Source organism: Turicibacter sp., assembly GCF_017941855.1.
Classification (GTDB): domain Bacteria; phylum Bacillota_I; class Bacilli_A; order MOL361; family Turicibacteraceae; genus Turicibacter; species Turicibacter sanguinis.
In genome coordinates, this window is sequence record NZ_JAGAVR010000001.1 from 1 (window position 1) to 50,043 (window position 50,043).

The 50,043-nt window shown below is 34.6% G+C and carries 41 protein-coding genes; 35 read left to right on the forward strand and 6 right to left on the reverse strand.

Annotation, left to right across the window (positions count from 1 at the left end; genetic code table 11):
• Positions 1–339: 339 nt before the first annotated feature.
• The 23 genes from J6D32_RS00005 to J6D32_RS00115 all read left to right on the forward strand — a co-directional run bounded on the left by J6D32_RS00005 (position 340) and on the right by J6D32_RS00115 (position 32,102).
• Positions 340–5,943, forward strand: a complete 5,604-nt coding sequence (locus J6D32_RS00005) for a right-handed parallel beta-helix repeat-containing protein (protein ID WP_287467124.1) — start codon at positions 340–342, stop codon at positions 5,941–5,943.
• An 89-nt stretch (positions 5,944–6,032) separates the two neighbouring features.
• On the forward strand, positions 6,033–6,962 hold the full coding sequence (gene pfkB, locus J6D32_RS00010) for a 1-phosphofructokinase (RefSeq protein ID WP_009606140.1): 930 nt from the start codon (positions 6,033–6,035) through the stop codon (positions 6,960–6,962).
• 71 nt (positions 6,963–7,033) lie between these two features.
• Positions 7,034–8,389, forward strand: a complete 1,356-nt coding sequence (locus J6D32_RS00015) for an ATP-dependent helicase ComFA (protein ID WP_006784622.1) — start codon at positions 7,034–7,036, stop codon at positions 8,387–8,389.
• Entirely contained in the window at positions 8,370–8,777 is a 408-nt protein-coding gene (locus J6D32_RS00020) for a hypothetical protein (RefSeq protein ID WP_009606116.1), read from the forward strand. Before J6D32_RS00015 ends, J6D32_RS00020 begins: the two co-directional genes overlap by 20 nt.
• A 231-nt stretch (positions 8,778–9,008) precedes the next feature.
• A complete protein-coding gene (gene hpf / locus J6D32_RS00025) occupies positions 9,009–9,557 on the forward strand; it encodes a ribosome hibernation-promoting factor, HPF/YfiA family (protein ID WP_006784623.1) in 549 nt (182 codons plus the stop codon).
• Between the two features lie 399 nt (positions 9,558–9,956).
• Positions 9,957–12,479 (forward strand): preprotein translocase subunit SecA, encoded by a 2,523-nt coding sequence (secA, locus tag J6D32_RS00030; protein WP_006784624.1) that lies wholly within the window; start codon positions 9,957–9,959, stop codon positions 12,477–12,479.
• Between the two features lie 225 nt (positions 12,480–12,704).
• Positions 12,705–13,802 (forward strand): peptide chain release factor 2, encoded by a 1,098-nt coding sequence (gene prfB, locus J6D32_RS00035; protein WP_006784625.1) that lies wholly within the window; start codon positions 12,705–12,707, stop codon positions 13,800–13,802.
• 137 nt (positions 13,803–13,939) lie between these two features.
• Positions 13,940–14,419: an S-ribosylhomocysteine lyase gene (locus tag J6D32_RS00040; RefSeq protein WP_006784626.1), complete on the forward strand. Its 480-nt coding sequence runs from the start codon at positions 13,940–13,942 to the stop codon at positions 14,417–14,419.
• A gap of 290 nt (positions 14,420–14,709) precedes the next feature.
• Positions 14,710–15,393: a cell division ATP-binding protein FtsE gene (gene ftsE, locus J6D32_RS00045; protein ID WP_006784627.1), complete on the forward strand. Its 684-nt coding sequence runs from the start codon at positions 14,710–14,712 to the stop codon at positions 15,391–15,393.
• On the forward strand, positions 15,380–16,294 hold the full coding sequence (gene ftsX / locus J6D32_RS00050) for a permease-like cell division protein FtsX (protein ID WP_006784628.1): 915 nt from the start codon (positions 15,380–15,382) through the stop codon (positions 16,292–16,294). The genes ftsE and ftsX overlap by 14 nt, the downstream gene beginning before the upstream one ends.
• Before the next feature lie 27 nt (positions 16,295–16,321).
• Entirely contained in the window at positions 16,322–17,479 is a 1,158-nt protein-coding gene (locus J6D32_RS00055) for a murein hydrolase activator EnvC family protein (protein ID WP_006784629.1), read from the forward strand.
• Positions 17,480–17,727: 248 nt separating this feature from the next.
• Positions 17,728–19,155 carry a S41 family peptidase gene (locus tag J6D32_RS00060; RefSeq protein ID WP_006784630.1) on the forward strand — a complete coding sequence of 476 codons (1,428 nt, stop codon included), beginning with the start codon at positions 17,728–17,730 and terminating at the stop codon, positions 19,153–19,155.
• Positions 19,156–19,516: 361 nt separating this feature from the next.
• Positions 19,517–21,490 carry an excinuclease ABC subunit UvrB gene (gene uvrB, locus J6D32_RS00065; RefSeq protein ID WP_006784631.1) on the forward strand — a complete coding sequence of 658 codons (1,974 nt, stop codon included), beginning with the start codon at positions 19,517–19,519 and terminating at the stop codon, positions 21,488–21,490.
• Positions 21,491–21,587: 97 nt separating this feature from the next.
• The gene (locus J6D32_RS00070) at positions 21,588–22,781 is read left to right on the forward strand and encodes an L-serine ammonia-lyase (RefSeq protein WP_006784632.1); all 1,194 of its coding nucleotides are present in this window, start codon (positions 21,588–21,590) and stop codon (positions 22,779–22,781) included.
• Between the two features lie 91 nt (positions 22,782–22,872).
• A complete protein-coding gene (locus J6D32_RS00075; protein ID WP_006784633.1) occupies positions 22,873–23,694 on the forward strand; it encodes a hypothetical protein in 822 nt (273 codons plus the stop codon).
• A gap of 60 nt (positions 23,695–23,754) precedes the next feature.
• The gene (gene rlmD / locus J6D32_RS00080; RefSeq protein WP_132942573.1) at positions 23,755–25,134 is read left to right on the forward strand and encodes a 23S rRNA (uracil(1939)-C(5))-methyltransferase RlmD; all 1,380 of its coding nucleotides are present in this window, start codon (positions 23,755–23,757) and stop codon (positions 25,132–25,134) included.
• A gap of 353 nt (positions 25,135–25,487) precedes the next feature.
• The gene (gene hdhA, locus J6D32_RS00085; protein ID WP_006784635.1) at positions 25,488–26,294 is read left to right on the forward strand and encodes a 7alpha-hydroxysteroid dehydrogenase; all 807 of its coding nucleotides are present in this window, start codon (positions 25,488–25,490) and stop codon (positions 26,292–26,294) included.
• Positions 26,295–26,431: 137 nt separating this feature from the next.
• On the forward strand, positions 26,432–27,793 hold the full coding sequence (locus J6D32_RS00090; protein ID WP_155234888.1) for an MATE family efflux transporter: 1,362 nt from the start codon (positions 26,432–26,434) through the stop codon (positions 27,791–27,793).
• A gap of 40 nt (positions 27,794–27,833) precedes the next feature.
• Positions 27,834–29,045, forward strand: a complete 1,212-nt coding sequence (locus tag J6D32_RS00095; RefSeq protein ID WP_006784637.1) for a GNAT family N-acetyltransferase — start codon at positions 27,834–27,836, stop codon at positions 29,043–29,045.
• A 135-nt stretch (positions 29,046–29,180) separates the two neighbouring features.
• A complete protein-coding gene (locus J6D32_RS00100; RefSeq protein ID WP_009606130.1) occupies positions 29,181–29,840 on the forward strand; it encodes an amino acid ABC transporter permease in 660 nt (219 codons plus the stop codon).
• The gene (locus J6D32_RS00105) at positions 29,821–30,498 is read left to right on the forward strand and encodes an amino acid ABC transporter permease (RefSeq protein ID WP_009606117.1); all 678 of its coding nucleotides are present in this window, start codon (positions 29,821–29,823) and stop codon (positions 30,496–30,498) included. The genes J6D32_RS00100 and J6D32_RS00105 overlap by 20 nt, the downstream gene beginning before the upstream one ends.
• 9 nt (positions 30,499–30,507) lie before the next feature.
• The gene (locus tag J6D32_RS00110) at positions 30,508–31,248 is read left to right on the forward strand and encodes an amino acid ABC transporter ATP-binding protein (protein ID WP_006784640.1); all 741 of its coding nucleotides are present in this window, start codon (positions 30,508–30,510) and stop codon (positions 31,246–31,248) included.
• A 14-nt stretch (positions 31,249–31,262) separates the two neighbouring features.
• Complete coding sequence (locus J6D32_RS00115; RefSeq protein WP_147633184.1) at positions 31,263–32,102, forward strand: cysteine ABC transporter substrate-binding protein; 840 nt, start codon at positions 31,263–31,265, stop codon at positions 32,100–32,102.
• Positions 32,103–32,216: 114 nt separating this feature from the next.
• On the opposite strand, the gene J6D32_RS00120 is transcribed toward J6D32_RS00115, so the two are convergent.
• From J6D32_RS00120 to J6D32_RS00135, 4 genes are all read right to left on the reverse strand, one after another.
• Positions 32,217–33,281 (reverse strand): linear amide C-N hydrolase, encoded by a 1,065-nt coding sequence (locus J6D32_RS00120; RefSeq protein WP_353734597.1) that lies wholly within the window; start codon positions 33,279–33,281, stop codon positions 32,217–32,219.
• A 215-nt stretch (positions 33,282–33,496) separates the two neighbouring features.
• On the reverse strand, positions 33,497–33,739 hold the full coding sequence (locus tag J6D32_RS00125; protein ID WP_229040062.1) for a hypothetical protein: 243 nt from the start codon (positions 33,737–33,739) through the stop codon (positions 33,497–33,499).
• A gap of 100 nt (positions 33,740–33,839) precedes the next feature.
• The gene (locus tag J6D32_RS00130) at positions 33,840–34,778 is read right to left on the reverse strand and encodes a 2-keto-3-deoxygluconate permease (protein WP_006784644.1); all 939 of its coding nucleotides are present in this window, start codon (positions 34,776–34,778) and stop codon (positions 33,840–33,842) included.
• A gap of 15 nt (positions 34,779–34,793) precedes the next feature.
• Positions 34,794–35,540 carry an SDR family NAD(P)-dependent oxidoreductase gene (locus J6D32_RS00135; protein ID WP_006784645.1) on the reverse strand — a complete coding sequence of 249 codons (747 nt, stop codon included), beginning with the start codon at positions 35,538–35,540 and terminating at the stop codon, positions 34,794–34,796.
• A 143-nt stretch (positions 35,541–35,683) separates the two neighbouring features.
• Between J6D32_RS00135 and J6D32_RS00140 the strand changes: the two genes are divergently transcribed.
• The 7 genes from J6D32_RS00140 (at position 35,684) to J6D32_RS00170 (ending at position 42,864) form a co-directional block, all read left to right on the forward strand.
• Positions 35,684–36,871 (forward strand): PucR family transcriptional regulator, encoded by a 1,188-nt coding sequence (locus J6D32_RS00140; protein ID WP_006784646.1) that lies wholly within the window; start codon positions 35,684–35,686, stop codon positions 36,869–36,871.
• Positions 36,872–36,986: 115 nt separating this feature from the next.
• Positions 36,987–38,738 carry a glycerophosphodiester phosphodiesterase family protein gene (locus J6D32_RS00145; RefSeq protein WP_009607115.1) on the forward strand — a complete coding sequence of 584 codons (1,752 nt, stop codon included), beginning with the start codon at positions 36,987–36,989 and terminating at the stop codon, positions 38,736–38,738.
• Between the two features lie 488 nt (positions 38,739–39,226).
• The gene (locus tag J6D32_RS00150) at positions 39,227–39,997 is read left to right on the forward strand and encodes an MGDG synthase family glycosyltransferase (protein ID WP_055163862.1); all 771 of its coding nucleotides are present in this window, start codon (positions 39,227–39,229) and stop codon (positions 39,995–39,997) included.
• Complete coding sequence (locus tag J6D32_RS00155) at positions 39,994–40,278, forward strand: glycosyltransferase (protein ID WP_006784649.1); 285 nt, start codon at positions 39,994–39,996, stop codon at positions 40,276–40,278. The genes J6D32_RS00150 and J6D32_RS00155 overlap by 4 nt, the downstream gene beginning before the upstream one ends.
• A gap of 22 nt (positions 40,279–40,300) precedes the next feature.
• The gene (locus J6D32_RS00160; protein WP_230311880.1) at positions 40,301–41,014 is read left to right on the forward strand and encodes a polysaccharide deacetylase family protein; all 714 of its coding nucleotides are present in this window, start codon (positions 40,301–40,303) and stop codon (positions 41,012–41,014) included.
• A 455-nt stretch (positions 41,015–41,469) separates the two neighbouring features.
• Positions 41,470–42,321, forward strand: coding sequence for a DegV family protein (locus J6D32_RS00165; RefSeq protein WP_155062173.1), 852 nt, complete (start codon positions 41,470–41,472; stop codon positions 42,319–42,321).
• A gap of 21 nt (positions 42,322–42,342) precedes the next feature.
• Positions 42,343–42,864, forward strand: a complete 522-nt coding sequence (locus J6D32_RS00170) for a DUF1836 domain-containing protein (protein WP_055163856.1) — start codon at positions 42,343–42,345, stop codon at positions 42,862–42,864.
• A 177-nt stretch (positions 42,865–43,041) separates the two neighbouring features.
• On the opposite strand, the gene J6D32_RS14040 is transcribed toward J6D32_RS00170, so the two are convergent.
• Both J6D32_RS14040 and J6D32_RS14100 read right to left on the reverse strand, forming a co-directional pair.
• Complete coding sequence (locus J6D32_RS14040; RefSeq protein WP_202966579.1) at positions 43,042–43,302, reverse strand: nucleotidyltransferase substrate binding protein; 261 nt, start codon at positions 43,300–43,302, stop codon at positions 43,042–43,044.
• Positions 43,303–43,466: 164 nt separating this feature from the next.
• Complete coding sequence (locus J6D32_RS14100) at positions 43,467–43,577, reverse strand: nucleotidyltransferase domain-containing protein (protein ID WP_503004011.1); 111 nt, start codon at positions 43,575–43,577, stop codon at positions 43,467–43,469.
• A gap of 181 nt (positions 43,578–43,758) precedes the next feature.
• Between J6D32_RS14100 and J6D32_RS00175 the strand changes: the two genes are divergently transcribed.
• The 5 genes from J6D32_RS00175 (at position 43,759) to gmuD (ending at position 49,901) form a co-directional block, all read left to right on the forward strand.
• Complete coding sequence (locus tag J6D32_RS00175) at positions 43,759–44,430, forward strand: response regulator transcription factor (protein WP_006784655.1); 672 nt, start codon at positions 43,759–43,761, stop codon at positions 44,428–44,430.
• A gap of 66 nt (positions 44,431–44,496) precedes the next feature.
• On the forward strand, positions 44,497–45,501 hold the full coding sequence (locus J6D32_RS00180) for a sensor histidine kinase (protein WP_009607505.1): 1,005 nt from the start codon (positions 44,497–44,499) through the stop codon (positions 45,499–45,501).
• 116 nt (positions 45,502–45,617) lie between these two features.
• Complete coding sequence (locus J6D32_RS00185) at positions 45,618–46,385, forward strand: ABC transporter ATP-binding protein (protein ID WP_006784657.1); 768 nt, start codon at positions 45,618–45,620, stop codon at positions 46,383–46,385.
• Positions 46,378–48,309: an FtsX-like permease family protein gene (locus tag J6D32_RS00190; RefSeq protein WP_155229875.1), complete on the forward strand. Its 1,932-nt coding sequence runs from the start codon at positions 46,378–46,380 to the stop codon at positions 48,307–48,309. The genes J6D32_RS00185 and J6D32_RS00190 overlap by 8 nt, the downstream gene beginning before the upstream one ends.
• Positions 48,310–48,512: 203 nt before the next feature.
• Positions 48,513–49,901, forward strand: a complete 1,389-nt coding sequence (gene gmuD / locus J6D32_RS00195) for a 6-phospho-beta-glucosidase GmuD (protein ID WP_055163845.1) — start codon at positions 48,513–48,515, stop codon at positions 49,899–49,901.
• Positions 49,902–50,043 lie beyond the last annotated feature (142 nt).

Here is a 50,043-nt window from a genome sequence, read left to right on the forward strand (position 1 = left end):
AGTAAAATAATTTAAAAGACTGACTCCAAAGGGTCAGTCTTTTTTTCGCCAAGATAAAAGAAAGTAGACTTTTCTGTCTTCAAAATATGGTTAAAGTGTATTAGGAAAACTACTATATTCGGAAATACGAATGCCGCACGTTAAAGCGAATTTTTTTCCTCTTTTCTGTCATGGTTCGACAACGTAACCGTTTACAGTGTGGCGTTATTATCTTGTGAATTAATGTGAAATTAGAATGGAGGGAGTAAAGAATTTTAATCGGTTAATTAAGAAGGAAATGAAAAACTATTCGTAAAATGAACGATGCTACTTAAGTAGTGAATCCGGGGGGAATTATTCGTGAATTTGAAAAAAGTAAAAAAGAGACTTTCAACTTTGTTAGCAGTCTCAATGTTGTGTTCGAGTTTTAATATTAATCTATCGAGGGTACAGGCGGAAGAAAGTTCTGAGAATGTTTTAATTACAGAGGAGGTCATTGAACAAGTCCCTTCAGAAGAAAAAACTGAAATAACAATTGGGACAGAGATTGATCAGGTAGAGGAAAGTCTAGATTCAAGTAATGAAGAATTGAATTCATCTGATGAGAAATTATCAATGATTGAGATAGAAGGAAAACAAGATGTTTTAACTGAGGAGGTAAGAACAGTAAAGGCAAAACAAACAATTTGGATTGTAGGTGATTCAACGGTTTCATATTTTACAGATGAATATTACTACCCTCGTTATGGATGGGGAACTCAAATTGATAAGTATTTTGATAGTGAACGATTTGAAGTGAAAAACATTGCGCTGTCAGGTAGAAGTTCTAAGAGTTTTATAACTGAACCAGAATATCAAATATTATTAGACGGAATGAATGAGGGTGATTATCTCTTTATCGGATTTGGTCATAACGATGAGAAAACAGAGGCTGAACGTTATACGAATCCAAATGGAGATTATACGGTAACAGGAAGTTTTGCAAACTCTTTGTACGAAAATTATATTAGACCGGCAAGTGAAAAAGGAGTTACTTCTGTTTTAATGACACCGATTGTCAGACGTAGTGCAAGTGGTGATTGGACACAGTCAGAGTTACATGTTACGGCAACGTCTGGAGAATTTGAAGGTGGAGATTATCCACAAGCAGTTCGAGATTTAGGAAAAGATTTGAATGTAGCTGTTGTTGACTTAACTTCTTTAACTAAGTCTTTATACGACGAGTTAAAACCAAGTGAGACATTAAATCTTCATGCCTGGACTTCTAATAAAGAGGCATCAGTAGATAATACGCACACAAATATTTGGGGTGCACACTATAATGCATACTTTATTGCGAAAACAATTAAGCAATTAAATATTAGTGGCTTATCTGAATATGTTCTTGAATCAGCTATTAGTAGTGCTCCAACTAAGGAAGAGTATTTAAAGTCAAATCCTGACTATGTCGCACCGTCATATGATAATAACCTGGAGGATAGTATTCTTTGGGATGATTATGGAATTTTTAAAGGTTCTGTTTTTGGGAATGTTGGGGGAGAACCAACGACTGATAATTTTACTTTAGAAACTGATGCTGATGGTAATATGCATATTGCAGTAAAAAATGATAAAGGTAAAATTGCTTCAGCTGTTGATGGTCTTGCGATGTATTATTATAAAGTGCCTGTTGGGAGTACCTTTACGTTAACAGCGACTGCAAAAGTTAATAGTTTTAAGTCTAATAATCAAGTGTCTTTTGGATTAATGGCTCGAGACGATATGTATGTAGACAAAAATATTGGAGATCCAATTGGGGATTATGTGGCGGCTGCTCCTCTTAATTTAACCAAACCTGTGGGTGAGGTATGGAATTCTTTTGCTCGTAAAAGTGGAGTTTTAACTCAGGGTGGTACAATGATTAATGAAATTAAAGCAGGGGATTCAATTGAGTTAAAACTTGAGAGCAATAGTGATGGATATGCTGCAACGTTAGGAAATGAACAAACGATTACGGGAGGCTTTGATTTCCCATTAACAAGCATTGATTCCGAATATGTTTATGTAGGAATGTTTGTAGCTAGAAATGCGGATGTGACATTCAGTAATATTAAACTTGTGGTTGATGGAAAAGAAGTGACAGGCAGTACAGCAGGGGAAACAGTACAAAGTATTTTAAATGTATCTGATTTACCAGTTGGTGATATTGCGTCTGATTTAGACTTAGAAGAGTTTACAATTAAATCGGGAACAACGATTGATGCTCATAAGAAAACAAGTGATGAGGGAATTGAGTTTACACAACGTTTGAAATTAAATGGAACAGGAAGCAAAGATTCTCGTTCGGTTCACTTTAGTACAGATAAAGAAGCAGAGTTGAAGCTTTATGCCTTATCAGCATCATCTAGTGCAGAGCGAGAACTTGGTGTTTATAAAGCTGATACAAATACATTAGTAACAACAATTAAAGTAGCGAATGAAAATCCATTAGAGGCTAAATACGTGACATTAACGGAAGCTGGAGATTATTATATTGCTTCTTTAGCAAGTGGGGTCAATGTTTATTACTTAGATGTCACCCAAACAAAAGGTGAGGTACAACGTCCTGCTTGGGAGTCAGTTATATCACCGGTTATTTCTAGCGCTAATGTTAATGATGAAGATAAAGCTTTAATTGATGTCGCTTGGGAAATGGTTATTGGTGATGCAGGGGCTGACAAATTAGAAATTAAATTATTAGATGCTAATGATGAAGTTGTGGATAGTAAAGTCGTTAAAAAAGACTCAACATCTGGTGTTGCACAGTTAACCCCAAATGCGAGTGGCGATTATAAAATCTTAGCAGAAGCAACTCGTAGTGGGGAGGAAGAAGTCAAGTTATCAACAACGTTTGAGTTCAAAAACTTTATCCAACCATTACAGAGCTTCGCGATTACAAAAGTTTTAACAGGTGAAAATCATTCGTTAAATGTAGAATGGGAGTCAGTTGAAGAGGCTGAGTACTATCAAGTAGCAATCAAAGAAGATGGAACAGATACGTATCAAATCATCACTGAGAAAACAACTAATACTCAACTTAATATTCCAAATTTAACAGTTGGAACAAAATACGTTGTAAAAGTCAGTGCTATTCGTGGAGAAGATACAGTTGAGGCAACCGTTACGAAAGTATTAAAGGATGCTCCTGAAATTTGGAGTGTTGGACAAATCGGTTCAAATGCAGCGGGAACTGTGACTGAAAATGAAGATGGAACTGTGACAATCTCAGCATCAAACGGTAAGATTGCAGATAGTGAAGATGGGATGACATTCTACTACACTGAGTTACCATCTACCGAAAACTTTACGTTAACAGCAACATTCAAAGTGGATGCGACAACAGTTAGTGGGAAAACGTATGATGGTCAATCAGGATTTGGAGTTATGGCGATTGATGCTCTGGAGTTAAATAATACGAATGCACGTTACTTTAACTCTGCCGGAGCTGTATTTGCACGTTATAAACACGATGTGACGACGTATAATGGAATTCCTGGTGGTCGTTTTGTAACAGGTTATGAAGAGGGTCCAACAACACCATCGATTGATCGTAAATTAATTAATACCTCTGTATTTGACTGGGATTTTAATAAAGAAAACTTTAACGATCCATCAAAACCTCATTATCAAGTAGGAGATGTTTATACGTTAACACTTCGCAAATCAAATACAGGGTATCATGCGATTTTAAATAATGAGACAACTAATCAAGTGATTTATTATGACTATGATAATGAATTATTAACCGTTCAAGATGAAGAATCAATTTATGTTGGAATGATGGCATCTCGAGGGGTTGCAGTTACTGTTTCTGATATCGAGTTAACATTAATTTCACCAGCAGATGATGAAGCTCCGATGGAAAGACCAGTGGAGTACGTTACGCCTAAGTTTTCAAGTGATACAACAAAAACGACAGCGGATACAAATTATGAATTATCTGTGACATCAAATGTAGCTGGGACGTATAGCATTAAAGATGCTTCAGGTAAAACATTATATAAAGATTTACCGTTAGAATCGGGACAACGTATTTTAAACAAATTGACGTTAGCAACTGGAGATAATCAATATAAAGTAGAATTTACGCCATCTATTAATCAACCGACTTTAACCGAATATCAAGAATTATCTTCATATGACACAATGACTTTAAATGTAACCATTTCTTGCAACTCATTTGGAACAAGTGAAAATGCAATTTATGTTTCAACAACAGGAAGTCAAGCAGGACTAGGAACAAAAGCAAGTCCTTTAGATATTTATACGGCAGTTGCGTATGCTCAACCGGGACAGGAAATTATCTTACTTGAAGGAACATATTATTTGACAGAAGCCATTACGATTGACCGTGGACATGACGGAACAGCTGATGAGATGATTACATTAATGGCCGAACCTGGTAAACGTGTGGTGATTGATTTATCACAATCACCAAAAGGTGGATTTACTATTAATGCTGACTATTGGCACTTCTTTGGATTTGAAATTTGTAATTCACAAGATAATGCAAAACCATTATTAATTCAAGGGAATCATAATATTGTTGAACAATTGAAAGTCTATAAAAATGGAACGACAGGAGTACAAATTAGTGGCTCGGCTTCTGAAGATAAGAGTATGTGGCCAAGCTATAACTTAGTACAAAGTGTTGAGTCTTATGACAACATGGATGCTAATGCTAATGATGCAGATGGGTTTGCAGCTAAAATCACGGCAGGTATTGGGAATATTTTCCGTTACTGTATTTCTCATAACAATATTGATGATGGTTGGGATTTATATGCTAAATCAACATCAGGAAGCATCGGACAAGTTGTTGTTGAGTCTTCAATTGCGTATGAAAATGGATACTTTACAACAGATCCTGAGAAAACAGTGGTGGGTGAAGGAAATGGATTTAAACTTGGTGGAGAAAGTATGCCGGGGAATCACATTCTAAGAAATAGTATTTCATTCAACAACTATGCTAAAGGCGTTACAAGTAACAGCGGACCAGACGTTCAAGTTTATAATACTGTCTCATTTAATAACGGTGGAACAAACCTTTCATTATATACATCTTATAAAGAAACAAACTATAAGTTAGATCACTTTGTTTCTTATAACGGTGGTAAAGTAGATGATATTAAGTTGACTGGACAGTCAAGTTTAGCAAGTGAAACTAACTATCTTGATGGTAAAAATATTAATGGGGAATCTGTTCCATCTAGTTGGTTTGAAAATGTGGATATGAAAAACTATCCAACGATTAATGAAAAGGGTGGATTTGATTTTAATGGTTTAGAAACCTTATTGCTTGAAAGCGAAGAGTTTTTAGGTATTATGGCAACAAATAAAACAGAGCCAACTGTTATTACAGTTGGAACCGAGATTAGTTCAAATGGTTCAACTGAAACACCAAAACCTGAAGAGCCAGTTGTACCTGAAAAACCAAATTATATCATCCCAGATTCAATTAAAGATGCGATTGATTCAACGGTTATTAAACCAGTAACAGGAACAGGAGTCGTTAATAAACCGTTAATTTTAGATATAACAGGTGCAAGTTTATCAGATGTTAAATCAATGTTTGAGAAATTATCTAATTTTACAGTAAGTGTATCTATGTTGAAAACTAGAAGTAATGAAGTTCAATATTCAGTTTTATTAACAAGTGCTAATGAAAGTATTTCTTTAATTTTAACTGTGGACACTAATCAAAGCGATGTGATTAGTTATTTGAATTCTTTCATAAAGGATACATCAAAACCAGATGATTCAAAACCTGAAACACCAAAACCAGAAGAAAATACTAATTCAACCACTCAATCATCAACAACGACTAATAAACCTGCAACAGGTTATACGTTAATGGGATGGATGACGTTAGGTGTTTTTTCAACATTACTTGGTTTTGTTTCTTATATTAAAAGAAATAAGAATGATAAAAAACAAGTAAAATAATTTTTGAAGACTGACTCGAAAGAGTCAGTCTTTTTAGTAAATGATTTACTCTGTTTGGAATATACTAAACCTGAAGGAGTGTGATAACTATGATTACGACGATTACTTTAAATCCAGCTTTAGATAAATTGATGGAATCTGAAAGTCTTCAGGTTGGAGAAACAAATCGTGCCGATATTTTAAATAGTTCAGCTGCAGGAAAAGGAATTGATGTGGCGAAAGTTTTACGTGATTTTAAACGTGAAGTTAATGCAACAGGCTTTTTAGGTGGAATTGTAGCCCCTATTTTTAAACAGTGTTTTGAAGATGAGAAAATTAATGATCATTTTATTGCGATTGAAGGGCAGACTCGTACAAATATTCAGCTTTTTGATAAGTCAGGGAAACGAACGGAAATTTTAGAGAAGGGCCCTGAGGTGAGTTCTGCTGAAAAAGAGGCATTGATTCATAAAGTAGAGGAGCTTGCTAAGGTGAGTAGTGTTGTGGCGATTTGTGGTAGTGCCCCTCGTGGAGTTGATGAAGCTTATTTTACGGAGTTGATTCAACTTGCAAAAGCAAATTGTCATACGGTTATTGTAGATGCATCAGGAGCTTTATTAAAGGTTGCGATTAAGCAAAAGCCTAAACTTATTAAGCCGAATAAAGATGAGATGTTTGAATTAATGGGAGTGAAATCAGCAACGCAAGAAGAAATGATTGAGTTTGCACAACATCTTTGCCAAGAAGGGATTGAGTATGTATTGATTTCGCTTGGAAAAGAGGGAGCCATGCTAGTTTCACAAAAGGGTGTATGGAAAGGATTGGCACCTGATGTTGATGTTAAAAGTACGCTAGGTTGTGGTGATACGGTTGTTGCTTCTATGTGTATTTCGTTTGATGAAGGTGATGAGCCGGCAGTGATGTTAAAAAAAGCGATTGCTTTATCGAGTGCGAATGCGATGACATTTGAAACGGCACACGTTATTTTAAAGGATTATGAAGAGTTATTACCACGATGTGAAGTTGAGACTATTAAGTGAGGATTTTTATCCTCACTTTTTTAAAGGAATTAAAGAAGGGTTGACGTATGTTAAGGTAAGGAGTGATGTTGATGCAAGATTTGTGTGGCCGTGAGTGGACAGCGCAGGAATATGAGATGATATCGAATGATAGACGCTTAGATAAAGAAGAACTTGAGGTAATCAAAGGCCTTGAAAAACGTGACGGACATTGGTTCTGTTCACGGTGCTTAAATGAGAAATCCTTTGGTCAGTATGTGTATCGTGGTGAGCGATTGACGTATTGCCGGGAGTGTTTGGATTTTAAGCAGATTAATCAACATAGTTTGTTGTATCGTTCGAAAAGGAAGGCCACGATCACTCATAATGCGCATGTTTTGAATGCTGATTTTCAATTATCGACCTTGCAACAGGAGGGTTCGAATTTTAGCCAAGAGATACTAAATAAAGGTTATATAGGTATGAATTGGGCGGTTTGTGGAGCAGGTAAAACAGAAATGATGTTTGAATCAATCTCTTGTGCGTTGAAAGAGGGAAAGCGAGTTTGTTGGGCGATACCAAGGGCGGATGTCGTTGTTGAATTAGTACCACGTTTGCGTCAGGCTTTTCCTAATGCCTTGGTCGTTGGATTGCATGGAGGTTCAGATGAAAAAGATAAGTATGGAGATATCGTGATTACAACGACCCATCAGTTGATTCGCTTTTATCAGGCGTTTGAGTTTTTGATTATTGATGAAGTGGATGCTTTCCCCTATACGTTTGATGCGATGTTGCCAAGGCTTGCCAATAAAGCTTGTGTGCCAGGGTGTGCCACGATTTATTTATCTGCAACTCCTTCAAAGCAAGATCAACGACGGATTAAAAAGGGTGATTTAAAGTGTTGTCTCATTCCAGCACGGTATCATTTGTATCCATTAGATATTCCAAAATTCAAATGGTGTGGTCATTTTGAGCAGAAGATTTCACGTCAAAGGCTACCTTTATCAGTTAAAAAGTGGATGTTTCAAAAAATAGAGATGAAACGACGTGCTTTATTATTTGTACCAACTATTGAAGCGGGACATCAGTTAGCTAGGGCGCTCAAGAAGCAACTAAAAATTGAGGTTGAATTTGTTTATTCGGGTGATTCTAATCGGTTAGATAAAGTTCGTCGATTTAAAGAAGGGGATGGACAGTTTTTGATTACGACGATGATTTTAGAGCGTGGAGTGACGATTGCAGATATTGATGTTGCCATTTTAGGTGCAGAGCACGAAGTTTTTGAAGAAAGTGCATTAGTTCAAATTAGTGGTCGGGTCGGGCGTTCTCCTAAGTTTCCTCATGGTGAAATCGTCTTTTTTCATTATGGCGTAACTCAAGCAATGGATGATGCCCGGGAGCAAATTAAAATGATGAATAAAAAGGCAAGAGAGCGAGGACTATTAAAAGATGAAGTGCCTCATTTGTAAAAATTTAATTGTCATTAATAGTTTTTCGATGGTGTTTGCCCATGTAGAACCAAAACTCTGTCAAAGATGTCATGAGCAGATGATTCCTAATAAATTAATCGCATTTCCCCTTCAAATGTATGAAGATAATGAATTTATGCGTGAATTAATAAGACGTCTTAATCTTGGTGATTTTGTGTTATTAGAAGTCATACTTCCAACACTTCATCAAGGGCTTCTAAAATTTAAATCAGATATTAAAGAGTTAATCGCTTATGATGTAGACGATCAGTTAAGTGAAATCTTACTAGAAGCATTACAGTTTAAAGGAGAGGGGGGAAAGACTATAAAAATAACATCTATGATACCTGAAAAAATAGAACAAGAAGGATTTATTAGTATTTTGTGAGAGGTTTTTGGAATATTTTTGCCTATAAATGCTTACAATTATATAAGTCACTTTTAGACACAAATGGTGTTTTAAAGCAGTGTTTGATGATTCGATAAGAGTGATTCGACAAGGGCTACAAACATCTGATAAAAAAATCGTTACACAAATAGACAAGTTTTTTAAAACGCTTTCTTTTTCCAAATGTTTGTAGTATAATAAAGGTACATCAGATAGATAGGAGTGATTCTAATGAGAATTCAAATCAGGGGAGCTAATCGTTTCGTTGTAACAGAGGCTATTAAAAATTACATTGAGGATAAAGTAGGTAGCTTACAACGTTTCTTACCAAATAATCAAGATTTAGAAGCCCGTGTTTACATTAAAATCTATGATGTCATCCAAAAAGTTGAAGTAACGATTCCAGGAAATCAGTTCATTTTACGTGCTGAAGAAGAAAATGATGATTTATATGCAGCAATTGATTTGGTTGTAGATAAATTAGAAAGACAAATTCGCCGTAATAAAACAAAAGCTAATAAAAAAATTCGTGAACGTGAAGGAATCAGCGATTACTTTGTAACGGTTGATGATACACCAGTCACTCATCAAGCGGAGGATGAAGTCCCTTATAAAGTGAAAAATGTTCATTTAAAACCGATGGATGTAGAAGAAGCGATTATGCAATTGGATTTACTAGGACACGATTTCTATGTGTATCGTGACATGGCAGTAGATGCCGTATGTGTGGTTTATCGTCGTAAAGATGGTAAGTACGGTGTCATTGAAACAAATAATTAATTTTCGATAATAATTTAGAGGCTATCTAATTAGATAGTCTCTTTGATGTGCATATAAAATTTGATTTAAAAAGATGCTTAAAAAGCTGCCAGAGGCAGCTTTTTAAGTTAATTTTAGTGATAAAATGGGTGTGTATTCTCATTTTAGTATGTATTTCATTAATTAAAGTATGTTATTAGTTGAAATAATCATATTTCTGTACGTAAATTACCCAAATGGGGGGGTGATTTTTTATGTACATGTTCTCTTAAAAGTGGTAACATTATGTTAATAAAATAATTGTAAACAATATACAAATTAATAAATTATTTTCAAATGATATTTTTTACACTTATTTAATACTATATTTAAAGGTATGTAGCTAATTTTTTAGTGACGATATAGAAACAAGGAGCGATGATGATGATTGCAGCAATTAAAAAAATGTTAGACCCAAGTGTCAAAGTATTAAAGCGTGCTGATAAATTAGCAGATGAGGTTATTGCATTAGAACCACATATGCAACAATTAACAGATGAGCAACTTCAAAATAAAACATTAGAGTTTAAAGAGCGAATTGAAAAAGGTGAATCATTAGATGATTTATTAGTTGAAGCTTTCGCTGTTGTACGTGAAGCCTCAACACGTGTGCTTGGTATGACACCATTTAAAGTGCAAATTATTGGGGGAATTGCATTACATGGTGGTAATATTGCAGAAATGAGAACTGGGGAAGGAAAAACATTAACTTCTACGATGCCAGCTTACTTAAATGCGTTATCTGGTAAAGGGGTTCATATCATTACTGTCAATGAATATTTAGCGAGTCGTGATGCTCGTGAAATGGGTGAGTTATACCGTTGGCTTGGCTTAACTGTTGGATTAAATTTAGTTGGAATGTCTTCTGAAGAGAAGAAGGCTCAATATGCATGTGATATCATGTATTCAACGAACAATGAGTTAGGATTTGATTATTTACGTGATCATATGGTGCTTTATGCAAAACAAATGTGTCAACGTAAATTAAATTATGCGATTGTCGATGAGGTCGATTCAATTTTAATCGATGAGGCTCGTACACCGTTAATCATTTCAGGTGGACAAAAACGTACAGCCAATCTTTATGTTTTAGCTGACCGCTTTGTTAAGTCATTACGTGATGAAGAAGATTATAATATTGATATTAAAACGAAAAATATTCAGTTAAATGAAGGCGGGATTGAAAAAGCAGAACGTGCTTTCCGCATTGATAACTTATATGATATTAAACATGCTGTATTATTACACCATATTAATAATGCATTAAAAGCAAACTTTGTTATGACACGTGATGTTGATTATGTGGTTCAAGATGGAGAAATCGTAATTGTTGACCAGTTTACAGGACGTTTGATGAAAGGACGTGCTTATTCAGAAGGTCTTCATCAAGCGATTCAAGCTAAAGAAAATGTTCAAATTAAGCAAGAGACTTCAACATTAGCAACGATTACATTCCAAAACTTATTCCGTCTATACAATAAGTTATCAGGGATGACAGGGACTGCTAAAACAGAAGAGGAAGAATTCCGTAACATTTATAATATGATGGTTGTTGAAGTGCCAACAAACCGTCCAATCGCGCGTATTGATGCACCAGATTTAGTTTATAAAGATGTCAATGCAAAGTTCAACGCGGTAGTAGAGGAAGTCGTAAATCGTCATAAAACAGGACAACCTGTATTACTTGGAACAGTTGCAGTTGAAACATCAGAATATATTTCTCAGTTGTTAAAACGTAAAGGGGTTCCTCATAACGTTTTAAATGCGAAAAACCATGAGCGTGAAGCAGAAATTATTATGGATGCTGGTAAAAAAGGTGCTGTTACGATTGCAACAAACATGGCAGGTCGTGGGACTGACATCAAATTAACAGATGAAATTAAGGCTTTAGGTGGATTAGCTGTTATCGGGACAGAACGTCATGAGTCTCGTCGTATTGATAATCAGTTACGTGGACGTTCTGGACGTCAAGGAGATCCTGGATATACACGCTTCTATTTATCATTCCAAGATGAATTAATGCGTCGTTTCGGTTCTGATCGCATGCACGAAATGGTTGATAAATTAGGAATGGATCCAAATGAACCGATTGAAAGTAAAATGGTAACAAAAGCCGTTGAATCTGCACAAAAACGTGTTGAAGGTAATAACTATGATATGCGTAAAAATTTATTAGAGTATGATGATGTTATCCGTCGTCAACGTGAAGTGATTTATGGGCAACGTCAAGATATTTTAGAAACTGAAGATTTAACATCAGTAATCTTTGCGATGATTGATTCTTCAATCACACGTTTAGTAGAACAATTTGCTCCAGCGGAAGCCTCTGATGCTAAATCATCAACTGAGTATAATTATGAAGGGTTATTAAACTACTTAAATACAAACTTATTCCCAGTTGATCATGTAGAAAAATCTCAGCTTGAAGGAAAATCAACAAGTGAGATGATTGAATATATTGCAACTCTTGTGAAGGATAATTACCGTCAAAAAGAGGAATCAATTGATCCATCAATCTTCCATGAGTTCCAAAAAGTTATTGTTTTACGTGTTGTTGATACGCATTGGATGAATCATATTGATGCAATGGATGCTCTTCGCCAAGGAATTCATTTACGTTCTTATGGACAAATTAATCCACTTCATGAGTATCAATCTGAAGGGTTTGAAATGTTCAATCGTTTAATTGAACGTATTGAAGATGATGTCACTCGTTACATTTTACGTGCTGAGATTCGCCAAAACTTACAACGTGAGGAAGTAGCGAAACCAACAGCTACAAATAGTGGAAAAGAAGAGAAAAAACGCCCGGTAACACGTCAAGCTGATAAAGTGGGACGCAATGATGAGTGTCCATGTGGTAGTGGGAAAAAATATAAACAATGTTGTGGACAAGAACACTAATTGGATAGATTGAAATCATAGTTCAACTGATGTTTTAAATATCAGTTGAACTTGTTTTTCGTTTAAGAAGGAATTACTATCTACCAAACGATTAATAAGATAGAGATTGAAGAATAGTCTTGGTTATTCAAATAATTTGATATAAAGTAGAACTATAGTCTCATTAAAGTTTTCTTAAATGATGCATAAGTTAATAAAAGTTGACATGAAGAAGTGGTGACGATAATGGAAATTCATGAAATAAGATCAGAGATTAAGAAAATGTCTGAGCGTATCAATCAATTTAAAGATTCGTTGAACGTTGAGCAAAAAGAAGCGGAAATTAAAGAGTATGATGATCAAATGCAGGTAGCAGGATTTTGGGATGACCAACGTAAGGCCCAAGAAGTTATTAATGCAGCGAATGCAATTAAAGATAAAGTTAATACATTTTACTCGTTAGAAGGCGAAGTAGAAGAGTTGGCCGTGGCATTTGAATTAATTTTAGAAGAACCGGATGCTGATTTACAAGCTGAATTAGAATCACAAATTGAAGAAGTTTCGGAACATTTAAACAAATTTGAATTAGAAATTTTATTAAGTGGACCTTATGATGCTAATAATGCAATTTTAGAGTTACATCCAGGGGCAGGTGGAACAGAATCTCAAGATTGGGCTGAGATGTTATATCGTATGTATACTCGATATGCTGAGCGTAAAGGATTTAAAATCGAGGTTCTTGATTACCTTGTCGGAGAAGAAGCCGGAATTAAGAGTGTGACGATTAAAATTAAAGGAACAAATGCATTTGGATACTTTAAAGCAGAGCGTGGTGTTCATCGTTTAGTCCGTATTTCACCATTTGATTCAGGAGGGAGACGACATACTTCATTCTGTTCATGTGATGTGATGCCTGAATTTTCAGGGGATATTGATATCGAAATTCGTGCAGAAGATTTAAAAATCGATACATATCGTGCCAGTGGAGCTGGTGGACAACATATTAATACAACTGATTCAGCTGTTCGTATTACTCATATTCCAACGAATACGATTGTAACGTGTCAAAATCAACGTTCACAAATTAAAAACCGTGAAGCAGCGATGGAGATGTTAAAATCAAAATTATATCAACGTAAGCTTGAAGAACAAGAAGCAGAGTTAGCAAAAATCCGTGGTGAAGTGAAAGAGATTGGATGGGGAAGTCAAATCCGTTCATATGTTTTCCACCCGTATTCACTAGTTAAAGATCACCGTACTTCATATGAAGTAGGGAACGTTCAATCAGTCATGGATGGAGACTTAGATGGATTTATTGATGCTTATTTACGATATTCAATTTAATACTTCATCATGATTTGACGAAAGTATAGTAGATGAGGCATAATAATTTAATAAGAATAACCCCTTCTTAACTAATGAAGTTCAGAGGGGGTTAAGTCTTTCAATGAGATAGTGTTAGTCAAAGGAGTGTGTTTTAAATGAAGAAAATTCCTAGCTTTACTGTAAATCATGAAGATTTATTACGTGGAATTTATGTTTCACGTCAAGATGTCATTGGAGAAGAAGTTGTGACAACTTTTGATATTCGTACAAAATTACCAAACCGTGAGCCTGTTATGAATAACGCTGAAATTCATACAATTGAACATTTAGCAGCAACGTTTTTACGTAACCATGCAACGGCAGCTGAGCAAACCATTTATTTTGGCCCAATGGGATGCCGTACAGGGTTTTATTTAATTTTAAAAGGTGATTTAAAATCAGGTGACGTTGTAGATTTAATTAAGGAAACCTTTGAATTTGTTGCGACTTATGAAGGTGAAGTTCCAGGAGCAAGTGCTCGTGACTGTGGAAACTATTTAGATATGAATTTGCCAATGGCTAAATATGAGGCCCAAAAATTCCTTGAAAATACATTAAATGTTATTAAAGAAGAGAACTTAGTTTATCCAGCTTAATATAAAAAGCATCTTTTCAAATAGGAAAAGATGCTTTTTTGTTCCAAAAAAAAACTCTTTATGGTTAAACAGATAAAGATAATATGTAAACAGTGTAAAAGTTGAAGGGAAATCGTCGACATATTATACTATTATCTCTCTTTGTATGCTAAAATATTATTATTGTTATTATTTTTTTACAAAGATGTGGATAACATTTGTTATTTGTTGGCAATTGTCGTATAAAAAATGTAAGTGTCGATTAGTATGTTATAATAAATTCGATTCTACAAGAGATAGGTGGGGAGATTATGATTGAATTTATAAATGTAAATAAAAAGTATGCGAATGGAGTTATTGGACTTCATAATATTAATATAAATATCGAAAGTGGCGAGTTCGTTTTTGTAATCGGACCAAGTGGTGCTGGTAAGTCATCATTCTTGAAAATGATTAATCGTCAAGAACAAGCTACAGGTGGACAAATTATAGTAAATGGTCATGATGTGACAAAGTTAAGTCGATTCAAAGTACCAAAATTACGTCGTGAAATTGGAGTCGTATTCCAAGATTTTAAATTATTACAGAAACTAACGGTTTATCAAAATGTTGCATTTGCTTTAGAAGCCATTGGTCTTCCAGCAAATGAGGTGCGTGAAAAAGCAATTAAAGCAATCGAATTAGTTGGATTAAAAAGTAAAATGCGTTTCTATCCAAATCAGTTGTCTGGTGGAGAGCAACAACGTATTGCAATTGCTCGTGCGATTGCCAATAATCCAGCGATTATTATTGCCGATGAACCAACAGGAAACCTAGATCCTGAAAATTCTGAACAAATTGTTTCTATTCTTAAAAAATTAAATAGCGAAGGTAAAACGATTATTATGGCGACGCATGATCATGAGTTGATTTTTGAATCAGATTGTCGTGTCCTAACCGTTGATCATGGAACAATTTTTAGTGATGAGGTGAAGGGATATTATGATGCTAATTAGACAACTTTTCCGTTATATTCGTGATGGATTAAAGAATATTTGGCGTAACTTATTTATGTCGATTTCTTCAATCTTTACGTTAACGATTACTTTAAGTTTATGTTCATTATTTGTTTTATTTGCTCATAATTCAAATGAATTTACAGAGCAATTAGAAAATGAAATTAAAATCTTTGTTGAATTTGATAAAGTGGCAACACCAGAACAAATTCAATCTACAATTGACACGATAGAACAAAACTCTTATGTAGTTGATGTTGAGTACACAACTAAAGAGCAAAACTATCAAGATTTTATCGATCGTATTGGTAACGATGATCCAGAGTTAGCTGTTTTCTTTGAAAATACAAGCGATGAAAATCCATTAGTTGGGACATTAGTTGTATCAGCCGACGCTGTTAATCATGTCGATCAAGTTGCTAAAGAAATTAAAGAGATGTCTAATATTAGCTATGTCGATTATGGTGAAGAATCATCATTAGCAGCTTTTGCTAATATTACAAAAATGATTCGTGAATCATTCTCATGGATTGTAGTAGTATTATTAGTATTAGCAGTCTTTTTAATTCAAAATACAATCAAATTAACAATTTATGCTCGTAAAAATGAGCTTAAGATTATGAAGTTAGTCGGGGCTTCTGCTACTCATGTTACTGTACCATTCTTAGTAGAAGGGTTAATTATTGGGGTGCTTGGAGCTATTGGACCGATTTTGTTTACAGTTTTTGGATATCAATACTTATATGAATTATTTGGTGGAGTCTTAGTCATTCCAATGTTCCAATTAACTGCACCACTTCCGTTAGTGTATACTTTATCATTTGGAATTGGAATTATTTCAATTGCTATTAGTTTAATCGGAAGTTTCTTCGCCGTAATTCGTTACTCATTAAAAATTTAATGATTAAATGAGGAAGGAGGAACTTTCGTGGTTAAAAAACTTTTAATTAGCTTAACCGTGTTAACGGCATTGCATTTTGCACCTAAGCAGAATTTAACTGCCGAGGCAACAACAACATGTACAACAACTGAAGAATGTGATGCATTAATTAACCAGGCCCAAAGTCAAATTTCAGATATTAAAAATCAACAAAATGATGCACAGCAGGAATTGAATGCCGTTCAAGAAGATATTGGGGCAATACTTGATAAAATCTCGATGACAGAGAATGCGATTTCTTCTTATATGCAACAAATTAAACAAAAAGAAAGTGAGATTTCGACTAGTGAGAATCAAATTGAGCAACTAGAGGGTCAAATTTCTGAATTGAAAGAAATTGTAGGTGAGCGTGCGCGAGTTTCACAACGATTATCTCGTACAAATACGATTTTAGAAGTTATTTCTCAATCAACAAGTATCGTTGATTTTATTAAAAACTTACGTGTTGTGACACACTTTGCTGAAAGTGATGCAGAGGCAATGGATCAATTAAAATCTTTAGTGTCAGAACAACAAAACTTATTATCTTCTCTTAAAGTTCAAAAGGAAGAATTAGCTGCAAGCAAAGCAAGTTTAGAACAAGAGCGTGCAAATTTAGAGGCTTATGAAGAAAAACTTCAAAGCCAGAAGGCAGCTATTGCAAAGCAAATTCAAGAATTAGAGAGTGAACGTTTATCTCAAGCTGAAATTATTGCAATTGCAGAAGAACAAAAGAATTTATTAGTTTCTCAGACATCAGGCGGATTTATTATTCCATTAAAAACAGGATATGTAAGTTGTGAGTTTATGTGTTATTCAAATCATACTGGAATTGACTTAGGAAACTCAGGTGATACATCAACCCCAGTTTTAGCAGCAGCATCTGGAACAGTTATTCGTTCAGGCTGGCATGCAGCTTATGGATGGCATGTTATGATTTCACATAATATGGATGGAAAAATAATTACAACTGTTTATGCACATATGCACTCAAAACCTTTAGTATCTGTCGGACAACAGATAAATCAAGGGACGCAACTTGGAACCATGGGGAACACTGGTAACTCCTTTGGGGCCCATTTACACTTTGAAATGTATGATGGTTATTATAATTATCCTTATGCGGTTAATCCACGTAAGTATATTAATTTCCCATCTAGATGGTAACGAAAAGATGAGCCAATTGGCTCATTTTTTTTTACACTATTAAATAAGAATGTGTTTATAAATGGAGATTTAGTCTTTTTATACGTCTTTTCCTCATTTTAATCTAATTTATTCCATTTTATAGTCATGACAATGTTACTAAAAATTGATAAAATAAAGATAAACCGATAAAGTCTACATTATTTGGAATAGATAGGAAATACTATAGAGGTTATATTCGTTCCGTTGAATGGAAAAGGAGTGATATGATGAAACGAAATAAAACGTTTCTCATCATTGGAAGCTTTAGTCTAGGTGTAGTCGTAACTTTAATTTTATCGTTAGTATTTAAACCTGCTACGCAAGTACAAACGATTGTCTCACCTTCTAATTACGGTGAAACATCTTCAGTTACTCAAGTTTATGACGCATTGAAAACATATTATTATTTTTATGATGGTGATGATCAAGCTTTAATTGATGGGGCTATTTCTGGAATGATTAGTTCATTAGATGATCCACACTCTACGTATTTTACGATGAGTGACTACGAAAACTTTGTTGAGCATCTAGAAGAAACTTATTCAGGTATTGGCTGTGAAGTAACAAGTATTAATGGTTATACAATGATTGTGTCACCATTTCCAGATTCTCCTGCAGATGAAGCTGGGATTTTAGCCAATGATTTAGTTGTTGAAATTGATGGCGAGAACGTTGTAGGACAAAACTTACAAGAAGTAACTAATAAGATTAAAGGCCCTGTGGATACAACGGTCACTTTAGGTATCCAACGTAACGATAATCCGGAATTAATTTATATTGAAGTCCAACGACGCGCAATTGAACAAGAAACAGTTAAAACTGAATTAATGACCATTGGAGATAAAAAGATTGGATATTTACAGGTGACAACATTTGGTGAAAATACAGCGAATGAATTTAAAGAAGGAATTGAGTCACTTGAAAATCAAGGAATGGAATCCTTAGTTGTTGATTTACGTAACAATTCAGGAGGATATTTAACAAGTGTTGTTGAAATGGTTGATTATATTTTACCGCCAGACAAAGTCGTTACAACGATTGAAAATCGTGAAGGTAAAGGAACTCAATATATGACAAGTTCTGAGGGGAAAGATTATGAAGTTGTTACGTTAATTAACGAAGGAAGTGCTTCTGCATCCGAAATATTTGCCGCTGCGATGAAAGAGGCAGGCGGATATCCCGTTATCGGAACAACATCATATGGAAAAGGAACCGTTCAAGTTTCAATGCCACTTGATGATCATTCTTCATTAAAATTAACAACACAAGTTTGGAAAACACCAGATGGAAATTGGATTAACGAAGTAGGGGTAGAACCTACTCTAGTTGTTGAAGCGCCAGAATTTTATTACTACTATCAAGTCTACTTAACAGATGGAAAATCTTTAGAGTATGACATGGTAGATAGTTCTATAGCGAATGCACAAAATATTTTAACAGCCTTAGGTTATCAAGTTGGACGCCATGATGGATATTATGATAAATCAACAGTATCAGCTGTTGAAAACTTCCAAGCAGATAATGAAATTCTAGTCACAGGAATTATTGATAATAAAACAGCAAGTGAATTAACATTAGCTTTACGTAATAAAGTTCGTGATAAACAATATGATACTCAATTACAAACAGCACTTGAAGTTTTAATACAAGAATAACAAGGACGCTCGCCACATAAAAGTGGTGAGTTTTTTTGTTAACGAAAAAGGTTTAAAGTAATGTTAAAAGTGGAAAGATTTAATAATGAGATAAAGGGATTGTGTTTGAATACTGGACGTTAGCATTTTGTTTGTTAAATAATTTTTAACTGCTAGGTCAAAAAATTTTAGTATAAAGATAGAATATCTTATTTCCTATCAGTTACGGAAAAACATGAATTCCATAGCATAGATGACTTAGTATTAAAAGGATTAGGGGAGTAAGTCGTTTTAATACTATGAATTGTTTATCGTCTTGTATATAGAGATAGTACGTGTGTTTTAGGTATGATATAATGGGGATAATGTGAGGTGACGTTTAATGCCAAATAATAAGTTTGAAATTGTTTCGAAATACTCTCCATCAGGTGATCAACCAAAGGCAATTAAGCAACTAGTTGAGAATATTGAGCATGGAGTTAAAGAACAAGTTTTGCTTGGAGCAACTGGAACGGGTAAGACATTTACGATTGCAAATGTTGTTCAAGCTGTTAATAAGCCAACTTTAGTACTGGCGCATAATAAAACATTGGCTGGTCAGCTGTATAGTGAGTTAAAAGAATTTTTCCCAAATAATGCGGTTGAGTATTTTGTTAGTTATTATGATTACTATCAACCAGAAGCCTACGTTCCATCTTCAGATACATTTATTGAAAAAGATGCGAAGACAAATGATGAAATTGATAAATTACGTCACTCGGCAACTGCTGCCTTATTAGAACGAAATGATGTAATTGTAGTTGCTTCAGTTTCGTGTATTTATGGGATTGGAGATCCTGAAGAATATAAGAGTATGATGGTTTCGATTCGTGTCGGAATGGAAATGGAACGTAATGATTTATTAAAAGAGCTTGTTCGTATTCAGTATCAGCGTAATGATATTGATTTCCACCGTGGGACGTTTAGAGTTCGAGGTGATATCGTAGAAATTTTACCGATTGCAACAGAGAAGAATGCGATTCGTATTGAGTTCTTTGGAGAAGAAGTTGATCGTATTCGTGAAATTGATACGTTGACGGGTGAAGTGTTAAGTGAACGTAAACATGTTGTCATTTTCCCAGCTTCTCACTTCGTAACAGGTGAAGAGCGTATGAAAATCGCTCTTAAGAATATTGAAGAAGAATTAGAGCAACAAATTGAATATTTTAAGTCGGAAGAAAAGTTAATTGAAGCGCAACGAATTGAGCAACGTACGCGTTACGATTTAGAGATGATGGCTGAGATGGGATTCTGCTCTGGAGTCGAGAATTATTCTGGTCCATTATCACTTCGTGAACGTGGAGCAACTCCGTATTGCTTACTTGATTTCTTCCCAGATGATTGGTTGTTAGTAGCGGATGAATCACATGTGACGCTACCTCAGGTCAGAGGAATGTACAATGGTGACCGTGCGCGTAAAGAGACACTTGTGAATCACGGATTTAGATTACCTTCAGCTCTTGATAACCGCCCGTTACAATTTAATGAATTTGAAGAAAAAATTCATCAGGCGATTTATGTTTCTGCAACACCAGGTGATTATGAGTTAGCCCGTACAGATAAAGTGGTTGAGCAAATTATTCGTCCAACTGGATTACTTGATCCAATTATTGAGCTTCATCCAAGTCGTGGACAAATTGATCATTTAGTGGGTGAAATCTATAAACGTATTGAAAAAAATGAGCGTGTTTTAGTGACAACATTAACGATTAAAATGTCAGAAGAGTTAACGAATTATTTAAAAGAACTTGGAATTAAAGTCGCTTATTTACATTCTGAAATTAAGACGCTTGAGCGTATTGAGATTATTCGTGATTTACGTGTTGGAACTTATGATGTTTTAGTCGGAATCAACTTACTTCGTGAAGGACTTGATATTCCAGAGGTATCCTTAGTCGCTATTTTAGATGCAGATAAAGAAGGATTCTTACGTAGTGATCGCTCATTAATCCAAACGATTGGACGTGCTGCGCGTAATGCAGATGGTCGTGTTATTTTATATGCAGATAAGATGACCGGTTCAATGCAACGTGCGATTGAAGAAACCAGTCGTCGTCGTGAAATTCAAGAGAATTTCAATGAAGAACACGGCATTATTCCAATGACAATTCGTAAAGATGTTCGAGATGTGATTCGAGCGACTGAGGTTGTTGAGAAAGAAGCTAAATATGATAAGAAAATGTCGCGTAAAGATAAAGAAAAACTGATGGCTAAATTAGAAAAAGAAATGAAGGAAGCTGCTAAAGCACTTGACTTTGAAACAGCTGCAACGTTACGTGATGCAATGCTTGAATTAAAAATTGAATTAGGCTTATAATAAGATAATGAGGAAGAATTTGTTAACGTCTTATTGGTATAGAAAACCTTGAGGTATACAACATTGTCGGACATTTAGTAAGGAAAGAGGTAAAGATATGGAAAGTTTACGTGAATTATATAAAGTGGGAAATGGACCATCGAGTTCTCATACAATGGGTCCAGCACGTGCAGCAAAAGTTTTTATGGGACGTTATCCAGAGGCTTCATCTTATGAGGCAGTTTTATATGGAAGTTTAGCGGCAACAGGTGAAGGGCACCTAACTGACTATATCATTATTAAAACTATGGATCCAAAGCCTGTTAAAATTACATGGCGTCCAGAAGACTTCCGTCCATTCCACCCAAATGCCATGCAATTTATTGCGTATAACGAGGCAGGTGAGGCATTAGGAGATTGGACTGTTTATTCTGTTGGAGGAGGATCAATTATTGAGGAAGGACAAGGGCGCAATGAAGTAGTAGCGGCTTATCCAGATTCAACAATGGCTGATATTTTAAAAGTGTGTGAAGAGAAAAATTGGACATTAGCAGACTATGTCTATGAGCATGAATCGGATATTAAACCTTATTTAGTTGAGATTTTAACGGTGATGCGTGAAACGTTAGAGAATGGTTTAAAGGCTGAGGGAAATTTACCTGGAAAACTAAATTATCCACGTCGTGCTAAACAGTTTCATGAGCATGCTAAATCAATGCCAGAAGATTTATCAGTTTTAATTTATGCTTATGCTTTAGCCGTGTCTGAACAAAATGCGAGTGGAGATGTTGTTGTAACGGCTCCAACTTGTGGAGCATCTGGTGTCATTCCGGGAACCTTATTTGCGCTTCAACAATTTGAAGGATATAGTGATGATCAATTAGTTGATGCATTAGCAGTAGCAGGATTAATTGGAAACTTAATTAAAACAAATGCTTCAATTTCAGGAGCAGAGGTTGGATGCCAAGGTGAGGTAGGTTCTGCTTGTTCAATGGCAGCAGCAGCTGTTGCTTATTTAAAAGGGGCTTCAAACTTACATTGTGAGTATGCAGCAGAAATTGGACTTGAACATCATTTAGGAATGACATGTGATCCTGTCTTTGGTTACGTTCAGGTTCCTTGTATTGAGCGTAATGCGGTTGCAGCTAAACGTGCCTATGATGCAGCTAAATATGCCATGTTAACAGATGGATATCATACAATTACACTTGATCAAGTGATGCAAACCATGAAAGAGACAGGTCACGACTTAATGGCGAAGTATCGTGAAACAGCACAAGGTGGTCTTGCAAAACATTTTGCAGAATGCTAAGCCGACGTGTGGTATAATAAGTTGTAAATGAAAAAAATCATAACATCCTAAGATGATACTTATAAACAAATCATGAAAAGGGAGTGATCGTATGGCAACAGAGAAAAAGAAAAACACAACGAACGAAAAACCAAAGACTCAGACGTCTAAAGGAAAGAAAGCTCGTAGTAAAAATGAGATTGCCTTATATAGTTTTATTGGAGTCTTAGCGGTTGTAACGGTTTTATTTGCTTACAATGTCATCAGTTATTTTTATATTGAACCCACTAAAGCAGCAGGAAAACCGCAATATGGTGACCGTTTAGATGGTTTAGTGACAATTGATCAATCAATTATAAATGATGCACAGTCTTATGGAAGTGGTCTATCCGGTGTACAATCTGTTAATATTACGGTTGAAGGAATGATTGTTTATATTGATGTTCGTGTTGATTCAACAACAGCACTTACGACTGCTCAGGCAAACACTGAGAAGATTTCAGATTATTTAATCGATGCAATGGATAAAGCTAATGCAAATTCTTCACAGGCCTATAACTTCCAATTAGTTGTGGCAAATGAAGATCCTAAGACATTAGTTGATACAAATCGTGCAGAAGAATTAGATTATATTAAACAACATGACGTTGCAATTGTTGAGCAAGTTGTAGGATATGCTGAAGAATATCCTACAGTAGCTAATATTGAGCGTGCTAACAAAAATATCGCTTATATGCAAACGAGTTATCCTGAAGAAGCAGCCGCTTTTCAAAAACGTGTGGATGCTTTAACAGAGTTAACTGCAGAACAAGAAGAAGCATTAGGTGAAATTCCAACGCTAGAAGTAGATAAAGAAATTAAACCTTCAAGTATTGCAGAGTACCCAAGTTGGGGAACATTAAATCCTGAGACAGGAAAATATGATTGGAAATAGTAAAAGGCAGGGGAGGCTTATTTTAGTCTCCCTCTCTTTGTGAATAAAGGTGATAGAAAAATGTCGAAAAAAAGTGTACCAGTAGTAAAAAATGAATATTATGATGTAAAAATTGAAAGTTTAACACATGACGGTTTAGGTGTTGCTAAAATTGATGGTTTCCCTATTTTCGTGACAAATGCACTAGTAGGCGAAGAAGTTAATATGAAAGTAACATTAGTTAAAAAAACGTATGCCATTGGACGTGCAGTTGATTTATTTGTCGAGAGTCCTGACCGTGTGACGCCGCCATGTAAAATTTATAAACAATGTGGTGGATGTCAAGTTCAGCATCTAAATTATCCAGGACAACTTCAAATGAAATATGATACAGTTGTAAATCAGTTCAAACGCATTGGTCATATTGAAGATGCGAATATTTTACCGACCATCGGAATGGAGGAACCTTGGCGTTATCGTAATAAAACGCAGGTGCCATTTGGTTTAGCTAATGGTGATGTAGTGGCTGGGTTCTATCAAAAACGAAGCCATGAGATTATTGATATGCGTCATTGTTTAATTCAAACTGAAATTTCAGATGAAATTATTCATGAGATGCGTGGAATTTGTCGTGATTTAAAACTAAGTCCGTATAATGAGGAGTCGAATACTGGTATTTTACGCCATGTCATCGTGCGCACAGGATTTAAGACGGATGAGATTATGGTTATTTTAGTGACACGTAAAGAGAAAATCATTAATATGGATCGTATTGTGTCACGCTTATTAGAAAAATTCCCTCAGATTAAAGTTATTGCTCAAAATATTAATCCAAACGTAACAAATGCTATTTTAGGTGAGAAAACAAACATCATTTACGGTGAAGGATATATTTATGATGAAATGAACGGAATTCGTTTCGCCATTTCACCACGTTCATTCTATCAAGTTAACCCTGTTCAAACCGAAACACTTTACTCTAAAGCCGTTGAATTTGCAGGACTAACAGGAGAAGAAATCGTATTCGATGCTTACTGTGGAATCGGAACGATTACATTATTCTTAGCACAACATGCCAAAAAAGTTTATGGGGTTGAAATCATTCCTGAAGCCATTGCCGATGCAAACATGAATGCTAAATTAAATGGATTCGAAAATACAGAATTTGCAGTAGGAAAATCAGAAGAAGTTATTCCAGCTTGGATCGAACAAGGAATCGTTCCAGACGTCATCGTCGTCGATCCACCACGTAAAGGATGCGATAAAACATTACTAGACACAATGCTAGAAGCAGCACCAAAACGCATCGTCTACGTGTCATGCGATTCATCAACACTAGCCCGCGACGTTAAAATTCTAGTAGACGGTGGATACCAACTAGAAGTCGCACAACCTGTAGATATGTTCCCTCAGACAAGTCACGTAGAAGTAGTGGCTCTGCTTACACGTAAAAACGTGTAAGCAGTTAGCACTACTCTATGCAATAGTTTCACCATGAAGATGAGCTGAAAAGCGAAATCTAAATGGCATGAAGCCACTTGCGTGAGACCAATATTAGAAGAAATTTTGGTGTGGATAAGCGCACTCCATGCAAGGTTCATCCAAGAAAGTGAGCTACAGGTGAAACTTGATTGGTTATGAGCTACTACGCGAAGTGGTCCTCAGTAAATGACTCGCTCTACGAAGTAAGCTATTATCACTCCTGAGTTTGTATCTTTGCGAAATGAGATAGTCAATATAAGTAACGTTATAAAAAATCGAGTATAAAAAACCTCCATAATATCAATTATAATGATTAGATTGGAGGTTTTTTTATGCGAAAATTAGAGAATGCAATAGCTCTTGTCACGTCTTCAACAAGAGGTATTGGGTTAGCGTGTGCTAAGAAGTTAGCGAGTGAGGGTGCCATTGTTTATATGGGAGTTCGTCGTTTAGAGGTCACTCAAGAAATTTGTGATGAAGTGGCTAAAGAGGGTTTGAAAATGAAGCCTGTCTTTTTTGACGCCTACAACATTGATTCTTATGAAACGATGGTAGAAGAAGTGATTAGGGAACAAGGTAAGATTGATATTTTAGTTAATAATTTTGGAACTGGAAGACCGGAAGTAGATTTAGATTTAGTTAGTGGAGATGAGAAAGCTTTTTTTGATATTTTAGAAGCGAATATCGGATCAGTTTATCGTATCTCTAAACTGGTGATTCCTCATATGATTAAACAAGGAAAAGGAAGCATTGTTAATATTTCATCGATTGGTGGAACGGTCCCAGATATTTCTCGTATTGGTTATGGTGTTTCAAAAGCAGGCGTTAACAATATAACTCAACAAATCGCTATGCAGTATGCGCGCTATAATATAAGATGTAATGCGGTATTACCAGGTTTAACAGCAACCGATGCAGCTCTTGATAATATGCCAGAACAATTTATTAAGTCTTTCTTATCGCATGTTCCTTTAAATCGCATGGGAACACCTGAAGACATGGCGAATGCGGTTCTATTTTTCGCTAGCGATGATTCTTCTTATGTAACGGGGCATATTATGGAGGTATCAGGTGGTTATCATTTAGGAACACCACAATATGCTGATTTTGTTGGTCGTAAAGTAGTTGAGGAAAAGTAAATAAAAATCCCACTGAAAAGATATGTCAGTGGGATTTTTATGATAGATGTCAAAAAACTGGTAATAAAAAATACAATGAATATAATATTATTAGAAAGTGAGCATTTTAGTTTTCTAGCAAAAAAAGGGGTTATACAATGAGTCATGAAAAGTTGTTTGAAAATAAGTCAATTCAACATTTGATTGTTCTATTTTCATTTCCAACTATTTTTTCTTTAGTTTTGGAGTCATTCGTTTCAATGATTGATACAGCATTTGCGGGGCACCTTGGAAGTATGAGTAGTATTGCTTTGTCAGCAATGGGGCTTTTAACACCTATCTTACAAATCTTACTAGCAGCTCAACTGATTTTTGGGGTATCCACAAGTATTGTCGTTTCGAAACGATTAGGTGAAAAGAATCAAGAAAAGGTAAATGAAACGTTTACGATTGGATTTTATGGTTGTGGAGTGTTTAGCATTGCTATTTCACTATTAATTTTTTTATTACAAGATCCGTTGCTATTTGTTTTAGGGGCGAGTGGTGAGGTTAGACGGTATGCTTTACAGTATTTAAATTTGGCACTAATTTTCAATATTTTTAATTCGCTCGGTTATATGTTAGTTAATATGATTAGGGTGTTTGGTTATCCTAAAATGGAAATTATTATCGGGGTTATTTCAACGCTCAGTAATGTGTTCTTTAACGTGCTCTTTACGTTTATTTTAGGACTTGGATTTATTGGGATTGCCTTTGCTACACTAACAAGTAGTGTCATCTACTTTAGTTGCGCCGTTTTATTTTTAATGCACAAAAAACTGTGGATGAAGAAGGTCCATTTAACTATTAATCCATCGAAAGAGATTTTGATTTCTATTATTAAAATTGGATTTGTGCAGTTTTTGATGCAAGCTCTTAATAGTGTCAGTGGCTTTGTTATTAATCGTCGTTTAATTGGACTTGGATATGTTTCGTCAATTGGAGCCTTCGCCATCTGTAATAATATAAATACGGTGATTTTGTTACCATTAATTGGGTTAACACAGGGGAGTCAATCTGTTATTGCGTATTTCCATGGGCGTCAGAACCATCAATCTGAGAGAATAGCGAAACAAAAAATTGTGAATTATAGTTTAATTTATGCTTTGGTAATCACGATAGTCAGTCTCTTATGGACGAGACCGTTATTAATGATTTTTACGAGTGATGAGAGTTTAATCCAGTCTGCGATTCCGATCCTTAGAATTATGGTAGCGGGATTTCCATTTATGGGAATCATTTATACATTGATTACGTTTATGCAAGTATCGAAAGAAGAAGCAAAGGCTAGCCAGTTAGAGGTGGTAAGGCAAATTGTTTTACTCATTCCTTTAGTTATTGTTTTTTCGGTTCTTTTTTCAAGATTTAATATTTTTAATATTTCAGCAGAACAGGGAATGTTCTTAGCTTTTCCTTTAACAAATATGATTATCGTATTGTTTTATTTTAAAAAGATTAAAACGATTTATAAGGATGACTAAACAGCTATTTAGATAGTAAAAAATAAAGGGAGACGGATTTATGAGTAGAAAAAAACAGTTGAAAATGAGTAAAGTTGGATTAGAGCATTTAGAGCAGTACAATCAATTACTGAGATATGTATTTCAGGTGACAGACCAAGAACTTCAAGAAATTGGATGGCAGGAAAAAGAAATGATTCGAGCTAAATCCCCAACGCTTGAGCGAGCAGATGTGATTGGCTGGTTTGATCGGGACCAATTGATTTCGCAAGTTGCGATTTATCCGATGCGTGTCCGTATTTTTAATCAGACATATGATATGGGGGGCGTGACAGGGGTTGGAACTTATCCTGAGTATGCGAACCAAGGACTGATGCATAAATTACTAATAGAAGCGTTAAAACATATGAAAAATCATAACCAACCTATTTCTTATCTTTATCCGTATTCTATTCCTTATTACAGACGCAAAGGATGGGAGATTGTATCAGATAAGATTGTGTATGAAATTAATGATTATCAATTGCCTAAGCATCGACGCGTGAGTGGGGAAGTTGAACGTGTGGATGCTGAAAGTGAAGAAATTAAAAAAGCATATGAACGCTTTGCTTATCAAACTCATGGTGCCTTACTTCGTGATGATTTAGCATGGAATGAATATTTTCTATGGGATAGTGACGATTTAATGGCGGCTATTTATTATAATGAAGCAGGGTTTGCCGATGGGTATATTCTTTATTTTATTAAGGACGAAATTTTTAATATTAAAGATATGATTTTTATAAATGAGGAAGCAAGGACGGGACTTTGGAATTTTATTAGTGCCCATTTTTCAATGATAAAAAAAGTAATTGGAAATACGTATACGGATGAACCATTAGCTTTTTTACTTGAGGATGCCGATATTAAAGAGACCATTTCACCGTATTTTATGGCACGAATTGTTGACTTAGAAAAATTTATTGAACAATATCCATTTAAGCCAGATACGATTGCAAGGGAGTGGACTTTTACAATGGATGATCCGCTTCTTTCGTGGAATCAAGGCTCTTTTACGCTAAGTATTGATACGGAGGGTGTCGGTAAAATCAAACGTACCAGTGTGAAAACAGGGGATCGCATTGATATCCAAACCATGACGACGATGTTACTTGGATATAAGCGTCCTGATTATCTTCATAAGATTGGTCGTTTGAGTTGTAGTTCAAAGACATTAGATATGTTAGAGGATGCGATTGAGCAACAGACACCTTATTTTTCAGATTACTTTTAAAAAATGAAAAAAGCTCTCAAGATTGTTCTTGAGAGCTTTTTTGTAGATTAATTTCAATACTTTCTTATTTTTAACGAACATTTTTCTGGGCTTAATATACTATATATCAAGAGGATTATAGTTAGGAGGGAGATAATGGATTTTCAATTTATAAAAACGTATGCACCGATGTATGTAGAGGCTGCTAAGTTAACCATGAGTATCGCTCTTTTGGGAATCTTATTGTCTACTTTAGTTGGATTTATCTGCTGTTTAATTCGATATTATAAGATTCCAATTTTACAACGTGTGATTGGGATGTATATAGAACTTTCAAGGAATACACCGTTATTAATTCAATTATTTTTTCTATATTTTGGATTACCGAAGTTAGGGATCTTTTTAAGTTCATATGCATGTGGAGTACTTGGATTAACTTTTTTAGGTGGGAGTTATATGGCTGAGGCTTTTCGAAGTGGACTCGAGTCCATTCCTGACATTCAAATGGAGTCGGGATTGAGCCTTGGTTTAACCAAATGGCAAGTCTTATGTTATATTATTTTTCCTCAAGCAGTAGCAGTCTCGCTGCCTGCTTTTAGTGCAAATGTGATTTTTTTAATCAAGGAAACATCTGTCTTTAGTGTCGTTGCATTAGCAGATTTAATGTATGTAGCAAAAGGATTAATCGGGCTTTATTATAAAACTGACGAGTCCTTGTTGATGTTAGTTGTTGCGTATTTAGTACTGTTATTACCTATTTCATTAATTTTAAGTGTTATTGAGAAGAAGGTGCGTTATGGAGGAGTGGGGAATTAATGTTTTATTTGAAGGAAAAAATTTCATTCGATTGTTACAAGGACTAGGAGTGACATTAGAAATTTCTTTGATTTCTGTGATGATTTCAGTTGTTTTAGGCCTTGTAATGGGGATGTTGATGAGAGTGAAGACAAAGGTCGTTCGTCTAATCTGTCGTCTTTATTTAAATACGGTTCGAATTGTTCCACAGTTAGTCTTATTGTTTTTAGCTTATTTTGGTTTGAGTAAATCTTTTGGGATTAATTTATCAGGAGAAGTGGCCTCTATTTTAGTGTTTTCTTTTTGGGGAATTGCTGAAATGGGAGATTTAGTACGAGGGGCTTTAGATTCAATCCCAAAACATCAGTATGAGACAGCGTTGGCGATTGGATTGAATCAGCGTCAAATTTATCAATATATTATTATTCCACAAACGATTAGACGATTACTTCCACAAACGATTAATTTAGTGACGCGTATTATCAAAACGACTTCATTAATTGTTTTAATTGGAGTCGTTGAGGTCGTAAAGGTAGGACAACAAATTATTGAGGCTTCACGACTAACAGTTCCGACGGCAGCTCTTTGGATATATGGGGTTATTTTTCTACTTTATTTTTTAATCTGTTATCCGATTTCATTGGCTGCAACAAAACTAGAAAAGCATTGGGAGGAGTGAGGTGAAGAGATGAGCTCAACGATATTAAAACTAGACCAGATTACAAAAAGTTATGATAATCAGATTATTTTCTCTAATTTGTCATTAGAGATAAAAAAAGGGGAGGTCGTCGTCGTTTTAGGACCTTCTGGCTGTGGAAAAAGTACATTGCTACGATGTATGAATGGATTAGAGAGTATTCAAGCAGGAGAAATTTTATTAGAAGATGAGGTGATTAGCAATCAGCATAAAAAGATGCATTTAGTTAGACAAAAAATTGGTATGGTTTTTCAAAGTTACGAGTTATTTCCACATTTGAATGTGTTGCAAAATATTACGTTAGGTCCTATTAAAGCACAAAATCGGGATAAGGTCGAGGTGGTAAAAGAAGCAGAGCAATTATTAGAACGGGTGGGGTTATTAGAAAAGAAAAATGCTTATCCACACCAACTATCAGGTGGTCAAAAACAGCGTGTTGCGATTGTTCGGGCACTTTGTATGAAACCAGAAATTTTATTATTTGATGAGGTGACGGCTGCGCTTGATCCAGAAATGGTACGAGAAGTATTAGATGTGATGCTTTCACTTGCTAAAGAGGGAAGTACGATGGTCATTGTAACTCACGAAATGCAGTTTGCTCGTGCGATTGCAGATCGAATTATTTTTTTAGATGAAGGACAGATTATTGAAGAAAGTGATCCAGAAACATTTTTTACGAATCCTAAAACGAATCGGGCTAAACAATTTTTAAATCTGTTCACGTTTGAATGAAAGGAGAATTTAGAATGAAAAAAGTTTTTTTATGTTTCATGAGTTTCTTATTAACGTTAGGAATTTTAGGGGCATGCGGTGAATCAAATACTAGTCAATCAGAAGCGAGAAGTATTGAAGAGATTCAAGAGAGTGGAAAAATTATTATTGGTGTCTTTAGTGATAAAAAACCGTTTGGTTATGTTGATTCGAATGGGGATTATCAAGGTTATGATGTTTATTTTGGGAATCGAATTGCACAAGACCTTGGCGTAGAAGTTGAGTACGTACCGGTTGAAGCGGCAAGTCGTGTTGAATATTTAGTGTCTAATAAAGTGGATATTATCTTGGCAAACTTTACAGTGACTGAGGAAAGAAAAGAAAAAGTAGATTTTACTTTACCTTATATGAAAGTGGCACTAGGAGTTGTTTCTCCAGATGATGCGTTAATTACAGATGTCGAACAATTAAATGGGAAAACGCTCATTGTTAGTAAAGGAACAACAGCAGAAACTTATTTTACTGAAAATTATCCAAATGTAAATTTATTAAAATTTGATCAATATAGTGAAGCCTATAATGCGCTACTCGATGGTCGTGGAGATGCTCTTTCGACTGATAATACAGAAGTATTAGCATGGGCACTTGAAAATGAAGGATTTAGTGTTGGAGTTGAATCATTAGGAAGTATTGATACGATTGCAGCAGCTGTCCAAAAAGGCAATGATGAGTTATTAGACTGGTTAAATAATGAGATTGTAGAGCTTGGAAAAGAGGATTTCTTCCATGCCGATTATGAAGAAACATTAGCGCCAGTTTATGGTGATGCGGCAACGCCTGATAATATTGTGGTTGAAGGTGGCGTTATTGAATAATTTTGAATAAGGTATGTCTCATGAGAAAAATTTATCGATGAAGATTTGAGAGTCTTGAAATCTTTTAAACAAATAAAGAGCCTCTTAGGATTGTCTAAAGAGGCTCTTTTTGTATTAATTAAGATATTTGATGTCATTTACAGGATTTAATTCGAATTGAACAGCTTGTTTTTTCTCAATTAATGGGTTCATATCCACACATTGAATACGCATGTTTTGGTAGCTTACCCAGTAATAGCGAAGAGATTCAGAGCACATAACGGCAGTGTAAATCGTGTAATCAAATAAAACGACGCCACTATCATGCTCCGTAATGGTTTTATCTTCGCCAACTTCAACGATCCCCATTGGAAATTGAACGTTTTTAAATGTTTGGAACATATAGGTAACAGCTTCGGTTTCATTTTTTCCTTTGCAGGCGTAATTTTTGAGGAAGGCTAAACGTGTAAATCGAGATGGCGAGCTAAAATCTCCTGGCAGTCCAGCTGCTCCGCTCCCTGAGAAACAGGCTTCAATCGTATCGTCATTCAGTGTAACGCTTGAATAATCGAGACTTCGTATATTGCAGTAATTTAATAAATTGGTACGATGCCAATCGTAATTTGGACTATTTGTTAAGACGCCCATTGAATGTCGGTGAATCTTCAGTTTATCTACATCAGGTTCAATGATGATGGTTTCTCCTGTACGGTCACTAAACATCCAGTGAGTATAACGGATATCCCCGAAGACAGGCTTTGCGATAAGTGTAACATCATTTTCTAATTTTGAAATGACTTCTTCGACGGTAGCACACATACTTAAGAAGTAAGTAACGGCAAAGATAGGTTGTAAGGGGATGGTTCCTTCCTTCACTTCATCAGCATATTTAGCAAACTCACGATAGTAGAGTTGCCCCCCCATTAATCCTTTCTCATTAATGCCTTCAAAAAAAGTTGGAGTTGTTTTTAAGATTAAGGATCCCATTCCTAACACACCATATGAAGAGGTTAACTTGGTTGATTCATCTAGATTTTTTTCAATAGCTGTTCCACAAGCGTAGAAAGTTGTGCCACTTGGAACAAAGGTTATTTTGCTATCTGATGCAATGCGATTGAAATCGAAGTTTCTCCCCCAAAAATGTTTTTGATCCTCACTAATCCAAGATAGCCCGCTACATCCTGCACTCAGAGTTTCTATCGATTACTTTATCTTATTATCGTTCATGATAATCCTCCTATCTTTAGTATATTTAGATACCATTTAGTTTACGCATAACTTGTTTTTTTATCGTTATTGAAATATTTTTATTACCAATTAATACGTAGAAAGCATGAAAGTAGAGAAGTGAAGAAAATGTGATTATATATAGTTAAAAAGTTCAAGATGCGTTAAGCGTCTTGAACTTTTTTGGATTATTCTTGATTTGTTTTAAAGCTTGCTGCAAATTCATGTAAGACATTGTGGACTTCATCTACATGGTTTGGTTTTATTAAGACTGTAATTTGAGGAATAAAGGCACCAATATCGGCACGTGTAAATGTTCCTGCTTCTTGTTTTTTAAAACATTCATTGACTAATTTTTGAGCTTCATCGACTTTTCCATCTTGAACGCGTTTTAAAATATAGTCTAAAAATTGAGCTTGTTTATTATTCATCATGAAACCTCCTGATATAATATCAACTTTATTATGTCCAAGTCTTTCATGAATATTGCTATTGTTGATCATTATTTTTTTTCATTGAAAAAGACGGTTGTTAAACCGTCTTTTGAGCTTTTTTCTCATTTTGTTTGGCAACAAAGCTTGTGAGCATTGGTGTTAAAAAGGCTGTAATGATGACTGAAGCAGCAACTTGAGCGGTAGCAACAGGAGCAATTAAGACATAAGTTGGATCAACCGCTGCTAAAGCGGCAGGATTAGCAACGCCACTGGCTGCAGTACTTGAAATTGAAGCTCCGGCAATTCCTGAACCACCTGTTAATCTATCAGCTCCAATTGTAATAGCCCCAACAATAAAGACCGTAATTAATCCAAGTAAAATTCCAGATAACCCACCTTGGAATAATTGCTGAATCGACATTCCACAACCAAGTGCAAATCCAACGACGATAATACTTGGAGTCACCCCAGCGCTTAGATTTTTCTTAAGCCATGGCGAGCAACTTCCTAGAATTAATCCAAGGATAAGCGGTAAAATCGATCCGATGATTGGCCAGATTGAAATACTTGCAAGGCCAGCAGAACTTAGAGCAATCATCGTAACAGTAGGTCCGACACTTAAAGATGTAATTCCTACAGCCCCTTTGTCAGAATCGTCACCGTACTGTGCTACAATCCCTGAATAAAGTGCGTTGTTTGCAACAGAGATGGCACTAATAATAGCTAAAGCTGACAATCCTAAGAAATTGTCATTGAATAGGAAGGCCACCCCAAGCCCTAACAAAACTGACATTAATACTTTAGTGACAATGACAACGGCCCCTTTTTTTATAGCGCGTGGTGTACTTTTAATATCAATACTGGCTCCTAAAAAGAATAGGAAGATTCCAACCAAAGCACCTGTTCCATGCACAGCATTTGTAAAGAATCCCCCAATTTCTAAAACTTGAGGAACGAATGAATTTAGTAAAACGCCAATTAGCATTGGGACAACAATCGTGTCTCCCGGAAATCGTTTGTATTTTAGTTTTGCCATTATGATCCCCTCCGATTAGTCTAATACAATACCACCATCACAGTCCCCAATCTCACCGTTAACGAAGCTTGCTGCATCAGAAGCAAAGAACAAAATCATTTGAGCAATCTCAACGGGTTCAGCAGCACGCCCAAGTGGAATCATACCAATAACTTTTGCATTTTTCTGTGCATCTTCAGATAAACTTTTTGTCATTGCCGTATGAGTAAATGATGGGCAAACAGCATTACAACTAATTCCGTATTTTCCACCTTCCTTAGCGATAGCCTTTGTTAGGCCATTAACCCCAGCTTTTGAAGAAGCATAGGCTGCTGTTCCAAGCAAGCCTCCTCCAATTTTTCCAGCTACAGATGAAACATTAACGATGCGTCCCCCTTTTTTCTCAATAAAATAAGGATAAATAGCTGAACAAGTGGTGAAAGTACCGGTCAAATTAATACGAATGGTTCTTTCCCATTCTGCATCACTAATTTCTTGAAATGGTAATTTTGAAATCACACCTCCGACGTTGATTAAACCGTGTACTCGATCAAAATCATTTAAGACAGTTGAAATAACTGAACGGATATTATCGCAGTCTCCAAGATCGATTTTATAAAAAGAAGCATTTCCAAGTTCCTCTGCCGTTGCTAATCCGACTGCCTCGTTAATATCTAAAATAACGGCATGTCCGCCACCTTCAACAATTCCTCTTGCAGTTTCTTTCCCAATTCCTTGAGCTCCACCCGTTACTAAGATTGTTTTACCTTTGAAATTAAACATTTTACAAGCCCCCCTCATTTTTGTGAAAAAAATCATTAATTAACTTACGCTAACATTATAGCACTGAAGGCATAAACGGAAAATGTGAGCATAGCCTAGAAAGTAGATGAGGTATTAGGCTACTAGCACAAAGGAGAGAGAATGTGAAAGAGGAATTAATACAATCCATTTTGCAAGGAGAATCGTTTGAACAAGTGGTCGATAAAGCTGCGAAGTATTTAAATAACCCACTGGTTATTATTAATAATTCTTACAATATTATTGCTCATTCTTCCTGTATTAAAATAGATGATTTGATTTGGAACAATGCAGTTAGTAGAGGTTATATTACCCTTGAATTTGCCACGACGTTAAATCATTGGCACACATTAAAAGATAAGAATCGAAAATATGAATGCATGACGGTTGATCAAATCAATGAACGAAGACGTCGTTTTTATAAACTTGAGATTAATCATCAATTACTAGGGTATCTTAATATTACGGAAGTAAAACATGATTTTGATGATTTAGATGAGGAATGTTACTACTTCGTTAGCCAAGTGTTAGCAAAGGAACTTCTAATCCAACAAAAATTAATGCCACCAAGTGATCGGCTTCAAAATGAAGATATTTTATTAGAATTACGACGTGACAACTATATTAATCGTATTCATCTTTATGAACGGGTTCAATTTAGTCATTTAAAGATGACGTCGACATATCGAGTATTATGCTCAGATTTAAACGATTTTTTATCCTATAATGCAGATGAAGATGATTTTAAGCATGAACTTTTATCCCATTTTCCCGGTTCAACCATTATTGTTGTGGATAAAATTTTGATTATTTTGGTGGAGGAGAGGGCGGGCTTATTTAATAAGGAGCTAAATGATTATTTAAAGTTTAAACAGTTGATTCTTGGCATTAGCGATGTTTTTTATGAGTTATTTGAGTTTAAACGGTATGAGAATCAGGCGATTAGTGCTTATGAGAATCGTAAGTATTTGTTAGATGATTTTGATAGATATGTGTTTTATGAACAGGTTAAAATTTATGATTTACTAAGGCAGATTCCAAGAGAAGAATTACTATATTTTTGTCATCGAACAGTTTTAAACATTTATGAATATGATAAAAAGTTTGAAACAGACTATTTAAATACACTAAATGTTTATTTAAGAATGAAACAAAGTATAAAAGCAACCTCAAATTATCTGTATCTGCATCGTAATACCATTAACTATCGGATATTAAAAATTAAAGAGCTCTTTCATTTAGATTTGGATGATTATGCGGTGGTCAATCAGTTACTATTTTCATGTCAAATCATACAGGTTTGGTGTAAGTAAAGAGGATCATCATAAATTTATTTTACTTATTACATCATTTGTGATATTTGTTAATTAATACTATTTATTATAGTCATTGAAATTATAGTTTATTAGGTAAAGAGGGATTGAAACAATGGGGCTAGAACTCAAGAATGCATTTGCTTTATTTAAGTATAATTTTAAAGGGATTCTCTTATTTGAACTGCTATTTAAGCTGATGTCATGGATGATTTATACACCGATTTTACTTCTTTTATTTAGGTTATCAGTTTATATGAGTGGTTATGGATTTATTACAGTTGAAAATTTTATGTCGTATTTATTACGACCATCTACTTTGATTATTATTTTTTTATTGCTTGGTTTTTTTACATTACTGTTGTTTTGTGAAATTAGTGGTTTAGTGTACGCTTTTCATGCATCGTATCACCGGGTAAAAATATCGTGGTTTGATCTATTTTATTTATCCTTGAAGTCACTTTTCAAGTTAATTAAAACAAATCTGGTGATAGCACTGATTGCAGTAATGGGAATTTTAATGTTTTATTTTAATATTCGAGGAAGCTATTTTCCAAAATTAACACTGACGGGTGTGGTAAATGACTATATTGTCTCGAATCGATTATGGATGATTTTATTTTTGATTGTTGGGGTGTTGTTTTCAATCGGATGTGTAAGATGGATGTATTGTCCTCATTGGTACAATTTATCGGATTTAAGTTTAAGCTCATCTATTCAGGCGAGCGTTAAAATGACACATCATCGATTTTTAAATAGTGTAGTAAGGGTAATTTTATGGTATGCAACCGTCATTGTGTCCGTTTTATTACTTGAAACAGTTGGATTTGGTATGATGGCTTTGTTAACTGAAACTTTAAATCAGTTTTCTATTTGGATTTTTACAGTCAAGATTATTGTTTTTATGAGTTTAATTTTATTAATGACCATCTTTTTGATTCCAGCCCAGTATTGTCAAATAAGTGCCAGCTATTATCATTGGTTACATGAGAAAAGAATTGGCGTGCCAGGTTGGAGGAATATAAATTTAGATTCTTCCAAAAAAGTAATGAGTATCTTTATTCTATGTTGTTTTTGTTTCATTGGTGCTGGATTGATGATGGGGTCTAATATTTATAAAGATACGTTTGAGACATTATCCCTTATCAGACAGACTGAAATAACAGCTCATCGTGGTTATTCAGCAATGGCGCCTGAAAATACAATGCCCGCGATTGGGTTAGCAATTGAGCATGGGGCAGATTATATTGAAGTTGATGTTCAAAAAACGAAAGATGAGGTGTTAGTACTCTTTCACGACCGAACACTCAAAAGAATGGCAGGAATAAAGAAAAAAATAAGTGATTTAACATATGATGAGTTATCCACGATTGATCTTGGAGCATCATTTGATGATATTTTCGAGGGAACACATATCGCAACACTTGAAGAAGCTTTAGAGTTATGTGCAGGTCGTGCCAAACTAAATATTGAATTGAAATCGTCTGAGGAGGATTTAGGAAGACTGGTTGTCGATATGGTAGCAAGCCATGACATGCTTGAGGATATTGTGATTACAGCAGCCGACTATGAGGCAATAAAACGAGTTAAAGAATATAATAACGAAATTATGACAGGATATATTACATCAGCCCTTTACGGTGATGTGAGTGAGATGAAGTATGCAGATGTATTTAGTCTGCAATCAAGTTTTATTACAGCTGATTTAGTTGCAGATATTCACCGTCATGGAAAATTAGTTTTTGCTTGGACCGTTAATAATTTAAATGAAACGAAGCGTTTAATGGAATTAGGTGTAGATAATATTATTACAGATTATGTGGAGCATACACTTGAAGTTAAAGCTTCTTTAATAAAAGCAGAATAAAAATTTTAAAAGGTGACTTTTGTTATTTCGACAAGAGTCGTCTTTTTTTGTTTTTTGCGCTTAAATAGAGAATAGATTGGAAAAACTAATACAAAAGTTTAGTTCCTCACATCTTTTGCAACGTTCTTTATTAGGTTTAATCTACGTTTTTGCCTAATAGTTGAGGAGTGTTTTGTACGCAAAACGCTAGGAAATCTACATATCTAAGAACAGTTACAGTCCATCATATTTTTGGGAATGGGTCCCCTGCGCTACGGATGAGGTTGCGAATCGTATCTTTCCTCCACCAGTAGGGAATGGGTCCCCTGCGCTACGGATGAGGTTGCGAATCGTATCTTTCCTCCACCAGTAGGGAATGGGTCCCCTGCGCTACGGATGAGGTTGCGAATCGTATCTTTCCTCCACTAGTAGGGAAAATAAAAGTTTTGAGGGTGTATAAAACTTATCTGGACTTACATATATCGTATCGATTGAAGGGAAGTGATAGTTTGAATATTCTAATCTTAACAGCCAAGTTTGGAATAGGACATGTCTCGGTGTCAGAAGCTATTCGAGAGGAAATTTTATTAACGTATCCTCATGCAACGATTCATGTCGTAGATGTTATTGACTATTTATTCCCTCATCTCAATAAATGGATTTATGGTGGATTTAACTTTATGGTCACGAAATGTGCCTTCATCTATAATATGTTTAACAAAATAACAGATAGATATAGTCATATGCCTTTTAAGACTATTATGACGCATAAGATTGAGCAGATGTTAAAGATGTACGAAGCTAATTTTATTATTACGACTTGCCCAGTATGTCCGCAATATATTTCAACATATAAAGAGATGAAGCAAGATGATATTCCACTCTATACGTATATAACAGATATCATGGTGCATGAAGAATGGATAGCCTCTCAAACAGATTTTTATTTTGTAGGAGCAGAAAAAACTAAATTAGATTTACTTCAAAAGGGTGTATCAGCTTCAAAAATTAAGGTTTGTGGCATTCCGGTTAAGCAATGCTTTAAAGGCCCTTCACAAGAGAAAAAAGACAAGAGGTTAGCAAAACGTGAAGTGTTAATTATGGGTGGGGGACTAGGATTGATTTCATCACCAGATCATTTTTTAAAACAGTTATCAAGGCGAGAAGATATTAAATTAACCATGATTACAGGGCATAATACAAAACTTTGTAGTAGAGTGAAAAAAAGTTTCCGAGTATTGAAGTTATTGGCTTTACCAATCATGTTGCAGATTATATGAAACGTGCTGATTTATTAGTGACGAAGTCAGGTGGGATTACGATGTTTGAAGCCATTCATACACAAACACCACTTTATATTATTAATCCTTTTTTAATACAGGAGATTGAAAATGCAAAATATATTGAAGAGGCCCGTATTGGAAGAGTTATATGGTCAAGTAAGAGACAAGAGGTTACTAGAGACATCTTAGAGTTACTCGAAAATAGGGAAGATCAACAAAGAATGAAAGATAATATGAAAAATATTAAAAACCATTTTATCAACTCTAGTCCCCTTTAATATATCCAAAATAGAGGTGAAGATGTTGAGAAAAAAAGTCATTTGGATAGGTTTATTAGGTATTTTGGGGTATGGTGTTATTCCATCTATTTGGGTTAGAATGAAAAGATTAATTTTTAAGAAAACAAATGGGCATACACTTTATTTAACGTTTGATGATGGACCAGATCATTTTTATACACCACAATTATTAGATCTATTAAAAAAGTATCAAGTAAAAGCTACTTTTTTTGTAGTAGGACGGTTTGCTTTAGAAAATCATGATCTAATTAAACGGATTCAACAAGAAGGACATTTAATTGGTTTTCATTCTTATGAACATAAAAATGCTTTATGGAAAGCACCATCTTATATGAAGAAAGATTTTGATAAAGGAATAGAAGTTATGAAAGATTTAGGTATTAATGTAAGGTATTATCGGCCACCATGGGGATTAATTAATTGGATGACGTTAGTGCAATTACATCGCTATAGATTACGACTAATCATCTGGCATGTGATGGCTGAGGATTGGCGAAAGAAAAATACAAGTCAAATGATTAAAGTTAAATTAATTGAAAGAACAAGAGCAAACGATATTATTTGTCTACATGATGGAAGGGGAAAGAATCGTGCTCCAATTCACACGATTGAGGCATTAAAAGATGTTATACCGTTGTGGATTTCAAAAGGGTATAAATTTGAAACAATTGATCGGTATACCAGTTCAAATAAATCATCTTCTTTACGAATCTAAACCTTGTAAGTAGCCTATTAGTGTTGCGTATGGCGAAGTTTTGATAAATTTCAACATTGGATAAAGTGACGATCGAAAGAGAGGATAGATTATATAGAAGAACCTTCTATCCATTTATCATTCTGTTAAGTAATTGAGTATAAACTCACTGTACAATATTCTAAAATTAAAACAATTAATAGTGCTGATAACTTATGTTAAAATGTGTAAAAGAACAGATTCATAAGGATTTAAATTACAATATATCTAAATAAAAAAATGACGGTCGTTATTATCAACATCCTGGGTGAAATTATTTCGCCCTTTTTTGTTTATATTTGACAACGCTTTATATTTTACAGAATCTCCTCAATAGTTTGATTGACAAACTTAATTTAAAGTGTTACTCTAAAACATATAGTATTTAATACTATATGTTTTAGAGAGTGTGACTTTTTAATTTGGAGGAACAGAATATGATTAGAATTATTTCAGACTCATCAACACTTTATTCAGTTAAAGAAGCAAAAAAACACAACTTTGATGTAACACCGTTAAGTGTAACGATTAATAATAAAAGCTACAAAGAATTAGTTGAAATTCAAACAGAGGAATTTGTTAAAATTATCAATGAAGGACATTTACCTATTTCATCACAACCATCAATTGGAGAAGTGGTGGATGTTTATAATCAATATCCTGAAGATGAAATTATCAATATTACATTAGCTGATGGATTATCAGGAACTTATAATTCAGCTTGTACAGCACGTACAATGGTTGATCATGCTGAAAATATTACTGTCATTAATTCACGAACACTTTGTGGACCACAACGTTACTTAGTTGAAGTGGCGGTTAAATTAGCACAGGCAAATAAAACAAAAGCAGAAATTATAGAAGAACTAGAAAAATTAATTCAAACTTCAAAATCATTCTTAATTCCTAATGACTTTGATTATTTAGTACGAGGGGGACGTTTATCTCCTCTTGTAGGAAAAATCGGTGGATTAATTAAATTAGTTCCTGTTATGACATTATCAGAAGATAGTACGCGATTAGATAAGTTCGCAACTAAACGCACCTTCAAAAAAGCTATTCAAGAAATTTGTGATTGCTACAAAGAAATGGGTGTAAATGAACAGTATAAAATTTATATTACGCATGCTTGCAATGAAGAGTTGGCAAATATAGCTAAAGACGTTATAATTAAAAATATTGAAAATGTTGAAACAGAAATCATGATGTTAACCCCAGTGTTTACAACTCAAGGTGGACCAAACTGTGTTGCCATTCAAGTTATTAAAAAATATGAAATTTTAGGTTAAGAGATAGGAAGAGTTATCATAATGTATATTGAAGAAACTGAGCTAAAAGATATTTTAGATTTTCATTGTCCGAGATATAACGAATTACCGAGCATTGCTCTTTATAAAGATCAAGTGATTCTTTATATCGAAGAGACGTTAAAACCTTTAAATTTAAATCCAGAAGAAAAATTATTAACACCAACCATGCTCAATAATTATGTTAAACAAAAAGTTGTTTCTCCGCCATTGAATCGAAGATACAATGAAAAGCATTTAGCTTATTTAATTGTTGTGTGCTTGTTAAAACAAGTCTATAGCCTGACGGAAATTTGTGAGTTAATAAAAAATCAAATTGGGAGCTGCCCGACAGAGGTGGCATATGATTTATTCTGTGATGAACTTGAAGATGCTCTAAAATATGTTTTTAGTCGTCGTGATCAAGAGCTTTCAACACCAGATCCGGTCACTCTTGAAAGAGAAATCGCACAATCTGTTGTGCTCTCATTAGCCAATAAATTATTTATTCAAAAATATTTAATTGAAAAACGAAAAATGAATTAGTAATTTAACCTAATTATAATAAAAAAATTCTCTTGGAGCGTTAATCTCCAAGGGAATTTTTTATTTCTCAATTTCAGTTAAGTTATTTAACTTTTGAATTAAACAATCAATAGCCTCAACATAGTCAGAAACAATACGATTCGCAATATCATTTGCTGCATCTTCACTATAAAGATGTCAGGTTGCATTTTTATCTTCTAGCAGTCTAATCCATAGTTGTTCATCATCAATCAGGTTATTACTGTATGATTTTTTATAAATCATTTGTGGAAAAGTCACTTCTAACGTGATATCAGAGTATTTGAAAAAGTCTTGTTGTGTTTTATGTGTTAGTTCATAAGTAAATTCAAATCTTTGAATTAAAGATATTATTGTTTCCGTCAGATAAAAGAAGAAACTTCTATTAATCGAGCATACGCTTTTTTCAAGTTTGTAAATTTATACTGTAACTTTTTCATAGATTATCATACCTTCTTTTAGTACTTGAGATAACAAATAAGAGTTACATCAAATTCTAGAAGTGTATTGCCCTTTGTATTAATTTCTTCAACAAATAAAGAAATGGAGCCTGTTGAATACACTGCTAAATCGATATCGCTTTGTTAATGATTATCTCCGCGTTCCCGTGATCCAAAAAGTAAAATTTTTGAGATGTTATCGTAATTTGCTGCAACGATTTTAATTTCTTCTATAATTTTTTCATTCAGATTCATTATGTTCACCTTATTATAGTGATGGTAAAGAGTAGGATATTTAATAAGTTTATTATAGCCTAATGTTAGCAAAATGAGGGATAGACTTATAGGTAGAATTAAAATGTGGATAAATCTAGAAGTTTTAGTTTAAACTTGTTGACACTTGTGTATAATTAGACTATCGAAGGGGGTTACGGTTATGTATAAAGTGTTAATTGTTGAAGACGATGAAACCATTGCTATGTCACTTCAGAAGGTGCTAACTCAGTGGGATTATGATGTGAAGTGTGTAACAGATTTTAAAGAGGTTATGAACGACTTTATCAATTTTAATCCTCATCTTGTTTTATTAGATATATCACTTCCATATTTTAATGGGTATCACTGGTGCGCTGAAATGCGTAAGTTATCTCAAATCCCAATTATTTTTATTTCATCGATGTCCGATAATATGAATATCGTCATGGCAATGAATATGGGAGGCGATGATTTCATCTCTAAACCTTTTGATTTAACGGTTATGGTGGCGAAGATACAGGCTTTACTTAGACGATCATATTCTTTTTCAGGAACATTGAATGTGATTGAGCATCAGGGAGTTATTTTGAATTTGAATGATGCAACAGTTGAATATCAGCAGACTAAAATTGAACTAACCAAAAATGAATTTAAAATATTACAATTACTTTTAGAAAACAAAAGTAAAATTGTCAGTCGTGAAGAAATCATGGAGTGCCTGTGGTTAAGTGATAGCTTTATTGATGATAATACTTTAACCGTTAATGTGACTCGTTTAAGAAAAAGGTTAAATGATATCGGATTAGAAAACTTTATTAAAACGAAAAAAGGGATTGGCTATATGGTGGAATAGATGAAGGATGATAAAAGATAAGTATTTCTAAATAATAGGAATGAGTGGTTGAAGAAGGAGTAAGAGATGAATAAATGGAAAATTTTTGTGGCATATATAAAAGATCAGTTGAAACTGATTTTATTGAATGTTTCCTTTTTAATCAGCGCATGCATTATTTTTATGCTTTATAATCTTCATTTTGAAGCTATCTTTTACGTTATGTTTTTATGGTTATTTGTCGCTTTTATTTATAGTCTCTTTGATTTTTCTAACTACTATCAAAAGCATCAGCAATTACAAGTTATCAAAAAGGAAATTGAGGTTCATTTAGCGACGCTACCTATATCCAATCGATTGATTGAACAGGATTATCAACAAGCATTGTGTCTTCTGCAAGAGGAACGATTAAAGATTAAACTTCAATTTGATAATAAGCAAACTGAGATGATGGATTATTATACAATGTGGGCACACCAGGTTAAAACACCAATTGCAGCGATGAAATTATTAGTTCAAACAGAACCAAGTTCTGTAAATAAGGAGTTACTAGAGCAAATTTTTAAAATGGAGCAATATGTTGATATGGTACTTGGATATTTAAGAATCGATGAAATGTCAGCTGATTTAATGTTACAAAAATATCGGCTGTCTGATCTTGTGAAGCAGGTGATTCGAAAGTATGCAAGTCAGTTTATTCGAAAAAATATAAAGCTTGAGTTTCAAGAGATGGAGACTATTGTTATTACTGATGAAAAGTGGTTGGTGTTTGTACTTGAACAATTATTGTCAAATGCTTTAAAGTACACAAACAGGGGGACGATTTCTATTTATATGGATTTTATTAATCCAAAAATGTTGGTCATTGAAGATACTGGAATTGGAATCGCCGAAGAGGATTTGCCACGTATTTTTGAAAAAGGCTATACGGGATATAATGGACGAATGGACAAAAAGGCGACGGGAATTGGTCTTTATTTGTGTCACAAAATCTTGAATAAACTAGGTCATAATGTTGAGGTGACATCTGAAATAGGTGTTGGAACTAAGGTAATGATTGATTTAAGTCGCAAAGAATCAAGGTATGAATAAGCAACCTTACATCAATGTAAGGTTAGCAGTTGGAAATGTAAGACCATGAAATGGCAGAGCATTTCCTTTTTTCTTATAATAAAACTATAATCGAGTTTAGAAAAGGAGGACGTGCAATGTCATTACTTGAGGTGAATCATTTAAAAAAGGTGTACACAACACGTTTTGGGGGAAACCAAGTTGAGGCGTTAAAGGATGTTAATTTTTCAGTGGAATACGGTGAGTATGTAGCCATTATGGGAGAGTCTGGTTCTGGGAAAACAACGCTGTTAAATATTTTGGCGGCACTTGATAAACCGAGTAGCGGAGAGGTTTTATTAAATGGAAAAAATATTATTGGGATTAAAGAGGGACAGATGGCGGCATTTCGCCGTGAACATTTAGGATTTGTTTTTCAAGATTTTAATTTACTGGATACCTTCTCATTAAAAGATAATATTTTCTTACCCCTTGTGTTATCAGGAACTCACTATAAGGAGATGATGGCACGATTAACACCCATTGCCAACACACTTGGAATTTCAGAACTTTTAGAAAAGTTCCCATATGAAGTATCAGGTGGGCAAAAGCAACGGGCGGCAGTTGCTCGTGCTTTAATTACAAATCCAGAACTTATATTAGCAGATGAACCGACAGGGGCTCTTGATTCGAAATCAACGGATCAGTTACTCGACTTATTCACGACTATTAATGAATCTGGTCAAACCATTGTCATGGTAACTCATAGTACGAAAGCAGCAAGCCATGCAAATCGTGTATTGTTTATTAAAGATGGGGAGGTATTTCATCAATTATATAAAGGTTCAATGTCAAACGAGGAGATGTTTGAGAAAATTTCTCATTCCCTAACGGTCATGACTACTGGGGGGCGAACTCATGAATAAGTTTCTTTATCCTAAACTTGCTTGGATGAACATTAAGAAAAATAAGCAAACGTATATGCCATATATTCTGACTTGTATTGGCACAATGATGATGTTCTATGTGATGCATGCCATTTCTTTAAATGATGGATTACTTAATATGCCAAATTCTATGTCTTTACAAAGTATTTTATCAATGGGCGTTGTGGTCATCCTCATTTTTTCAGTTATCTTCTTACTGTACACGAATAGTTTTTTAATTAAGCGACGTAAGAAAGAACTTGGTTTATTTAATGTGCTAGGGATGGAGAAAAAACATATTGCTTGGGTATTGTTTTTCGAAACCCTCTTTACCTCGTTGATTAGTTTAGCATTTGGATTATTCGGGGGGATTATTTTAAATAAATTAATGTTCGTCCTACTACTAAGGTTATTAAAATTTGATATTCCACTAGGCTTTGAACTAGATATGGCATCTATTGAATTTACAGCGCAATGTTTTAGTCTTATCTTCATTCTGACGTTGATTTGTAACTTAGTTCAAATCTGGATGTCTAAACCAATTGAGCTATTAAAAGGTGGACAGGTTGGGGAAAAAGAACCGAAAACAAAATGGATTAGTGCCATCATTGGTGTTCTTTCGTTAGGAATTGGATATGGGATTGCTTTATCTGTTGAGACGCCTCTTGCTGCTATTCCTTTGTTTTTAGTCGCTGTTATCTTTGTCATGATTGGGACGTATGAACTATTTACAGCTGGAAGTATTGTGGTGTTAAAACTACTTCGAAAAAATAAGAAAATCTATTATAAAAAACATAACTTTATTGCGATATCAGGCATGATGTATCGTATGAAACAAAATGCTAAAGGATTAGCGAATATTTGTATTTTAAGTACGGCTGTGATTGTCATGTTATCTACAACGGTTTCACTGTATGTTGGGATGGAAGAATCGTTACATACTCAATATCCACAGGATGTTTTCCTTCGAGGAAATGATGTCAATGATGAAAAGATTAATCGTATAAATCAAATATTAGATGATAAAGTTAATGAATATCAGATAAAGCTTAAAGATGAGTTTCATTATAAAAGTAAATCGATGATGGCGACGTTAAAAGACGGAAACTATGCTTTAGGCCAAAATATAAGTTCTGATAGTTATTCATTTGGATTTATCTCAATCGATGATTTTAATCGATTAGAACAAACTGATATTCAGTTGAGTGTTGATGAGGTTCTAATCTTTTCAATATCGGGAACGTATGGAAAAGATTCAATAATGATTAATAATCAGGTATATCAGATTAAGCAGGAATTTGATGAAGTCAGTTTTCAACCCAAACAAGAAAATTCACTTTTTCCAGTCTATCTTTTAATCGTCAATGATATTCAAATTTTTGGCGAAGAGGATGTGTATTATAGTGTAGGATTTAATGTGGATAACACAGATGAAGTATCAGTAGAGTTTGTAGATTCCCTAAACACTGAATTTAGATTGAATTCCATTGATGCGTATGTTTCAGGGGCAGCATCGAGTCGAGCTGATTTTTTGATGACGTATGGTGGATTATTTTTCTTAGGAATTTTCCTTGGAACGCTCTTCTTAATGGCAACTGTATTGATTATTTATTATAAACAGGTTTCAGAAGGTTACGATGATAAAGAGCGTTTTGAAATTATGCAACGTGTGGGGATGAGTAAACAAGAGATTAGAAAAACGATTCGTGTTCAAATTTTAATGGTCTTTTTCTTACCACTTATCTTCATGATGATTCATATTGCGTTTGCCTTCCCGATTATTACAAAGTTACTCGCTTTGTTCGGATTGATGAATACCCAACTTTTTTTAGCAGCTACGATTGGAACGATTGTCATCTTTGCTAGTATCTATGCATTAATCTTTAATTTAACAGCTAAAACATACTATAAAATTGTAGAATAAATAACGTTTAAACCCGATTAAATCCCCATCGATTTAATCGGGTTTATTTTGTTGTTATTAGTTATAAAACTGTCTAATAAAAGTCCACTGTTTATGAGATTTGTTCACTAAAGAATTAAAAATGAAAGTGCTATAATGATGCTAGCTAACATAGGGTTAGTCTTTTATGGAGAACTAATTAAAGGATAAAGAGGTGGACTAGTATGAGTTTAAAGTATGTATTTCCCAAGGATTTTTGGTGGGGAACGGCAACTTCAGGACCGCAAAGTGAGGGAGGTGCTGATGTAGATGGAAGAGGGCAATCTATTTGGGACTATTGGTTTCAAATTGAACCAGAAAAATTCCATAATCAAGTTGGACCAAAAGATACATCGACTTTTTATGCTAACTATAAAGATGATATTCAGTTATTAAAAGAGACGGGGCATAACTCATTTAGAACATCGATTCAATGGAGTCGTTTAATTCCTGATGGGATTGGTCGAGTAAATCAAAAGGCAGTAGATTTTTATAATAATGTTATCGATGAGTTAATTGAAAATGGTATTGAGCCATTTATGAATTTATATCATTTTGATATGCCAGCCACTATGCAAGAAATGGGTGGATGGGAAAATCGTGCGGTTGTAGAGGCTTATGCTGAGTATGCTAAGGTCTGCTTCGAATTATTTGGAGATCGTGTTAAACACTGGATCACATTTAATGAGCCGATTGTTCCGGTTGAAGCGGGTTATTTATATAATTGGCATTATCCAAATGTCATGGATGGAAAACGCGGGATTCAAGTCGCCTTCAATACGATGTTAGCGAGTGCAAAAGCAATAGAAGTTTATAAAAGCTTAAATTTAGATGGCCAAATCGGGGTTGTTTTAAATTTAACACCGTCTTATCCACGTTCGATTGAAAATCCTGATGATGTTAAAGCTGCACATATTGCGGATTTATTCTTTAATAATAGTTTCTTAGATCCATCAGTTAAAGGAGAGTATCCAAAAGATTTAGTTTCATTATTAAAGGAACATGATGTATTACCTCAATATGAAACAGAAGACTTAGAGGTTATTAAACATAACACAGTTGATTATTTAGGGGTAAATTATTATCAACCTCGTCGAATTAAAGCAAAAGAAAGTGAAGTTAATAAAGACATCTTTATGCCAGATTGGTTCTTTGACTATTATAAGATGCCAGGTCGTAAAATGAATCCTCATCGTGGATGGGAAATTTACGAAAAAGGGATTTATGATATCTGTCTTAATATAAGAGATAATTATGGTAATATTCCATTTTATATATCTGAAAATGGGATGGGAGTTGAAGGGGAAGAACGATTTCTAAATGCCGATGGAATGATTGAGGATGATTACCGTATTGAGTTTATTCAGGATCACTTAGCATGGTTACATAAAGCGATTCAAGAGGGGGCCAACTGCAAAGGATATCATCTGTGGACGTTTATTGATTGCTGGTCATGGTGTAATTCGTATAAAAACCGATATGGATTAATTTCACTGGATTTAACGACGCAAAAACGGACGATTAAAAAGAGTGGTCACTGGTTTAAGCAATTATCTGAACAAGGGGGATTCTAGTATGACAAAAATTATAAAATTAAATCCATTTTATAGCGAAAAAGTTTGGGGTTATGAAAAATGGAATCTCTCTACACATCGTAACGGATGCTCGACTTTAGTAGATACTAACGAAAATTTACATGATTATTTACAGAAAGAT

Excerpts from the sequence above, each read along its gene's own strand:
- pfkB (WP_009606140.1), top strand. The coding sequence starts at position 6,033 with ATGATTACGACGATTACTTTAAATCCAGCTTTAGATAAATTGATGGAA.
- J6D32_RS00015 (WP_006784622.1), top strand. The coding sequence starts at position 7,034 with ATGCAAGATTTGTGTGGCCGTGAGTGGACAGCGCAGGAATATGAGATG.
- J6D32_RS00020 (WP_009606116.1), top strand. The coding sequence starts at position 8,370 with ATGAAGTGCCTCATTTGTAAAAATTTAATTGTCATTAATAGTTTTTCG.
- hpf (WP_006784623.1), top strand. The coding sequence starts at position 9,009 with ATGAGAATTCAAATCAGGGGAGCTAATCGTTTCGTTGTAACAGAGGCT.
- secA (WP_006784624.1), top strand. The coding sequence starts at position 9,957 with ATGATGATTGCAGCAATTAAAAAAATGTTAGACCCAAGTGTCAAAGTA.
- prfB (WP_006784625.1), top strand. The coding sequence starts at position 12,705 with ATGGAAATTCATGAAATAAGATCAGAGATTAAGAAAATGTCTGAGCGT.
- J6D32_RS00040 (WP_006784626.1), top strand. The coding sequence starts at position 13,940 with ATGAAGAAAATTCCTAGCTTTACTGTAAATCATGAAGATTTATTACGT.
- ftsE (WP_006784627.1), top strand. The coding sequence starts at position 14,710 with ATGATTGAATTTATAAATGTAAATAAAAAGTATGCGAATGGAGTTATT.
- ftsX (WP_006784628.1), top strand. The coding sequence starts at position 15,380 with ATGATGCTAATTAGACAACTTTTCCGTTATATTCGTGATGGATTAAAG.
- J6D32_RS00060 (WP_006784630.1), top strand. The coding sequence starts at position 17,728 with ATGAAACGAAATAAAACGTTTCTCATCATTGGAAGCTTTAGTCTAGGT.
- uvrB (WP_006784631.1), top strand. The coding sequence starts at position 19,517 with ATGCCAAATAATAAGTTTGAAATTGTTTCGAAATACTCTCCATCAGGT.
- J6D32_RS00070 (WP_006784632.1), top strand. The coding sequence starts at position 21,588 with ATGGAAAGTTTACGTGAATTATATAAAGTGGGAAATGGACCATCGAGT.
- J6D32_RS00075 (WP_006784633.1), top strand. The coding sequence starts at position 22,873 with ATGGCAACAGAGAAAAAGAAAAACACAACGAACGAAAAACCAAAGACT.
- rlmD (WP_132942573.1), top strand. The coding sequence starts at position 23,755 with ATGTCGAAAAAAAGTGTACCAGTAGTAAAAAATGAATATTATGATGTA.
- hdhA (WP_006784635.1), top strand. The coding sequence starts at position 25,488 with ATGCGAAAATTAGAGAATGCAATAGCTCTTGTCACGTCTTCAACAAGA.
- J6D32_RS00090 (WP_155234888.1), top strand. The coding sequence starts at position 26,432 with ATGAGTCATGAAAAGTTGTTTGAAAATAAGTCAATTCAACATTTGATT.
- J6D32_RS00095 (WP_006784637.1), top strand. The coding sequence starts at position 27,834 with ATGAGTAGAAAAAAACAGTTGAAAATGAGTAAAGTTGGATTAGAGCAT.
- J6D32_RS00100 (WP_009606130.1), top strand. The coding sequence starts at position 29,181 with ATGGATTTTCAATTTATAAAAACGTATGCACCGATGTATGTAGAGGCT.
- J6D32_RS00105 (WP_009606117.1), top strand. The coding sequence starts at position 29,821 with ATGGAGGAGTGGGGAATTAATGTTTTATTTGAAGGAAAAAATTTCATT.
- J6D32_RS00110 (WP_006784640.1), top strand. The coding sequence starts at position 30,508 with ATGAGCTCAACGATATTAAAACTAGACCAGATTACAAAAAGTTATGAT.
- J6D32_RS00115 (WP_147633184.1), top strand. The coding sequence starts at position 31,263 with ATGAAAAAAGTTTTTTTATGTTTCATGAGTTTCTTATTAACGTTAGGA.
- J6D32_RS00125 (WP_229040062.1), bottom strand. The coding sequence starts at position 33,739 with ATGAATAATAAACAAGCTCAATTTTTAGACTATATTTTAAAACGCGTT.
- J6D32_RS00130 (WP_006784644.1), bottom strand. The coding sequence starts at position 34,778 with ATGGCAAAACTAAAATACAAACGATTTCCGGGAGACACGATTGTTGTC.
- J6D32_RS00135 (WP_006784645.1), bottom strand. The coding sequence starts at position 35,540 with ATGTTTAATTTCAAAGGTAAAACAATCTTAGTAACGGGTGGAGCTCAA.
- J6D32_RS00145 (WP_009607115.1), top strand. The coding sequence starts at position 36,987 with ATGGGGCTAGAACTCAAGAATGCATTTGCTTTATTTAAGTATAATTTT.
- J6D32_RS00155 (WP_006784649.1), top strand. The coding sequence starts at position 39,994 with ATGAAACGTGCTGATTTATTAGTGACGAAGTCAGGTGGGATTACGATG.
- J6D32_RS00160 (WP_230311880.1), top strand. The coding sequence starts at position 40,301 with ATGTTGAGAAAAAAAGTCATTTGGATAGGTTTATTAGGTATTTTGGGG.
- J6D32_RS00165 (WP_155062173.1), top strand. The coding sequence starts at position 41,470 with ATGATTAGAATTATTTCAGACTCATCAACACTTTATTCAGTTAAAGAA.
- J6D32_RS00170 (WP_055163856.1), top strand. The coding sequence starts at position 42,343 with ATGTATATTGAAGAAACTGAGCTAAAAGATATTTTAGATTTTCATTGT.
- J6D32_RS14100 (WP_503004011.1), bottom strand. The coding sequence starts at position 43,577 with ATGAATCTGAATGAAAAAATTATAGAAGAAATTAAAATCGTTGCAGCA.
- J6D32_RS00175 (WP_006784655.1), top strand. The coding sequence starts at position 43,759 with ATGTATAAAGTGTTAATTGTTGAAGACGATGAAACCATTGCTATGTCA.
- J6D32_RS00180 (WP_009607505.1), top strand. The coding sequence starts at position 44,497 with ATGAATAAATGGAAAATTTTTGTGGCATATATAAAAGATCAGTTGAAA.
- J6D32_RS00185 (WP_006784657.1), top strand. The coding sequence starts at position 45,618 with ATGTCATTACTTGAGGTGAATCATTTAAAAAAGGTGTACACAACACGT.
- J6D32_RS00190 (WP_155229875.1), top strand. The coding sequence starts at position 46,378 with ATGAATAAGTTTCTTTATCCTAAACTTGCTTGGATGAACATTAAGAAA.
- gmuD (WP_055163845.1), top strand. The coding sequence starts at position 48,513 with ATGAGTTTAAAGTATGTATTTCCCAAGGATTTTTGGTGGGGAACGGCA.